Here is a 57,671-nt window from a genome sequence, read left to right as displayed (position 1 = left end):
GAAGAATAGATGCGGGTCGCCGCCATAGATCAGGGAACGACGTCCACCCGTTGTCTCGTCATCGAGGACGGAGGCGGATGGGAGGTGGCCGGGACCCGCCGCCACGCACAGCATCATCCCGCCCCCGGCTGGGTCGAGCACGATCCCGAAGAGTTGCTGCGCAACATCCAGTCCGTGCTGGCGAGCGCGGGCGCCGTTGATGCCATCGGGATTTCGAACCAGGGCGAAAGCTGCCTGGCCTGGGATGGCGAGACCGGCAAGCCACTTTCGCCTGTCATCGTTTGGCAGGATGCGCGCACGGCCACCGACCTTTCCGCATTGCCGCCTGCAGCCGAGGCCCGATCAAAGGCGGTCTGCGGCTTGCCGCTCGATCCCTATTTTTCCGCAAGCAAGCTCGCCTGGCTCGTCAAGCACGTTCCGGCCGTCAACGCTGCACTTGAAGCCGGCCGCCTGCGGCTTGGCACGACGGATGCCTTCTTCCTCGATCGTCTGTGCGGCACCTTCCGCACCGACCTTGCGACCGCTTCGCGCACCGGCTTGCTCGATCTTTCAACGGGTACTTGGAGCGAGGAGATGTGTTCGTTGCACGGTGTCCCGCGCCAGTGCTTGCCGGAGATCGAGCCCGTCGATGCCGGCTTCGGGACGATCGACGGTACGCCCGTCAAGGTGTCGATCGTCGACCAGCAAGCGGCCCTATTCGGCCACAACTGCCGCGAGCCCGGCGACTGCAAAATCACCTTCGGAACCGGAGCCTTCCTGCTGGCGATTGCCGGCACCGGGCGGCCACCAGAATCCGATCTGCTGCCGACCATCGCCTGGCAGCGCCAGGGCGAAACGCCGACATTCGCGCTCGAAGGCGGCGTCTATGACGCCGGTTCGGCGCTCGAATGGGCACGAAACATCGGCCTGTTCTCGGCCATGGAGGAGCTCGGCAGTTTCGAAGGACCTTCGGCGCTTGCGCGCGGGATCGTCTTCGTGCCCGCGCTTTCCGGCCTTGCAGCGCCCTACTGGGACAGACAAGCCGCACCGCTAGTCATCGGCATGGATCATGCCACCGATCGGCGCGATCTCGTGCGTGCGGTGCTGGAAGGCATCGCCATGCTGACGGTCGGACTCATCGAGGCGGCGGCAAAAGTAGGCGAGCTCGGATCAAGCATCTCGATCGACGGCGGCCTTTCCCAAAGTGCCTACTTCGCGCAGTTTCTTGCCTCGGCTAGCAAGCGTTCAATCACTGTCGCCCCCATGCACGAACTGACGGCGCTCGGGCTTGCGGAGCTTTGCGGGGTCGATGTCAACGGCGCACGCAGTCGGGCGATCACCTTCCATCCGGATGATACGGTCAACGCCGATGATCATCTGCGCTTTGCCCGAGCAATCGAACGGGCCCGGGCCTGGCGGCAGTAAACGCGGCCGCCCCACCACACAACACACGGAGTTTTACATGCGAAAGATCTTTCTCGCGTGCCCCTACGGGCATGCGGACAAAGCAGTCGTGGAACAACGCTTCGACATCTCGAACGAGGCGGCCGCTCGCATCGTTCGTAACGGCGCCGTCGTCTTCAGCCAGGTGTCGATGTCCCATCCGATCAACGGACATCTTGCCCATCTCGACAAGGCCGCGATTGGCACGCTCTGGGCGCCCGTCGACGCCGTGTTCATGGACGCGATGGAGGAATTGATCGTCATCGACGAGCCCGGCTGGAAGGAAAGCGCCGGTGTCGCGCGCGAGATCGAATTCTTCCGGCAGCGAGATCGCCGCGTCAGCCTCTGGAGCGACGCGAAGGGCGAATTTCCGGCGTGACCTGAAATCTAAATTCGAAACAGGAGGGGAATCATGAGCAGCAATACCCAGGCGCGGCCCGCATCAGGGCCATCGTCCAATCATCAGAGCCAGCACGACCGGTTGAAGCGCGACGTCACGGCCTTCCAGTCCTTTGCCGTCGCATTCGGTTTCGTGTCGATCGCGACCGGCATCTTCACCGCCTATGGCGCGATGCTGTCCACATCCGGGCCGATGGGCATCTGGACCTGGCCCGTCGTCGTCGTCGGCCAGTTGATGGTCGCCTTCATTCTCGGTTCGCTCGCAGCCCGCATTCCCGTGACTGGCTACGTCTACCAATGGGCTTCGCGTATCACCAACCCGGTGTTCGGCTGGATCATGGGCTGGATCAGCTTCACCTTCCTCGCCGTCGTCCTTTGCGCGGTGGATTACACCATTGCCTCGACCGTGCTGCCGGTGCTGTTCGGGTATGAGGGTACGCCCACCAATGCCTGGTGGATTACCAGCCTCGTCATCATCGCCCAGGCCGTCATGATTGCGTTTTCGACCAAGTTCACCCAGCGCTTCAATGCGATCGCGGTCACCATCCAGCTCGTCGGCATGATCGGGCTCGTCGTTCTACTATTCACTGTCGGCTACATCAACAACGCACTCGATTTCGCCAATCTCTTCAGTACGGGCAGCGTCGCCGGCGACGACTACTATGCCTTCGGCGAACTGACAAAGGCAGGTCCCTGGATCATGGGCACGCTCCTCGGCGCATTCACGATCGTCGGCTTCGAGTCCGCCGCCAACCTCGCCGAGGAAACGCACGATCCGGCGCGGGTCGTGCCGCGGGCCATGTGGCAAGCGGTCCTGAGCCTTGGTGTCATCGGCATGCTGTTCCTGATCGCAGTCACCGCTCTGCTTGGCGATCCCGCCGCTGTCGCCGCCTCCGCAACGCCCATCGCCGACGTAATCTCGCGTGTACTTGGACCAATCGTCGGCAACTTCCTGCTTGTGCTGGTGGTGATATCGATCTTCTCGTGTGGCCTCGTTATCCTGTTGAGCGGTACCCGGCTTGTCTGGGCCATGTCGCGAGACGAGCGTTTCCCCGGATGGCAACTGTGGCACAAGATCAGCCCGACACTCCACACGCCGGTCAATGCGACCATCTTCGTCGCCGCGATCGGCCAGATCATCCTTGCCCTGTTTTCACAGCAGACGGATGCGCTGTTCTCCCTGTTCTCGGCCGCCACATTGCTTCCGGCAATCATCTACGCGGTGACGGTGCTGATGTACGCGACCAAGCGTCATCGACTGCCGCCGAGCCAGGGCTTCTCTTTGGGCGTTTGGGAAGTGCCGGTGCTCGTACTGGCGATCGCATGGCTTGCCTTTGAACTCGCGATCTTCCGCGATGCGTCCTTCTCAAAGCCCTGGTCTTATGTCGCCATCATGTTCGCAATTGGTGCGGTGTATCTCGCGTATCTCCTAGTCTCCCGCGGAGGCGCGAGAGGTTTGAAAATGCCTGAACTGATTGCCATCGACGCTATCCTAGATGCAGACCGCGGCGCAGAACTCGCACCCACGCCCGCCGAATAGGCCAAATGGCGTTGGTGATGATGCACCGGTGCCCCGATGCCAAGGGTACACGCGAAACGGCAGGATCCGCTTGATTTCCAGGATCATCGTGCCCGGAGCCTCGTTATGCACGCACCACATCGACGCCTGCGGAGGCCGCTACAAGTTACTGGCAGAAATTTGTAGCGGCGCATTCGCTGGTCACTTTTCTCGGACATAAGTCACTTCGTGGACGACCTCACGCCCGTCGAATGGGCTTGGGGCTGGGGCCGAGGTGTAAGTCAGCGTATGTTCGTCGACCTTGCAGAACCGTACCTGCTCTGTGCCGCTCCATGCTTCATTCCAGCTCATATCGACGTGGTGCACGACCCGATCCGGCTCAACCGTGTAGGTGCCCGAATAGGCAAACATCGTCTCAAACAAGGCGATCTTCTCTTCGTCTGACGGCGGCAATCGCTCGGGCCGCTTGCGATTGTTCTTGAGAATAAGAAAAGTCACGCGCTGCGGTGTATAGACGACCGTGCCCTGAGGGTTCTGACCGAGTGCATCCTTGCGCTCTCCAGTCGCGACGTCTCTCGCAACCCACGAGGTCATCCTCCAGCTTCCAAGAAGGAGATCGCGGCTAAGCGGCCCACCTTGCGTATTTTCCATTGCCTATCCTCCCTTTCTCGAGCGAGCATTTGGACGGCCCATATGGCCCCGGCTTCGGCGGAACCTCGCCATGATCCCGCGCAGTCGATCGTTGACCCGCGTCCTGGCCACCACGTCTTCTTTCGCTCTGCAGCAGCGTGCCCGCAGGGGCTCCATGGCACACCCCTGCCATGTGCGGAGCTTTATGCTGGAGCAGAATGTAGCCCTTACTAACCCTGCACAATCGACTGAGCCGCGTGTTTTACCGGCGTGGCGCAACGATCGTTGCTGCAAGCGCCAGTCGATCCAAGCTGGCGCCCACGCGTCGCCTGTTCAGTCGTCAATACGAAACCCGACCTTCATGACCACCTGGTAGTGCGCGACTTCGCCATCCTTGATGTGTCCCCTGATCTGGTCGACCTCGAACCATTCCAGGTTTCTCATGGTCTTCGATGCACGCGCGATCGCGGTTTCGATAGCGTCGGTAACAGACGACTTCGAACTGCCGACCAGCTCTACCTTCTTATAGACGTGATCACTCATAACAACCTCCCGTTTGCTTTGAGAAAGGACATCCTACAGGCAAGCTGCAATCCTTGCGCTAACAATCAGCGCAAGGAAGTGTCTGGCTCTATTGTCGCATCAATCTTTTAGCGACCTGTAATTTTTAAATGCCAAATGCATAAATCAAAACTATTGCTTAACACTGGTATGTACCAATTCTGATACGCGCACTTCGGACATTCTTCCTGGCGTGCGGTCTAGAGCTTCTTGTCTGTCGTTGGTTTTCGCAAAGAGAGAGGTTTGCAAGCACATGAACGACTGGAGTACGGAGGGGCGTGGCAATGTCAGGTCCTCGACCATCGTCGGCTGGAAAGCCGAGCCGGCAAAAGGCGATGAAACGGGCGACGTTTTCTTGAGGATCGAATTCAGCGTCGACCCTAATCTCACGGATGTGTCGGCGCTGCAGTTCAGATTAACCAGACAACAGGCCGATCACATCAGTGGGACGTTGGGAGGCCTTGCGGATCGGTCTTCATCGCTGCGGGGTGTCTGCCGGGAGGCCGGCGCGCTCGCCCTGCAACGAAAATGACCCAAAGCAAAGGGACGTTCGTGACCACGCGGAAGGAAATCGCCGATCGCGTCGTTGCGAAATGGGCAGAGCGCGGCATGGCGATCGAGCGTGATGCCGAGGTCGAGGTCCTGCTCAAGCTGCGGTTCACCGGCGATGTACCCATCGATTGCATCCGGCGCAGATACCTCAAGTTACTTCAAGAACGCCGGCCAGGGCGCAAGGTCGATTGAAAGCCCTTGGCGGACCAAACCAAATGCGGAACGGGAGGCGACGCTGATGGGATATGACTGGAACGGCCGTCGCGAACGCCGTATGAAGATCGCGAGGTTTGGAACAGCCGTTGCTTTGGCAGCGCTCCTGGTATCGATGGCGGCCAAAGTCGCGAGCGAGGCCCTCTAGGCCACGGTGCTCGCTACGGCTCGTCGGGCGTCGCTTTAAACATCGCATGGAACACGCCTCTGCATCCAGCCTCAATTAAGCATTGTTTGCTCGGAGAGGAGACAGTTCATGCCCTACAATTGGCAAGTCGCCCGCCGGCCTCCGCACACGCATGCTGGCTTTGACCTTCGCCCTCACTGGTAGCGTGGGTACACGTGCTGGCCCTGGCGGCCTGATTTCAAGACCTCGGAAAATCTGAACTGGTTCGATGAAAACCCGGACTGAAATTACGACGGATCTTCGACAACTGGGCGTTCGAACGGGCGATCTTCTGATGGTGCACGCCTCCTTGAAAGCCGTTGGTGCTGTCAAAGGCGGGCCGACGGCCATTGTCGGCGCACTTCTCGATGCGATTGGGTCATCGGGCACCCTCATGGGCTATGCCTCATGGGACCGCTCACCCTACGAGGAAACTTTGAATGGCGTCCGGATGGCTGATGAAGCGCGTCGTACTTGGCCGCCGTTCGATCCCGCAACCGCTCGCACCTATCCGGGTTTCGGCCTGCTCAACCAGTTTCTTGTTGAAGCGCCCGGCGCACGCCGTAGCGCTCATCCCGACGCATCCATGGTTGCGGTTGGGCCACTTTCCCAGACGTTGATCGAGCCTCATCGGCTTGGCCAGGCTTTGGGAAATGGCTCGCCAATCCAACGATTTGTCGAACTTAGGGGAAAAGTACTCTTGCTGGGCGCGCCTTTGAACTCCGTTACCGCTCTCCACTATGCGGAAGCCATCGCCGACATCCCCGGCAAGCGGCGCGTGACTTACGAGATGCCGCTTCTTGGTCCGAATGGTGAAACGGTATGGGAGACCGCCGAAGACTTTGACACCAACGGCATCCTTGATCGTTTTGCGGTCGCGGGCCAGGCCGACGCGGTCGAAACGATTGCGAATGCCTACGTTGCCACTAGCCGGCACCGGAGCGGGACGGTCGGAGATGCGTTCTGCCACCTCTTCGACGCGCGGGACATCGTGTCGTTTGGTGTGACATATCTCGAAAGCCGATTTGGCAAGGGTGCGTAGGCACCAGTCCATAGCGATGCGGGCCGCCCTTTTCGGACGGAAGACTGGACCTTATCCGGTTGGCGCCAATCTCGTGCGCCGCTTTGGCCTCAGGGTCGCTGCCAGCGACCGCGCACACCGATGGGGATGTCGGCGACGCCGTAAGCGCTGCCTGTCGTCCCAGAAGGGCATGGCATCGGCCTGGAGAGCCGCTGAGATACTTCGCGGCCGCACGCCGCAGCGCCCAAGAGCCATCCATCCGGCTTTGAGCCGGCGCGTTGCCTGGAGATGTGGAGATTGGTGACCGCGCTGGCGACGGCGCAATACGCACAGAGAGCAATACAAATTACACCGGCCCAAGGGCTTCAGGTGTTACGAACGTAACATCCACGTCGCGACGCGCTTGGTATCATACAATCGGGAAAGTGGTTTCGTGAGCATTCGGTTGTCTTGCAACTTATGCCTTTCGACAACGCGACTTGTTGGCTGATCGCTTCCAGTATCAAAAAGCAAAATCGCAAGGGAGGATGCCATGATGAAGCTATTGCTCGTGCTCATTGCCCTGACGTCATTCGTGCCTGCGACGGCAGCTGCACAATGCAACCCGGCGGTACAGCAGTGCCGTTAAGGCACTGCTCCAAACTGTGATTTACCACCATGCCGAACCTTGTCGCGCTGCTCTTCGGAGCGGCGATAGTCCTGTTTTATTCTTACGGGCGCTTCAACCGTGTCACCTACGAGGGCGGGCGGCAGATGGAGCGGCTTGTCAACCTGTTGTCGCCCGACAAGCTTCGGGCGCGGCGCATCGTCATGCATGCCTACGCATGCTACGCCCTAATCCTTTTGCTCATTTACTTCTTCCTTTGTGCGTATGCCGAACTGCTACCCATGCTCGGCGGACCTGACCTAGCAATCGGAGCAAGCAAGCTTCCCATCCCTGCGAACGATGCCCCGACTGCCGTCATCGCTGGCTTCGCTCCGAGCAATGACGCCGCAGCGATCCCATGGACGCTATCGAGCGCTGTGGATCCAGCGGCGGTGCGCGACTTCGATATCGGGATCAGTGCATCAGTGTCGCTTGCCATAGCACTTATCATGGTTGGCCTGGCCCCCACCTTCCCGCTCCTGGGTAACTTCGAAGACTGGATGCGGGGGGCGGCACATCGGCTGGCGGGAATACCCACGCACGTCATCGGCGCCAGCGAGGATTTGCGCCGTAGGGACCTGGGGTTCTCGGCTGCGGCGGAGGCCGACGCTGCACCCACTGACAAAAACCGCTTTCTCATTCCGCGCAGTAGTTGGGACCGCATGGCTCACTATCAAGCGGCCGCCAAGGACCAGGTTAGCGAACCCGAGGACTTCCGCCTCGATCTGGAATTGATCTTCGCGATTTCAGCCTGGATTTTCGACCGCAAGCTCAAGCTCGCCAATGCCTCTGCGCGCGAACGCTTCCAGCAGCTCGAGGAAGCATTGCACAAGCGCCTGGATCAGTTGATCGTAGAACTGGACGACAGATCGGAATACGGGTCCGGTGGCACGAAAGATGCTGCTGTCGTCGGCACCGGCGACGCAAGCCTCGGCGAGCGTAAGCGCGCCACGTGGGAGCGACTTGCCTCGGATGCTGACGACCTAGCCGACGACCTTTGCATTTTGCTCGCGCTCTACGTCGAGCACGAGATCATTATCGCCTCTTCGACAACCTCCGACGAAGACAACGCACACCAGCAGTTCGTTGCGAAGAAAAAGCTGGATGCTTTCCTCGGCGGATTGCTGCACCCCCATACGGCCGCGGGTTATCGTCGATCGTACGCGACGACCACCGCGCTCTGGGCTCTTGGCGTGGTGCTGTTCGTCAGCCTGTTCTGGAGCCTGTTGCCCGGGCGATATGAAAACGAACTCGTATGGGGCGAGCCGGTCGATGCCTACTCTCGAATGCTGAGTTGCATCTTCTATGCATTCAACAACTATTGCATCCCGATGATCGTGACCCTCGCACTTCGTGACGCAGGCCTGCAATCGCGTCGCTGGCGCAACATGCGGCTGGCGCACTGGACCTTGTGGTTGCCGCAGACCGTGCTTGTCGCTTTCGCTTCCTGGGCCGTCGCCGCGACATTCGTCATGGGGCTGCAGCTGTGGAAGACCGGCTTCGACACCGGCTGGGCTGCCGACAGCCAAAGCATCTGGGTCATTCTGCGGTCTTCGTTTGAATACAATGCCCCCACAGCCGCTCGCGGCGTCGTTCTTTCGCTCGTTGTGGCGTTCCTCCTCGACGCGTGGTCGGCACGGGCACTATCACTAGCCCTGCGACCGACCTATTTCTCAAGTCTAGTCTGGGCGCTGGGCTCCGCCATCATCATGGCGTTCTGCGGCGGACTAACTCGGTATTTCACCGCATGGTCTGCGAAATCCGCAGCGACGCAGAGCCTCGACGCGATCGACCGAGGCCTGATCGTCTACTCGGCGCTCTTTTCGGCGCTCATAGGGTTTTTCGTCGTGTTTTGCGTAACCGCAGTCCTTCTCAACCAGCGCAGTAGCAGTGAGCGTCTCCGTACGGCACAGGTGCCTGGCCGGTCAGCGCCAAAGCCAGCGCCCGCGGAGTAGCCAATGCGCCCGCTATTCAAAAAACTCGTCCTTGCCGTACTCGTCCCCGCCCACGCACTGACCTATGCGGCACGCGCCGATGCCAGCGACACTGAAGAGATCATCGTAGGTGTTCGCAGCGATGCACGGCCCTTCATCTGGCAGGATCCAAACACCAATGGGTACAACGGCCTCTTCTGGGATATCTGCACGGAGGTAGTCCAACGCGCCGGCTATCGCTTCAAGACGGTGAACGTCGATACAAAAAAGCGGGCCGAGTTCCTAAGCACGGGTGCTGGGGACTTCGACCTTCTTTGCGATCCGACGACGATCAACCTCCAGCGGATGCATAACTTCGCTTACGACGGTACCGTTTCCCACCTCGAATTCTCACCAATCATCTTCGTCGCAAACGGTTCCTACGTTCAGCAGCAGCGCCGCTCGATTGCACCAAAGGCAGCGGGCAACCTTCCCGAAGATGCGCCCGCTAAACCCACCTGCACCCAAGTGGCCACATGGGTGGCCAAGGTTCAAGGCGGGAAACCAGACGAGTGGAAATGGTGGCCGGCGCCAAGCCCTCAAACGACCGACGTCAAGAACACACCGCCCGCCGCACAGGGCTTGTGGGATTGGCTTAGCAGCACTTTCGATATCACGCTCCGCCATGTGCCCCAGGGTGGCGACGAAAAGATGAAGACCTTCGAGATCTGGGGATATGTCGAAGGGTCGACTTCCCAGGAGGCGGCCGAGCAGCAGGCCCTGGCCCGGTCAAAGGACGGCCTGATGGTCTGCACGCGGGCGATGCCCTCGCACGAAGATGCCGCCAGAGAATTTTGCGCTGGAAACCTGAGTCGCTACTACGGGGACATCGATATGATCAGGGCTGCGCTTGCCGGCTTCAACGAAGAGGCGGGTACACGTTGTGCCGCCGACTTTACCCCCGCCGCGGCGGGAAGCTATGAGCCTTACGCCTTCGTGGTTTCGACGCTACATTTCCCAGATTTTCCCGAACGCCTGACTCTCGCGCTTTACGGCATGTTCGAAGACGGTACCGTCGAAAGACTGTTCACCGGCCATTTCCCCGAAACGCAGAAGTCACCGTTTCTTGGCACACTGTTCCGAATCAACAGAATTCCTACCGGAAGCGACGCCTCCAAGACGAAAGACAAACCGGATGCGACGTTGGTGCGCGTTGGGGCCGCGTACGACCCCCTTTGAGATTCTGCCAAGCGATGTGACGCTATATTGAGGCGTCCACATTGGTGAGGGGCAAGCGAGCATAAAATCTGAACACGTCCGACGCCGGCCTTCCCTTGAGCCGAGTTCGATAATTTTGCTTTGGACTGAAGGATCGTTCGACAGTCGCCGCGAATTCGACCGGCGCAAAGTCACCCTCATTCGAGCCCACTTGACGCGCGACCATCACCAGCAGTGAGGGCGCCGGCCGTTCAAGCGTGCACAACAGCGGCATGCAGAAGACCAACGTATCAAGCCACGGCAACGGTTCGCCGCCGACGCGGCGACACCTTCTACTTCCTGAAACACTTATCGGCCGACGGTGGAGTATCGTGTGCAACGGCTCCTGCGGATGGAGACGAAGGGCTAGATGTGCTCCGGACGGGAGCGCCTCCATCGGCAATCTAGATCCAAGGCACGCGAATATGGACCGCTCCCCGGCTAGCGCTTCGATCCCTCTCGCGTCATCGGCAATTCCTTTCGGCTTCAGCATCAGCCTGATCAAAAAGTACCAGGCAAAACCTTCCGGTCTTGCCTGGCACATTCAGCCCCCATGAACTGGATCGATAGAACTCAGGAGGCCCCAAGACCGATTGGCTGCACAGTTCCGACGGAGTTCGGCACCAAGGGGCGCCGTCTCAAGACCGGGGTCGGGAACAGTGGGCCCAGATTTCGTGGTCTGTAGAGCTGCTGCATGCGCGCCGTCGGGTCGTCGTTGGGAGAAAAGAGGGCCATCCGCCCATAGCGGTCGATAACGCTTTGATGGAGAGACTCGTTGATCGTACGCAGAAAGCCTCCTTCATCGCGCGGCCGGTAGAGCGTCTCGTAGTAGTCCACCTTGAACGGCTTTTCGCAGATCTGCCGAAAAGTCGGCGTCAGCCGATCTTTGAAAGACCAGCCTGCGCGCGAGTCGTGGTGGGGAGCATATATGTCGAGCTCTTTCGGCAACATATCCCAGTCGATGACCAATCCGCAGGCCTGCGCTTTTTCGGCCATCCAGACCAGCGGAATGTCGGCCAGCGAACGATCAACATAGCCGCCGCCAACGTCGCCATGACTGCCTGCGAACCAGACCTGTTCAACGGTCCGGCCCGACTCTTTTTCTGGGGCGTCGCCGGTCCAAAGCGTCGGCACGAACTCGTCCCTCGCCTCGTCGATGGCCATTGCGTGATAGGCGTGACGCGTTATCCGAGATGCCGTGGTGTTGTGAAAGCCGTATTCCCTTCGGTTGAAGGCACTGAACATGTGGCTGGGCACCCCGAGCGCTCCGACCGTGTCCCAGACCCCCAACATCGTGATTTCAACATCGACATGCGCGTCCGTCGAATACTTCTCCACGAAATCCTCGGGCGACCGTTTCTCGTAATTCCGGTAGTAGTGCCAGGCGTTGCGCAGATCCCCAAGCCGTTGACGCTTGAGAAGCCCGCATGAAGCGACCAGTCCTGCAAGGCTGCGGGCGGAAAAGGCCCCGCGCGAGAAGCCAAAGAGATAGACCTCGTCGCCCGCAACGTAATTTTGGGCCAGGAACATGTATCCGGAGCGAATGTTCTCATCGACGCCGGTGCCGATTGCGCCATCCAGGATGCGTTGAATCTGCAGGCCGGACGATCCCACGCCGCGCAGGTAGAGGACCGACTGCGGAATACCACCTGTATCCTGCTGGCATGCGCGAATGGAGCGTGCGATCAGCGCGACATTCGTTTCGGAACGGGCACTGTCGGCGTCGTTCCAGGTTCCGTCGAAACAAACAACCAAGCGTTTCATCTCTTTTTTCCTTTATGGCCCTGATGTGCGTTTCCCTGTTGTCTTGGCGTGAGCAGCCGCGGTTCTCACGCGGCCGGCGCTTCAAGCCCGCCCCGAAGGGCGCGGACCCATTTTTCAACCTTGCCCATCACGCCCCAGCCGCTAATCGCGGCAAAGACAGGGAAGGCGGCCGTTACAAGCTCGCTGCCGAGCCCTCCGCCAGCATGCGTCGCGGCCGCTGTGGCGCCCGCGTTCGCCGCCCCCTCGATCAAGGGTGCAGCGATCGCCGTGACCGGCGCCAGCTGCGGGAAGAAGATTGGCAGAAGGGTCGTGGCGAGCATGCCGATGGCACCTATCGCGGTCTTGCGGCCGTCGAGCGCATTCCCGAGCGTCTTTCCGAGCGCACCGTTGACCGGCGTCAGGTCAGGGTCGCTGACCGATGCGAGCGGGTCCGGTTTCGCGCCATTCAGGACAACGCCATTGATCGTCGGTTGGGTGACAAGTGCCCGCAAGACATCGACCAGCCAGGTCATGTCGCCCTGGTTCGCGGGCTTGTGTCCGCGCGACATCGCAGCGAGCGCGAGGATCTGTTGCAGCAATTGTGCGGGGTTCGCCTCGGTCGTCGCCGGAGCCGGTGCCGGCTGCGTGATAACAGGCATGGTCGTTTCCTCCTGTGGGACATCGTCCTGATCGACGAGCAAGTAGTAAAAAGTCTCCTGTCCATGCTTCTTCAGCAGACCGTCTACGAGGGTCTTGAATTCGTTCCACTGATGCGGTGGGACCGTCTGGCAACCGAGGCTGGAGGTGGACGTGACGCCGCCGCGGTGGAGATTGATCCAGAAGCGGCCATCCTGCGAATCCGTATCCTCACCGGTTTCATCGCGAATGACCGTGCAGTCGCTGTCCTGCCGGAAGGCGGGATAGGGTCCGTTCTTGCGCCCAAACCCGTGTAGACCGGGTCTGTACCGGATCGCCTGGCGTGGCTTCAGCCGCGCGATACCGCGACCGAAACGGCTGGGATCCGTATTGGCGTTGAAGTTGTGGACACCGCTCGGCTCGACGATGAAGATCGCGTCGTCGTAGACGCCGCGATCGTTTGCGCTCTCCTTGCCCATCGAGTTGAGGTAGTAGCCGCGCACGGCGACCAACGTCACAGCGTCATCACGCCCCTCTTCCGGGATGAGGTTTCTAAACTCCTGAAGCACGGTGTTCGTGAGCGCGGCGGATTGCTTGGGCCGGTTGAGCGGGAGAAGCTGCGAGATCGGATTGGCCAGCAGTTCTTCGGTGGTCTGTTCTTCTTCCGAGTTCGGGGCACCCCCGAGGAGCGTCTCGATCTGGTCGGCGGTGAAGATTTCGTCCGGGCCGCCCCTGCTCTCCAGAACGCGGATCTTCGGGCTGCCATACTCTCCCTTTGCGAACATGGCTGCTTCACGCTCGCGACGCGCGACCAAGCCGTCGAGCACCTTGCCGTTGCTCTTGTTCCAGCGCGCAAATTCGGCGGCCGCGCCAACAGCGTCTCCGGCATTGAGCTTCTGCGTCAAGCCTGCCTTCGATATCGCGCCCGTATTGAAGTGCCACGACACAAGGGCATCGAACTGATGCTGCGCCAGCGGGGTCCTGACGGCTGCCTGGACCTGCGCCTCGAACTTGGCAAGATCGGTGCGGAAGATGTTGATCGCCTCCGTCAGGGTGATCGTCAGGCCGGAGCGGGGAACAGGTGGACCGGCCGCCGCCGTATGTCCGGCGCCGACCGTCATGGTTCCTGTGCCATCGTTGTAGGCTGATAGGACGATTGCCTCTTCGGCGAGCATGGCGCATATGCCGCGTACACTTGTCTTCACGGAAGCCTCCCATCGTTTTTGTAGCGCGCTGTTGCCCGCTAGTTCTGCCGCGGCTGATGGTCGGTTTACTGTGCGTTCAAGTTGGCACGGTCACGCCACGCGGGACCTGCCAATCGCCCAGACCAACGCCAGGGCATGTCCAACCGCCGTCGGGCTCTGCTTCACATTGGGACAGAGCCGTCAGATGGTCGTCGGGTTTCGTATGCAACACTATGGAAAAGATCCACCTCGTTGAAAATTCAACGAGAAACGTTCACTTTGGCGATAAAACAAGGATATCCGTCGGATTTTCGAACGAAAATCCCTACATTTATTATCGGACATAGCCTTTGACTGAATTTATTCAGCCATCCTTCCGATACTTTACATGACGATTGGTGACGAACCTGTTCCAAATGTAACAGTTAAAGCCAAAATGGCTGATTATAATGTTTAAGGATATACGCGATAGCTCGATTTTAGAGCGGGGGCAGCCATGAGCGCCATAGTATATGCCATCGCAAGCATCCCACTGGCTGTGCTGCTTGCCCTGATCCTCAAACATCTGAAGATTGGCGAGAGCACCACCTTCATCGCGCTGCTTCTGCTCCCGCTCGGGGTCTGGGGCATCGCGTCTGGGACGATCAGCGAGTTGTCCGCGGGCGGTGTCGCACTGACGTTTCGCGAGGCTGCTAAATCCGAAGTCAAGCTATTGCCCCTTACGGATGTCGTCGAAAATTTCCAATCGATAGAGAAGGAGGGCGTCGCAGCGATCGAGGGCTTGACGCGCACCCTCACGCCGGGGCGACCGATAGCACTTGTCCTCCATCTCGGCCGCCCAGGTTACTACGCCCCGTCGGCCGTCGTCCTCTACCTTCAGGCACTGTCGAGCTTTGATCCGGAATTGACGTTGGTGGTCACGGACCCGGATGGGAAATTCGCCGCGGCCGCCGACGGCCGAGCGGTGATCAGCTACCTGTCGGGCCAGAACGGTTCTGAGACCCAGGCACGATTCCGCGAGGCGCTCGACGCGCCCGACGCCGGCAAACTTCTTGAGCTACCAGGGTTTACGAAGGAAGCGATCACAGCCGACGCGACGAACGCCGAAGCGCTCACAAAAATGGATCAGCTGGCACGCAAAACGCTGGTTGCCCTGGACCCCGAGGGCCGCCCCAAGGGGTTGGCCAAGCGGGATGCAATCGTCACGTATCTTCTGGTTCAACTGACGACCGATACCGCCAAGACCCCTTGAAGTCACCTACGACCAGCCGGCTCAAAAGATCGGAGATCAGCGTCCTGCCGTCCCGGTGCATCGCCGTGATTCGCTCGACGTTCCGATCGTCACCTCGGACTGGCCCGGACGTAACTTCTGAGGGTCCGGATCACGTCGTCGAAGCTGGAAAACGGGCAGTCCGGACGGACCCGGCACACAGGTTTTGCATGCCTAAAAATGCGGGAAGCGGACCGGTGTCCCGCTCCGCTTCGCTTACCTGACAGGGACTCGAACCCGGTGGCACCACAAAATCATTGCCATAAGAGCCAGGAAACACAATCATACAACGAAAATCGGCGTCAGGCCATCCTTAGACGCTACGCGTCAGATTGTTCTGGTCGACGAGCGGCCAGGATGGCGTCACCTTCCAGCCACGGATCCCCGGTCCCTCGATCAGGTTTTCGCGGAACACCCAAAGGTGCGGATCCTCGTCGCCGAACGCGACGACCGAAACCAGGCGGATGCCCATCGTGGCCATCGAAATCCGGTTCTCCGCCACCAGCACCTGGTGACCGATGAAGCCCCAGATGCGGATGCCCTGCGCAAAATACCTGCTGAAATTCGGCCGGGTCGACAGTGCCATCTCGTTGCCCCGGATGCGCAGGGTATCGACATTCCCGACAAGCACACCGTAACCGGCATAGGCTTGTGCGTAGGGCGCCATCAACTCCATGCGGTTGTCGTCGATCGACACCGATCTGGCCCGCACATCCGCGTTGCGCATGTGGCTGACCGCCACCCGCACCCCCACCTGGAAGGCGCGGATCGCATTGCCCCGGATCGCGACATTGTCCATCCGCCGTCCACCGCAGACGATGCCCTGCGCCCCCAGGCTGACCGAGTTTTCCTCAAGCCCCTTCAGCCAGTTCTGGACCGATCCCAGCCCGGCGCGGAGCTCGGCATCCTCCAATACCTTCTTCGCCAGGCCGTAGCTCAGCCCAAGAAGTTCGTCTGCATTTGCGATCTTTGCAGCCGAGCCGCTGCGGGAAATGAGCGTCGTCCAATCCTTCTGGCTGAAGGCACTGTCGAAGGCGACGACCTGCCCGTTCGCCTCGACCACGACCTGTCGCTCAGCACCCGATCTCGCATCGAAGCGCTGCACGACCGGGTCGCTCGAAACGAGGAGCGTGGTGCGCACCTTCGTATTGTCCAGCCCCTCACCATGGGTGCCGAACGAGTCCCCAAGCCGCTTCAACTGCTTGCGAAACACCGGCATCCGGTCGGGGTTCTCTGCCACGGAGGCGACGAGCCCCTGCGCCCAGCGACCGAACGTTTCCTGGTTCTTGAGGTCCGCCGCGGCGGGCGGGTTTGTAGCGACCAGCGCGTCCCAGTCCTTCTGCGGCACTGGACTGTCGAAGGTCATGCGCCATTCCTTGACGCCAATCTCCTTGAAGCCGGTGCCCCGGCCGACATAGCCCTTCACGGGGCGGGTGATGAAGCTGTTTGCGGTCGTGGCTAGCCAGACCTTGTCGGAAAGGAACGCCTTGATGTTGAGCGAGCCTTTGCCCGGCTTGGCGGTCAGGATGTTGCCGGACACATCGACGTCGACGGCATCGGTCACGACGATCCCCTCCTGAAGGTTGCCGACCGTCAGACTGTTGTTGGTGATCCGAACCGATTGCGTGACCCTCAAGCTCTTCAGCGTCTCGCTGTAGCCGCGGACCGTCAGGCAGGTGCGCTCGGTCGAGGTGCCGCCGCCGCAACTCAGCGTGCAGCCATGCACTTCAACCGCGTCGCAGTGACCGAAGTCCAGCGTGCCCTGACGGTGGATCTTCCGACCGGGATCGACCGCGCTGTTGCTGTCGGGCGTTGCAAATTCAAGCCCGCTGACCACAACACTGGCGCAGGCTGCAAAGGCGATGGCCGCCTCCGTCCGATAGGCCAGAATCTGGACGGTCCCGGGCCCGGCGCCGCTGATGCGGATATGACCAAGACCGGTCATCTCAACGGTGCGCCCTGTGGTGTAGGTGCCCCTGGCAAAACAGATCGAGGCATTCTCGCCCGGCTGCAGCCCCTCCAGCCGCGCCACCCAGTCCTCACCCGGCTGGATGACGATCGTGGTGCAGCCGACATGCTGGAGCCCCGCCAAAGCCTCGATAGCCTTCTGCACCGTATTGGCGAGCGCAAGCGCGGGCGTATTGGCCGGGTTGAAACTGACGTGGGTCGCACGCGCGAGTGTCGCGTTGAAGCTGATAGGCGCATGGGTCGGTGTTCCGGCGGCATCCAGCCGCTGGGCAAAGACGCGCTGCACCCGGTTCGTGCCGTCAAGGCTAAAGGTCACCGACGCCACGCCGGTGCCATCGGTGGTGGCCTCTTGGGTTGGCATGCCGTTACCAAACTGCCCGGCCCCCTCCGCAACGGTGAAACGGATCGTCTCTCCCTGGACCGGTTTATGGCCGCGCACCACCGCGACGGAAAGCTCCTTTGGTAGAGGTACCAAGGCGGCCGCATTCAGGGGATCGTCCAGGGCCTCTTGCCCGTCGCCGCCGGCGTAGAGCACCTGCTTGGCGCGGGTAATCGGCGGGAAAAGCGGGCGGCAATCTTCGGCTACGGTCCAGGCGCCGGCACCGTCGAGCACGAGCCAGGCGAGCGCCGCATAGTTGCGCCGCGGTCCTTCTGCAGGTTTCGGCAACGGTTCGCCGGTGACCGGATTGCGTGGCCATTCCACATCGCCGGACACGGCGCGCGCCGGAATGGTCCAGTGATCGCCGGGTTGATACTGACCGGCCTCGAAGCGGATCTGGACACCATTCTCCAGATCTGCCCAATCGGCCGCGGCATCGTCCACCTGCGCCGGAAGCCCGCCTTCCCAACGGGTGACGAATGCCTCCGCCGGAAGCTTGTCTGTGTCGGGGAGACCGTTGTTGAGGAGTGGCGCAAGCGTGAGCGGATCGCGCAGTTCGGCAAGCGAGACGCGTTGGCCGACCACCTCGTCGATCCGGGCGAAGAAGCCAGGCGCCTCCCCATAGATCGCCGCCTGATCGCGGATCTCGATCCAGTCGCCCGCCTTCAACGCGGTCATCTCATCACGGCCGATGCTGTCCACCACCAAGACGCCTGCGTCGATCTCGCGGTATCGCGTGCGGTGAATGGCATTCTCGCGCGACCATTTGTAGAACGCCGCCGCCTCGTCGCCAGCCAGATGGATCTCGACGCGGAAGAGAAAATTGTCGAGACTGCGGTAGCCCGCGGCGGGCGGCAGGTTGCAGGGGCCGGCGCTAAGGTCGGAAAGCTCCGCCCGCGCGCGCATCTCGCCCTGCGCACGATCGGCAAGGACGGGATCGAGCCCCTTTGACAGCGCCGGGCAGGTCAGGTCGGAAGCCTGGTATCCAAGCGCCAGGAGCGCCGCGCGCGCGACCAGCTGGACTTGCCAGATGGTCCGCTCACGATAGGCCGTATCCGGCCCGTCGAAAGCCACCTCGCGCAGCAGCGGTTCATCGAGGGCGGTCACGATCAGATCTGTGGACTTGAGCACGGCCAGGTAGTCGCCGGCCACCGCCGGAAGCGGCGTGCCTGCCCCATATGGTTGCCGCTGGACTGTTGCCGGCCGGAAGGCGCGGGTCACGGCATCACCAAGGGCTGGCGTGGTACGGAAGGTCCGCACGCCGTTCGCATCCTCAGCGAAGTTGCGCACCTTGACGAAAACGCTCAGGCCCGCCGGGTCAGTGCTCAGCACGTCGTCGTCAGCCAGCTCCCCGCCATCGTCGATCCGCCAGACCGCATTGCCGCCGGTGCCCGACTGACGGGTCAGCGAAAAGCCAAAAGGCCAGCGCAGCACATGGCCCACACCTGCCACGTATCCGGTACCAGGGGTGATCACCAGCGTTCCGGTCCCGGGATCCGGGATCAGTCCGAAGCCCGCATCGTCCTCCGGAAAGCCGGCGGGGCCGATGATATCAGCCGCCGTCTCCCGATCCGAGGCGCGCAGGATGCCGCCCTGTTCGTTCCAGTCGGCATCGGTGAACAGGCGGCCCTGCTGCATCCCCACAAGGCTGAAATCCTTGACAGGATCGAAGGTCTTTCTCGAAATATCGCCGGTCATGGCAGGCCTCCTAACTCATGTAAATGAAGCCCGGAACAAGGCCGAATGGCGCAAATTCCTCGATGGCATCGCGGATGTTGGCGCGGCGGGCGGGGTCGCGGTTGGCGTAGCCCACTCCCATCTCCATGCCATCCTCGGCCCCTTCGAGGATGGCCTGTGGCGTGCGCAGGCTTAAGAGCCCGAATTCGGGATCCTGAAAACGGGTCGAGACGAAGACCGGCCGCGGCTTGGGGTCGTCGCTCGCACGCGGCACGCAGCGGTAGCGGCGCGGCAAGACCGAGGTCTCGTCGACATAGCAGAACCGGACGCAGCCGCTCTGCCGGTGCTCGACGGTGATCCGCCCAGTGAGGATGCTGTTTTCCGCCTGCAGGCTGCGGCAGGTGGTGCGGCCAAGGACGGTACTGCCGCTGCAGCTCATGTCCATGAGCGGCACGCGCAGCACCAAGGCGCCAGCCCCTGCCCCGCCGCCACCGGCGGTCTGATCCTCCCCGATGATCGATCGCGTGATCTCGATCGCGCCTGTCGCCTGCGGTAGCTCCACCTTGCCGACAATGCAGCGGTCGAGGACCAGGCTCATCCTGGCGTTCTCGGTGGTGGCACGCACCGAATAGTCCAGCGCCGCGCCCGAGGCGCCGATCGTGCAATTGTAAAGCCGGAGAGCCCCAAGATCGCCTCCAGGCCGGGCGGTGAGATTGCCGGTGATCACCAATCCGTCGATCACCAGCGAACCGGCCGGGTCGTCGCCCGCATCCGCCGCCTCGATCATCGCCGGCGCCAGAACAAGAGGCCGCCGGTGCATCGGCGACAATTGGCCCGCAAAGCGGCGACGCACCCCGCCCGGCTCCTCCACCACCGGCCAGGCGGCAGCCACAATCGCCAGCGTTGCGCCTTTCGGCAACGTGATTGCATGGGTGGCGTTCAACGCCTCGACATAGGTGGCGTTGTCCATCACCGCGATGATCCCGCGCGAGCCCGCGGTGGCCTGGGCATTCCAGCGGTCGACCGCATCGCGCAGGCTCGCGACCACCGGCCCACCCTGAAGCGGGTTGTCGGTCACATGGCCCGCCACCTTCGTCACACCGATCTGCCAGGGCGGCGCCTCGCCGGGCACTACGAGATCGGGCAGCCATTTCTCAAGGCTCGACCGCCGGTCATAGGCGCCGCCGCCGATATCGAAGGGCTGCCCGGTGGCAAAACCGGTCTCGACCGCCTTGCCCTCGTCCGAAGCGTGCAGCGAGATCCGGCCGAGCTCAGGGTCGACCATCACCGTGCCAGCCACGGCCGGCCGCCGCCAGGTGCCGTTTTCGGCCTTTTCCAGATTGCAGCAGAAGAGCTTTTCAGGCGACACCTCCGCGCCGTCCAGACGCACTCGAAACGGCGGGCTTTCCTCAAACCAGCGGCCCGGAGTGGCGCCGTCTGCGCGGGCAGCGTTGAGCGCGGCGAAGACCTCATCACGGGACAATGTCGCAGGCACGGTGCGCGCGGTCATCCGCGCACCCACGCTCAGGTCGGCCGCCGGGCGGTTGACCAACGGCAGGTCGCGTCCCAGCGGATCAAAGGTCAAAAGCCCCGGATCCGGTGCATCGGGACGCGGAACGGCCCCGCCCAGATACCCTGCGGCTGGATTTTCCACAGGCCAGATCGGTGCCGCCGCGCGCCGCCAAATGAACAGCCCCAGATGCGGAATGTTGTAGCGCCCGGCATAGGCGCCCGGCTGCCCGGCGGCCGGCGAATGCGCCATCGTTGAGAACGGCGACCGGCTGGCGCGGCAGCGCGCGGTGTTGCGCAGGTCGGCAAAGCCCGGTGCAGCCGGTCGCACATGGTTCATATGCTGCGAGGTCGCAAGCCTCTGGAAGAATTCGACCGCCACCACCGACCATCCGGACACTTCGCGCGCCACCTGCTCGATCGCCGCGGCGGTGCCTTTTGCCTGCCGGTTGCGCAGCACATTGGCGACGTATCCGCGCAGAAGCCCTATCTGGTCGGACCCGATCTCGCGCATCGGCCGGGCGCCGATCAGCGCAGCGATGTAGGGCAGTGCCCACGGCTCGCAGGTCTCGACGAACCAGTCGTCGTAGAGCTGGTCTATGTCGCGCTCCAGGATGACCAGCTCCTGTGCCATGATCTCCATCAGCGCCTGAAGCGCACGACCCTCTTCGGCATCGCGCGTGCGGAAATGGCTGGGCAGCCGTTCGAAAAGGTTGCCGGTCGCGCGATTATACATTTGCGGTCTCCATCATCGTCAGGCTGACCGCCGACGGCAGCACGGTCAGCAATTGCGCCGGGGCAAAGTCGTGGCGCTGCCCGCGCTGGCCCGGCCCGACGGCTGGGAGCGAGGGCAGCACCGAGGACAGATCAGCAGCCACGGAACCGGTGGTAGAGCCGTCGAGCAGCACCTCGAGCGCGTCGAGATCGACCGATACGACACCGCGCGCCCGATGCAGCGCGGCAATGACCTCGGCAGCACTCACCGATTGGGCGAGCTTGCGCGCGTCGTAACCGAAAAGCGCCTCGATCTGCTGGCGCGCCCAGAGCTTGACGTCCTCGGCGCGGTAGGTCGGATCGGGATAAATCTTGGCCGTCAGGGCAAAGAACCGGCGCGCGTAGGGTTGCAAGATCAGGGGACGTGCAGGATCGCGCGCCTTGGCCATTGCATCGGCAAGGTTGGACATCAGCGGATCGCTTGCCGTGAGCTCGGCGTCCGCTTCAGGGGCCACCGTGACATGGATCACCTTGTTCTGCCCTGACCACAGCTCGCACGCCTGGGCCTTGCCGATGCCGGCAAAACTACGCGCAAAATCGGCGTAGTCGGTGAGCGAGACGATGCGCCCGAGGGTCTTGACCGTGCCCGGTGCGGTTTCGCGCGCGCTATCCAGCGTCTCGGGATCGGCCGAGCCTGTTGCGGGCGACGGGTTCACCACTGCGCGCACACCGAGCGGCCGGGTTCTCAGCTGACTGATCGCCTCTTCCGGCACTTCGCCGGCGCGGCCGATGCCGCTGCGGTACTCCGCCTTTACGTTCAGCAAGCCGGTGGGCAGGCGACGCCCGGTCCGGCCGTCACCGAAGCGCACATGCGCCTTGCCGTCGTCGGACAGGCGCACCTCGTAGACGGGGTCCTCCGGCCCGGCCTGGCCCAGTGCCGTCACCTCCTGCCAGAGCGCACCGTCGATACGGATCTTCAGGGTCGAGGCGCGACCGGCCTCGTTTGCGGCTGAAACGTAAGTGAGCGGCGGCTTCTTCAGCGTGAAGGTCTGGAACGTCAGCCGGGCGTCGCCATTCCCGAGGTCTTCGGCCACCGCCTCGCCATGGGTGGCGAGCGCGACATTTGCGTTGATGCGCACGGTGGTGCGGTCATAGGGCCAGGCGGTCTCGCCGGTCAGCACCAGCCGCGTGATCCCGTCGATATGCTGGACCTCGTCGATGATATGGGTCTCGCGCCCGGTGATGCCCTCGGCATCGTTGCGTGCGCCGGAAAGCGAAACGGGCCGTCCGCGTTCGAGATCGAGATAAAGCCGGTCCAGCTCGACCGAAGTGGACCTGTGCGGCAGCTCCGGCGACAGCGGCACACCGGCAAGCGGAAGATGCGCGCTGACCGCATGGATCTGCGAACCCCGAAACAGGAAGGAATTGTAGATTGTGGTCGAGTCGGTGCCGCCGAGCTCCAACAGTCCGCCATTGGCGGTGCGGAACCCCACGCCGGTCGACTTTCCCGTGATTGCGTAGTCCGCCCGTGATTCCGCCGCCGCATGCACGACCCGCAAACCGAGAGACCCGCCCGCGGCGTTCTCGATGATCGCCCAGCCGTTGGGCTGCAATTCCTTCAGCTCGCGGTCGAGGTAGACGTGGGAGGCGCCCTTGTCGATGTACTTTGCCCCCATCCCGTCCAGCCAGATCGTGTTGGGTGATCCGCCCGTGGCCCCATCCCAGTTGTGGGTATAGGGACCCTTGTCATAGGTCCCATCGGCCTTGGTGCCATAATTCACCGTGGCGTGGAGCGGCGCAGTACTGCCGAAGAACCCGGAACTGTCGCGCATGACATGCAGGCCGAGTGCCGGCACCTCGCCATCGTCCTTCTCCGGCGGCGGCAAGACCAGCAGGCGAACCAGCGTCATGATTTTGGCGCGCTGCCAGGATTGGGATTGCACCAGCGCCGAGAGCCCGTCTCCCGACCAGGTCCGGCCGCGCACATGCGTCTCGATCGCCTGAGTGCCCAGCGCGATGCGCATCGAGGGCATGATGCCGATCAGCAGTTTCGCGAGCCGGAAGGGCGGTGCGCGGCGCACCTTCTCGGGCGCGTGGCCGCTGCGCGTCAAAACGACTTTCGTCAGGCCGAAGGCTCGGTCCTCGGTGGCCGATACCACCCGCATCGGTATGGCCGTGACCGGCGCGCCCTCGCTCGCCGCCTGCGCCACCGCCAACAACCGGGTGCCCTTGCGCAGGTTGAGCCCGAGCCCCGTAAAGCAGACCTCGTTCACCGGCAGCGCGTAGAGCACCGGGTCGATCTCTTCGTTCGTTTCGTTGTCCTCGATACGTTTCGCCAGCGCGGCGGGCAGATCGAGCCGTCGGGTCATCGGGTGGTAGTGTTCCAGATCCGCCTCGGCAGCAATGGTAACGAGGTCAGGATCGGCCAATGTGGCGTCGTCGAATGAGTTGTCCAGATCGAAGAGGTAGAGCGTGCCGTTGGCTGTGTCCCCATCACTTTCGAGGTTGTTGTAGAGCACCAGGTTCTGAGGACGCTCGGTTCGGGCGTGAATGTTGTTCCATTCGGCGCGTGCGGTGATCTCTTCGACCGTTTCGAAGATCTGCGGCAGTTTGCCCTTCTCGTGCGGAATCGACATCGCCTGCACACCGATACCGATCTGGACCACGCGATAGGGATTGTCCGTGTCCTCGACCGAGAATGCCAGATGGGCGCTGGACGCCACGCCGGGGGCGAGCTCATAGCCGATCATCCGCGCCAGTTCGAGCACCGAACGGCGCTGGGTGGCGGTCCCGATGAAACCTTCGTTGGCGATGCGCTCCGAATAGAAGGACACCACGTCGCAGGCCATGGCCCAGGCGTCGAACAGGCTGATCGTCGGATCGCGAAGGTCGCGCGTCCGCAACGCCTCCAACGGCTGGAGCTCGGCACCGGTCTCCGGGTCTATCACCCCGTGTCGCGGCAGAAGATGCAGCATTCGCGCCAGCGCCTCGGGCTGGGTCGTGATCCGGTAATCCACCTGTGAAAGCCCGGCACGGTTGGCAGGGCGATGCGGACCAAGGTCGATGCCGCCACACGGCGAGCTTTTGTCGCGCGTTGCCATGATCAGCGCCCCCCTTCCACGATGAAGCGGACCCGGCCGTTCTCGGGACGGCTGGGATCGTTGTCGAGCCGGGCAATCTCGGCGCTGGCGATCGGCAGGATCGCCTCGGCGGCATAGTCCACACCGGGCTGATCCATCCGGGCAAAACGGCCCACCGGCGCGTTGCTTTCGTCGGTGGTGCCGATCCAGGACACGCCGTCGATCCGCATCGCGCGGGCGATCATCGGCGACAACGCCACGTCCGCTCCGAACTCCAGGACATCCGGATGAAAGAGCCCGCGGGTTCCATCCGGCAGATCGCGATCGGAAAAGAGCGCCAGGAGATCGCGGTTGATGTCCGACGCATAGGCGTTGGGCGCGGCACAGACAAAGAGGATGATGTCGAGCGGTACGAAGACCGGCGAGACAAATTCCAGATCGTGGCCCGCCAACCGATGATCTTCGATGAACGCGCGCAACTCGGCCTCGACTGCAGCGTCCACCTCGCCGCCTCCGACGAGGTCGAGCGCCAGCGTGACCGTGTGCCAGCTGCCGGTCCAGCGGCGGCGCCCGAAGGCTCGTTCGACGCTCGGGTGGCGGGCGGCAACCACGGCGTAGTCGGCCGCCGTGACCGCACGACGCGAGACGCGAAACGCCTGTGGCGCGGCAACATGCACTGCCGTGCGTGGTTCCGGCAAGATGCCGCCGGTTGCCGGGACAGGGTTGCTCAGCGCGAAGATGCCGTTGCCGTCGCCGGTCACCACATGGGCGATCGCGCCGGCCCCGATGTTGCCGCGCAAACCGCCGCCGTGACGGATACGCGCGACAAACGCGGCTCCATCGGTTGGGCGGCGGCCCAGTACCCCGTCGCCGAAGCGCACATAGGCCGCCCCTGGCACGGTGCCTGCCTCGACCGCCACATGCGGCGCGAAACGCTCCGACGCCAGAAGGTCCGGCACCGTCGTCCATATCTCGCCGTCGCCGACGAGCGCGACCTGTGCGACCGGTTCGGCCACCGGCGAAAGCGACGCAGCCGCCGAGGCGGTGCGTGCACTCTCCGGATCGAAAGGCGGCGCGCGCACCACCTCTCCGGCGGCCAGCCGGTAGCGCAGCACCTGGCCAGGCCCGTCATCTGGCAGCAGGCCGTCGGTGGAGAGGGTTTCCAAGAGGATTTCGTCTTCGTGCGCGGGGTCGCCGTGATCGACGGTACGGCCTTCGTCGACCAATAGAACATTGCCACGCGCCACCGACATCGGCTTGCCATCGAGGGTACCGATCGGCAGAGCGAACCTCAACGCGTCTTCGGCGAACCAGCGCACCTCAGTCAAGGCGAGACCGAAGATCGGATCACTTGCAGGCTTGGGGCCTTCCGACAGACGCACGACCTGGCGGTGCGTCGGATCCGGCGGATCCTCGGTGCTACCGCCAAAAGGAATGCGCTCCTCCAACAAAAGAAGATCGCCTGCCGCAAGGTCAAGATCGCCGGGAGCCTTCGTCAGGAAAGCGGAGGTTGCGCCCTTGGTGAGGCAGCAGCCCTCGTCGCCCCAATCGTGGAAGCCCGCATCGTTGCGCGCCACGCGCAGCGACTTCAGCGGTTCCAGTGCCTCGAACACCACTGACCCACGTCGGACCATGTCTTCGAAAAGCTCCGCCTCTGGTGTGATCACCGTCGGCCGCTGCTGCCCACGGTCCTCTGGGCGGGTCAGGAACCGGGTGCCGCGCGCAATCACGTCAGGTGCGCCATCCCGGTCGACATCCGCCGTCACGGCGACGGCTGTGCGCGCATTGCAACCCTCGCCCGGACGATAGCCGAGCAGCCGGGCGTGGCGCACGAGTGACTGCCGAAAGCGCGTGCGCTCGAAGAACGCTTCGGTGCCTATGGCATCCTGAAACCAGCTCATCTTGTCGGCAGCATCCGCCAGCACCTCAACAAGGGTCACGCCCAGGTCCGCCGGATTGCGCTCGGTCCAGTCGGCCATGGTGGCAGACATGCGGTCCAGCATCATCGTGCGAAAGCCGGTGAAATCGCGGGTCAGGTAATCTGTCGGCGGCCCCTGACGACGCGCCGGAACCGAAAGTGCAGGGTCGGCGCAATCGAAATCCGAGCGGCATTCGACTTTGAAGGAGAAGCACACGCTCGCCAGCTGGCGATCCATATTGGCGGGCGGTGCAGCGTTCACCGCCCCTTGCCGCAGCGACAGCACATAAGGCGAGAAATCCCCGGCCTGGTCCAGGGTCAGCCGCTGGGTCAACCCGTCCGGCTGCAGCGCCAGCGATAGCACCTTGATGCCCTTGACCCGCGTTCCGCCTGTCACCGCGAAGTTGTCCTCGTTCAGGGCCGCGACGCCATCGGGTTTGAGGAAAGCTACGTCGAGCAGTTTCTGCGCCATGCCAGCCGGTGCGCCGCTGTCCAACACCTCGACGAAGTCGATGCCGTTGATCTCAAGCCCGCCGCCCATGTCGGCGTTGCTTTCCAGAACCCTCTGCCGGCGCAGCGACGTGCCGCAATGACACCTGCACTTCGTCATATCGCGCCCTCCACCACGGCGCGGCGAATCTCGTCGTCGCCGAGGCGGCTGTAGACGACCGTGACCCGCAACTGGCTGTCCACGGCCTCAACCCGCACACCACGCAGTTCGATCACCTCGACCAGCCATTGCTGAAGCGCCCCCTGGACCATGTGCTGGACGGCGGCTGCGATCTCCGGCGTGTTCTCCGAAAACACCATCTCGTGCAGCCCGGCACCGAATTCAGGCCGGTTGAGCCGCTCGCCGCGGCGCGTGAACAGCACCTGCTCGATCATGTCGCGGATCTGCTGGTCGCGGTCGGCCTCGGCCGTGGTTCCGGCGGCTGAGATCCGGTAGGGGAAGGAAAACCAGGTCATATCGCGACAACCTTGGTTTGCGGCGAAGACCAGACCACCGGACCGTTGGGGATCTGGCCGGATTTGCAAAGGTCGCCGGTATTGACCAACAACACCGGCTTGCCGGCCGACTGCACCTTGCTGGCCGCCTTGGTGAACTCAGCAATGAGACAGGGCTGCGGCTTGGGTTCGGGCGTCGTGAACGGGCAACCTGCGATCGTGCCCTTGTCGCCGAGAAGGGCTGCCGGCGTGCCGTCGATCAAAAGCTTCACACCCGTCGCCGCGATCGTGATCGGGATGGAATGCGGGCAGGTGGCGACGGTTCCCTGCGTGACGATCGGCGTGGTCATGGCAGCACCTTCAGATTTCCGTTGTTGATCGTGACCCCATCGGGACCAAGCTTGACCGTCGATCCGGAAAAGCTCAGTTCCATGGCGTCCGCCCCCGCCGTCAGCACGGCATCCCCCATGGCCGTGGTCATGCTGAGCGTGAGTTCCCCCATGCCCGGCGCGTCGAGCACCTCCAGTTTGAAGTTGTCGCCCGCCCAGATCCGCGTCAGCGCCTGCGTCGGTCCCATCGCCGCCGGCGTGTCTCCGGCGTCCCAGAACCCGCCAGACCAGATTGGATAGTCCGGGTCGCCGCGCTCGAACTCGACCCAGACATTGGCGCCCGAGGGCGGGATGGCGAAGATGCCAACGCCCGGTCCGGCGCCCGGCAGACACGGCATGGCCCAGGCGAGCGTGCCATCCCCCATGACATCAGCCACGCTGACCTGCACCCGGCCAAGGCCCAAGGGGTCGATGTTGAGCTCAACCTTGCCGCGGTATTTGCCGAAGAATTTTTCGTCCTCGCAGCTCATATCGGCGATACCTCCGGTGCGACGGCCGGCAGGATCGGATAGAGCCCGTCGCGCTGAAGTGCGAACGACTGGGTATAGGCACCGGGTTTGAGCACGTGCCTGACTTCGGCCACCGTATAGGTTCCGTTGTAGATCATCCCCAGGCCGCGGATATCGACCGCGTAGTAGGGTTTGAGCACCGCGTTGTAGCGCGTGTTGTCGATGGTGCCGGTCACCTCCAGTACCCTTTCGGCCGGTTCGTTCACCTCAGCCATCAGACGCGCAAGCACCTGCGCGGTGTTGAGACCCGAGGTCACTATCTCCTTCGTCTTGGTATTGCCCATCTGCGTCAGCGCCTCCGACAGGGCCGACATCGGCGTGTTGGTGGAGGTCGGGATCTCCAGCGAAACCACCTGCCCTGTGGAGCGGTCATGCACCTTGGCGCGCGCAGCCGTCAGGGTCTCGCCATCGTGGTTGACCGTGACGTCGTAGGCATCCGACATTGGCCCCAGATTGACCGAGATCGGCTTTTGCGGCAGGCCGGGGCGCGGCACCGGGCCGAAGTAGAGCTGGCTGATCCCCGGCGCCGGGCCGGGATCGATGAACACCTTATAGCCGTGGCGCCTGGCCATCTTCTTGGCATAGCCGAGGTCCGTGCAGGTCTGCTGCGGCGTGCGGTCGACCGGGATCGGCGGATCGATCACCGGCGGCGGCATAATCACCGGGATCACGCCGTAGGTGGCATATTTCAGCGCCATGGCATTCATGATCACGGTTTCGTCCTGAGCCGGGTGCTGGGCTCGTTTCTCTTCGCGGTCCATGACAAAGGTCAGGTCGCGGCCCAACATCAGGTACTTGCCTTCATTCGCCCCTTCGCCGGGTATGTACTGGGTCTTGGTCACCACCCCGTCGAAGATCGGCGTCGGCATCACCCCGTTCCAGACAACGACCACCACCCGTGCTCCGCGCTGGAACCGGGGATCATTGACGAACGGAGGGCCAAATGCGCCAAGCGGTCCCTCTCGCCCGGCCAGCAGCGTGATCTTGAAGCCTGAGTCCTTTTTCATCGCCTGGCGCACCTCGATCTCTTCGATCGCCTCCATCGCCTCGAGCGGTGCGGGCAGCACGACGGCCTCCCTGCCCAGAAGCAGCGTGACGCGAATGCCGAGGATGTTGCCGAAGGCGCTCACGTGGTCCTGCCTCCCCTCGCATCGGGCATCGGAATGACCAGTGGAGCGCCGGGCACCGCGGTCAACTGGTCGGGATGCGCGGCGGAATTGGCATTGGCGATCATCCACCAGGCGGTCGCCTGGCCATAGGTCTGTGCGGCGATGATATCCGCGCGGTCGCTGTCGGTGACGCGGTGCTGGCGCGCCACGGTGTGATCCTCGGGGTGCGGCAGGATCGGCGGCACGATGTGGCGCACTTTGCTGCCGTCCGGCCGGGTGAATTCGGTTTCGGTGGCGATGGCGTATCGGCTCGTTGCTGTGATCATCACGCCCTCTCAGAAATCCAGGTTGCCCGCCACATCGGCGATGTTGTTGACGCTTGCGACGGTGGCGAGCGTCTCCTTGATCACCTGATGGGTCAGGAAGGCCCAGTAGCCCGGGTTGGTCATCGACAGATCGTTGTAGGTCAGCACTTTCATCGAGACCGCGACATCGGCGCGGATCGGGTTTAAAGCCGGGTCGTGCGCGGTCTCGGTGATCGACAGACTTTCGATCTTGACAGGCACCACCCGCTTCCAGCCGTAGATGAAAAGCGTCAGCGGTGCGGCCGGCGGCACCACCTCCATGGTTCCTGCCAGCATCAGCGCCTGGTTGATCGCAACGGCGATGGTTTTCGGATAGACCATCATCTCGAGCGCTGCGAGATAGCCCGAAATGCCGCCGCCCAGAGGTCCGTTCTCGCCCTCTTCCATCTGGTCGATCAGGTCCATCTTGAGGTTGGCGCTGATCGTCTCCGTGGGAGGCCCGGCCAGCCGCAACGGTTCCGCCCGCCCGTTGCCTGCCTGGCTGTAGTTCGGCGCGATCGACCGGGTGATCTGGTCGGGGTTGTACTGGAAGATCGCCACCGAAGAGAGCGGGTTGAAAAGATCAAGCCCGACAAGAGCGCCTTTCTGGACTTGTGGGGAGATGGTTAGACCCGTCATAGCAGGCTCCGATCTGAGACGCCGGACGTGGAACCAGTGAAGTCATTCTTTGGAAACGGTCTCATCTGTCAGCACTCAGCTTTGCCCAGAACCCGTCGCTGCCGGTGGGATTGATCTCGATTTCGGTATCGTTCTTCAGCACATAGGGGCCGTCCGGGAGGTACTTGATCCAGTCGCCGGACTTGTCACGCCCCACCTCGATGACCTTGATCCGGATGGGTAGCGGTCCGAAGGTCTTCAAGTCCGACGTCTGGACGTAGAGGTAGACGTCGAACAAGGTCTTGGCGTCGCCCCGCCCTTGCGCGAAACCACCGGAAGGCCCTGGCAGGATGGTGTGATAGCTCGTTACCGTCCCGCTCGGATCGGCGATTTGTCCACGGCGTACCGACTGGGTCGATTGCCCGCCGGATCCGGGTTGGCCGCCGCTGCCGCCGGCCGCGCCGCCTGCGGGCTTCTGCTCGGGGGGCTGTCCCGCGGGCTTGTCTTTTGCCGCGTCGGGTACGGTTTGCTTGTCCGCCGGTGGGCTGCTTTTGGCGGTCGGCGGGCTGCTCTTGTCCGGTGGATCCCAGACCTCCGGAGTGCCCGGAGGCGGCGGCGCTTCCGGCTCGAGCAGCTTGCGGAATTCTTCCGGCAGTTTGCTGCGGTCGACCTTGCCTGCGTTGTCAACGATTCCAGTGCCCAGGCGACCATGTTCGCGGATTTCCTTCTGGGTGGCCCGGCGCTCGTTCATGCCCGGCGGGAAGCCCGGCGGCGGTTTCGAGAGGTCGCTGCCGCCCCGTCCGCTACCTGGATTGTCGATGTCCTCGCACGGGACCTCGGCCGCGTCAGGCAGATCGGGCGCATCGCCGATATGATCGCAAAGCAGCGGCTTCACCTCGGGCGGCAGGATGTCCTTGACATGGCTGCGGATCGTCTCGGCGATTTCCTTCGGCAGGTTCTGGATGATCGCCCGGCCGAGGATGAACTCCTTGATCAGGTCCTGTGCGACACAGGAGCCCAGCATGTGCGACAGAAGATACTCGCTGGGCGAGATGTCGAAGAGCGAAAGGATGTAGTCGACACCGGCAACGACGCAGGAAATTCCCACCGTTTCGAGCCCGCCGGCGGCGCAGGAGGCGATGCGGGCGACGTTGAACACATGCCGGGCGATGCTGATCAGGGTCTTGGCAGCTTCCCAGGTGTCCATCACGGCTTCATAGATGCTGCCGAAACGGGTCTTGATCGCCTCGGCCGCCTCTTCGACCTTGGCTTCGATCTGAGCCGCGATTTCCTCATACTTCTTGACGAACTCGCCTTCGATCGAGTCGGTGTATTTGCTGAAATCGGAGCCGATCATCGACTTCAGCAGCGATTTGAACCCTTCCTCGACGCAGTCGACCAGATAGGCGCCAACCTGCGGCAGCATGACCTTGATGATCGCGCCGAAGATCACGCCGCCGACCTTCATGATCGCCTTGCCGATCTTGCCGCCACTCGTGCGCTTCTTCGCGCCCGCCAGGAAGTTTTCGAACTTGGTCTTCAGCCGGTGGTAGATGTTGAGCGCCTTGACGAAAGTCGCACCAAAGGTCTTGCGCATTGCCCCGAGCATCCGCCCCGACCGCCCTTCCATGAGCTCGGCACGGTTGAATTCGGTTTGCGCCTTGGTCAGCGCGGCTGTGTCCTGCACCGGTCGCGAACCGTCGGGACCGGTGCCACCCAGCAGCTTGACGGTGTTCTGGATCGCTGTGTCGAAGGCCAGCTTGGCGATGTCCGCCTTACCGGTCCCGGTCTTGATGTTGGTGTAGTCGGCAAAGGTCCTGGTGAAGGTTCTCTGCTTTTCCTTCCAGGTGTTGTACTGCGCCTGGAACGGATCCTCCTGTGGCGGCAGCGGCTTTTTTGGTTTCTTGGGTTGAACGCGGGCATCGGCATGGCGCAGCGGCATCACCTTCTTGCCCGTCGGCGAAGAGACCATTTGGTCGTACAGGGTCTGGCTCGCCTCGGTCAGCTTGTCGCGCCGGTTGGACCGTGATGTGCTGGTGTCCTGTTCCTTGATTTCATCGGGCCAGAACACATACTCCCACAGGAACTTGGCGCCGCTTTTCTGCCGGTAATAGGACTTCCCCGTATAGGTGAACCCTGTAACGTTCTCGTACTTGTCACGACCAAGGATCGTCTTGCTGTACTTGTTGAGGCGCAGCTTCAATGCACTTTCCAGAGGGATGAAATCGCCGCTGCTGGCGGAGCTCGCCATCTTGGCGGCGCTGAAGTTGGTCCTGGCGAGCGAATTGCTTCGCGACGACCCGGTCAGGGTTCCGGCTGGCGCGGTGCCATTCTTGACGGCCTCGCTCTGTTCCACCGTCTTGTTGTAGCGCCGGGCGGCTTCGTTGAAACCGGTGGCGTAGTCGCCAACCTGTTTTTCCGCGTCGCTCATGCGATCCCTGTCACCGGCGAATTTTACGTCGCCAATCTCGTAGCTCGAGGGCGCATCGAGTGCGGATCGAATGAAGTCGGTGGTCGCCCAGCGAGGGCTCGATTCCGTGCTGTATTTCTCGTAGCCTCCGCCCGGTCTCAGCGCGGCGCCGCCGATGTGAAGCGACTTTCTTGTGTCGTAACCCAGGCTCTTGGGTACGACGTTCTTACCGCCGTCCGACACGACGTACCACGGCAGTGCGGTCGGCCCGCCAGCGCCAGTTCCGGTCCCCGTCCCGGTGCTGCTGCCAATGCCAGTGTACGGTGCAAATCGCAGTCCCCAGAGCTTGTTGGGATCTGAGATGACCAGGTCGGCATAGCCAAACCCGTCGTCCACAGAGCCCTTGTCGCGCTGCGCGTTGGGCACCGCCACCTCACCCATGAGTTTTGCATTCTTCTTGACCGCGTCGGCAACGACGAGGTCATGGGTGGGTGTCTTTTGGGGATCCTCGCCGAAGTAGAGCGTTTCGCTGATGATCTCGGACGGGACGCGGCGCACTTTCGGCTGCACTTCATCCGGCTGGGTCTGTTGCAGCACATGCGCCAATTCGTGCGCCATAGTGAAGGACGGCGCTTCCGCTTCGTTTCGCCCCAGCCAGACATGATTGCGGTAGGTAAAGGCGAGCGACGAGATGCTGTCATTCAGCGCATCCGAGGCGCTGCCGCGATGGATGCGCACGCCAGAGAGGTCGCGCCCCATGCGGCTTTCGAAAAAGTCTCGGGTTTGCGGCGAGAGGGCGCTGCCGCCGGATTCCAGCTGACCGGCCGAGGCGGCAATGTGTTCGGTACCCGCAGGGCCGTCGGCCCGCATCCGCGGCATGTCAGTCAAGTCATGCAACATCTCGCGCTCAAGCAGCGGCGAGGGCATGCGCTGCACCGTCGCTACGGCCCGACGCGGCATGACCGGCATCTCTTCCTCAGCAGCGCTGCAAGCGGCGCATTTGCGTTGAACGACCGATCTGCGTGCCATCACTTCCGGCTCGTCGTCTTCGCTCCGGCGCTGAAGACCGGTGCCGGGGCGCTGGGTCATGACGGTCGCTGCGATTGAATCCGCTTCGGCCTCGTGCGGATGGTCAACCGGTCCCACCTCCAGTCTCGGCATCACCGGCGTTTCGTCACCTCCGCAGGCCGAGCATTTCCGCCTGATGCGACCGGGCATGGCGTCCGGCGTTTCTGCGTCGAGCCCGGCACGTTGAACGGAATTTGGCTCGCGGGTCGCCATCACACGTCCGGCTATGTCATCCGCTTCGCGCTCGAACGGGTCGTCCACCGGGCCCACTTCAAGCCGCGGCATGACTGGCATGGTGTGCTCGTCATCCTCTCGGGCGCATTCAGCGCAGACGCGCTGAACCGAAGGAACCGAGGACAGCGAAGAAAGCAGGCGCCGAGGCACCTGGTCTTGATCCGGCAACGGCTCGGCCTTGTGTTTCGTCGGCGTCGCGACGGCAAAGGCGGGGGGCTTGGCGGCTTGGGCGACGCTCACGGACATGGCAGCCCCCCGGCACCTGGCCTGGTGCTGCAGGTGATCGCCGGCGCAGGTCGCGCTATGTCGCCCCGCCCTACCATTCGAAGCCGATCCCTGTGAGGACCTGGTGCGCCCTTTGGCGCTCCGGTCGGCCTGAAGTGGCGGCATCCTCGTCGCCCAGAGGCGCCAGGAAATTGTAGAGCACCTCCATTTGCACCGGTCCGAAATTATAGCCGAGGCCGCCGCCGGCCTGGAGGCCGAACCCGGCCGGAAGATCGCCGCGCGCGGCATCATAGTAACCGCCTCCGAAGATCCGCCCGTAGAGGGACCGGTAGACACGATACTCCGCACCGCCGCGCAATCCGGCGCGGATAAAGGCGTCCCGATCGTCGACCGGCACATCGACATGAACGCCGGCGGTCAGGGCACCGCCGGCCCAGTCCAGCAGCGCATTGTATTGCAGCGAGGCGACGAAACTTGTCCTGTCACCCGCCACCTCGGCGCCTAAAAAGCCGGTTCCCTGACTGGTGAAATGGAAGCCCTGATAGGCAAGCGCGCCGCCGAGCCCAGTCCAGAACCCGACCCTGGTCGCCGGATCGGTATACGCGACCTTGAGCGTGACCGGATTTTTGTAGCCGTCGAGAAAGGCAGCCAGTTCGTCGAAGCTGGTTTGGATATCGATGCAGCCTGAGCTGCCGCGCAGTAGCCCGCCGTGCAGGAAGAACGCGCTTCGCCTTCCGGCATTGCCACACGGCCCCTCCCTGACCGCGACAGGATTGAGGTGCACCCGTCCCGCCCCCCAGTCGCCGGCATGAATGCTCTGCCCCTGGACCGTGACGTTTTTCTTGCCGACGATGCCGCCGACCAAAAGGTCCAGCTGCTCCCCGGTTGAAAATTGGCTGATACCCGGTGGCGAAAAACTATAGGTGCCCTCCGGGATCGGCCCCTTGTCCTTGATGCCGGTGAAACGTTTGTCGTTCAGATAGGTGTCGACATCGACATCTGCGCCGCAGGCCTTGGCATCCTCTTCAGTAATCTTGATCGGGCGACCGGAATCGCCGTCGTAGCGCATGATTTCCTCGCCGTCGCCGTAAACGATCAGTTCCTCACCGTTGAAGACCATCGTGACTTTCTTGAAGTCGGCGGCCTTGCGTTCGCCGTCCGGCGCGCGGCGGATGGTTTGCTCGCCAGCGGTCTGTTGCAGGCTATGCGTCAACTCGTGCGCCATCAGGCGTCGGCCCTCGGTGGTTCCGGGGATGTACTCGCCCTTGGCCAGCGCAATATCGTTTCCAAGCGTATAGGCGCGCGCCCCGATCATGGCCGCGGCCTGATCAACCTGCGGCCCTTCATGGACGCGCACATGCGAAAGGTCCCGCCGGAAACGCGGTACGAAGAAGCCGGCTTCAGCGACACTGAGCATGCGGCCGCCCGCAGAAACCGCTTTGGCCGCCGTGGCAGCGCCGGATGGCCCGCCCCCAGTGTTGCCCCGAGTGTTGCCCCCGGACCCGCCGCCTTGCCGCTGCACCGAAGCGGCCGTCATGGGCGTGACAGCCCGTGCAGCACTGCCCTTTGCGACGGTACCGGCAACCTGATCGGCCTCGCGCTCATAGGCGTCGTTCGCCGGACCGACCACCGGCTTACGCTGAAGTACGCCGGGCACCGCGCTGAGCGATCCGGGCAGCCGCATCTTAGGTTCACACACGCCCGAGCCACCGCGGTTGCGTGCGGAACGGGGCATCGAACGTCGGGCACGCAGAGCAGCGCGCAGGGACATCAGCCACCTCCTTTCGGGCGGGTGAGCGCCCCGGCGATCCGCTGACCGGCAAGGCGTCCGAGCGCGTTAGGGCCGCGCCCTGCAGCCGGTGGCAGGCTCAAACGCAAATGATCGGCGCCACCCTGCCCGGCCAGCGCGCCGCCATTGGCGGCAAGCTGCGCGGCAAGCGCCGTCCTCAGCCCCTTCGCCAACGCGGCAGCGTCGCTTGCGTGCACGCCATGAACGCGAAGCCGGTCGATATTGAGAACGATCCGTGGCCCGACAGTCATTGCAGCCACCCCGCGCGTTCAGCGTCGGTCATCGGCCGGCCAACCTTGTCGTATTCGAGTTGCGCCGCCTGCAGGATCTCGGCCATCGACACTGCGCAACCGCGGTCGGCCGCGAGGAAGGCCGCGCCCAACGCGATGTTGCGGATCGATCCGCCGGCCAGGTTGAGCTGTGCCAGCTTGTCGTAATCCAGTTGCTCGCGAGGTTGTGCGTCAGGAAAGATCCGCATCCAGATCGCCCGGCGTTCGGCCAGATTGGGAAAGCGGAAATCGACGATGAAGCGCAGGCGACGCAGGAACGCGTCGTCGATATTGTCGCGCATATTGGTGGTCAGGATGCAAAGCCCGCGATAGGCCTCGAGCCGCTGGAGCAGGTAGCTCACCTCGATATTGGCGTGGCGGTCATGGCTGTCCTTAACTTCGGAGCGGCGGCCGAAGAGCGCATCGGCCTCGTCGAATTGCAGGATCACGCCGCCATCCTCGGCCGCATCGAAGACCCGGCGCAGGTTCTTCTCGGTCTCGCCGACCCATTTCGAGACCATCGCGGAAAGGTCGACGCGGTAGACATCAAGGTCGAGCGCATTGCCGATGACTTCGCCGGCCATCGACTTGCCCGCGCCCGACGGGCCTGAAAATAACGCCGAGACCCCGAGCCCCTTGTGCTGGAGCCGCACGCCGAAGCCCCACTCCTCGTAGACCTGCGTGCGGTTGCGCACCTGGGCAATGATGCTTTCGAGCACATCCTTCTGTCGCGGCGCCAGGATCAGGTCGTCCCACGTCGCGGGCGAGGCCACGCGATGCGCCAGGTCGTCCATGCGGGGCCGCGCGGTGCGGCGGCAGGCCTCCCAGGCGCAGGTCGCCAGATGCTTCGGATCGCGATTGCTCTCCAGCGACATTTCTGCAGCGACAGCACGCGCAACTTCGGGAGCCACGCAGAAGGTGGCGGCAAGGCGCGGCAGGGCCGGGATAAGATCGGTATCGTCATCACTGAGAACGCTGTGCCACACGGCAAGCTGCTCGGACGCCTTCAGGCGCGGCATCTCCAGGCGGAGCGCCAACCGGTGACCGACCCGCATCGGTTCGACCGAGGCGATGGCGAGCGGCCCGCCATAGGTTTCGGCAAAGAGCTGGGCGGTCCGTGTCTCGCCCATGTCGTCATGCATCAGCACCAACCGCCCGGCACACAGCATCATATCCCGGGTGAGCCCAGCGGCGAAGTCCACCAGTTCGACGGCTGTCTGGGGCAGAAGCTGCGAGTTCAGCGCATAGGTGATGGCGTTGATCCCGGCTGAGGCTTCGGCAAAAGCGCAAAGCTTGCCCTCGGGATCGCCGCCGGTCAGGTGCAGCACCGGTGTGTCCGGTAGAGACAGGCGGGAACCGATTTCCCGGGCGAGCGTGGCGCGGTTGGGTGCCAATGACAACGGTCGCGGAATGCGGCGCAGCAGGGCGGAGGCCCCGGCGTCCAGCGAGGGCGCACCGACAAGGCGCAGCAGCACCGTGTCCGCAAGGCGCAGGCGCGCATCGACCAGCGAGCCGCTGCCCTCGATCCGGACCAGCCCTGCCCGGCGCAGTGGCGCCTCGGCCGACAGTCCCTTCCAGTGTGCGCCCGGCAGACGCGTCAGTGCCAGCGACAGCGTGGGGGCAGAGGTCAAAGGATCGTCAAGCAACCGGGCGACGATGTCACGCCCGTCCGGTTCCAAGGCGACATAGGCGCACAAGAGCAGGATGTTGCGACCGAACGCATCCAGTCGGAAGATTTCGGCCAGCTCGCAGGCAGCGGTGCGCGGCGGCTTGGTTTCGGCGACCGGGCCGTGTTCGAGCCAGGCGCGCACGACCGGGAAGGCGTCGGCCAGGGACGCGATATGTTCGGCGCGGCTCACAGCGAAAGCTCCGGGCCGATGATCTGGCCATAGGTGGAGCTGCCCGCGGTGCTGTCGAGCGTGACCGGGCTGAGGAGCCCGTCGACATCGGCCCTCACCAGATAATCGCCGCGCGGCAAGCTGACAAAGGAAAAGGTGAGCGAGGCGGCGTTCGCTCCACCCTCCACAGGGATACGCCCGGCCAGGATCACCTGCGCCGGCGCTGCCGGGTTGCGGACATCGAGAAGCAACCGGACCGCCTGATCCGACCGGATCGAAGGGGTGAAGCCGATATCGACCGTACCTGTCGCCGTCGTTCCACCCGCCGGCGCGGTGATCGTACCGACGACGATCGCCGGGCTGAGTGCAAAGGCCAATGCGTTGGAGCGGGCGCGCACGTGATCCGGCTGGTCAGCGCTGGTCCTGGGTGCAATCGCCTGCAGTTTGTGGACGCCGACGGCCAACTCGACGCCGCCGAAGGTGGGGGCATCGAGCGTCACTGCAAGCGCCGCCTCCGACTGCCGAACCCCGCTCATGGCAAGACCGCCACCATCGACTTCCAGCTCGAGCCCCGGCTTGGCCAGGCCCCTGCCCGCCACGTGGAGGATACCGCCCCAGACCGGCGGGATGATACTGCCGGGCGCCCTGCCCGCTGCGTCGAGCCGGAGCGTTGAAACCGGCGAGACCCAAAGCCCGGGATGCGCCACCGGGGTAGGAACCGGTGGCGTGGCGGACGTCTCGATCACCACATGGCTAACCTCGTAGGAGAGCGACAGCGCATAGGGGACCTGATAGAAGATTGACCAGATCTTCGAGAAATCATCGATCGTCATCAGTTGGCGCGTCACGCGCAGCCGCGCCAACGCCGCCTCCAGATCGCTATCTTCCAGCTCGTCGTTGTCTTCGATGGCGTTGTGGATCGTGGTCTTGCTCAGCAGCGGCTCATGCTCCAGAGCCAGCATCACCTCGCCCAGCATCAGATCGGGCTCGAACGCGTCGTGATTGCCGTAGAAGCTCATTACATAGTGCAGGTTCAGCGCCAGCTTGCTGGGGCCGCGCATCTGGCCGGTGGCACCACGCGTCGGCAGATGGTCATTGGCATGGGCGGCATTGGGCTCGACCCGGTAGAGATGAAGATTGACGAGCGGCGCTGCATCCTCGGCAAGCTTGGCCGTGGGCGCCCCCAACCGCACCTTGGCATTTGGCACCGCGGCGTTGGCCGCCGACAGGATGCGCCGGAGAAAGGCTGCGCTGACGGTGGATATGGCCAGCGGGTTGCTCATCGCCCACCTCTCCCGTCGAGAAAGTCATCCAGGCTGATCCCCCGAGCCTCCGCCCTTGCCGGGGCTGGTTGTCCGCCTCGCGGCGGATCCATCACCACTTCGATGGTGCCGATGCGGATCTCGACCTGGGGCGGCTGTTGCGGCTCCACAGCTCGGTCAGCGTTCCTGCCTCGCGGGACCTGCGCTGCCCAATTCGGCGCGGTATCCTCGCGCGCAAGCAATGGCGGGGCGGCCCTCGGGACCGGGACAATCGATGATCGCGATACCGGCCGACCATCGGCAGCGACAGGGGACGCCGCCGGTTCGGGATCCGCCCGGGCCGTTTCGCCGGACATGTCCCCAAGAGCGTCTGCAAGTGTGCCGTTAGCGATCACCGGCGCCGGAGCGGACGGCGCGATGGGCAACGAAACGGGAGCGTGCGCGACCGGAGGGGTTTCAACGGCCAAAACGGCTTGCGACGACGTTGCCACCGGTGGCGTGACCGCCGGCCTCGAAGCAAGAGCAGCCGGAGCAACGCCTGCGGCGGGCGCCAATGGCATCATGCGGCGCGACGGTGCAGCCGGTGCCGACGTGGCTGACGTGATCGGCGCTGCAGCGTGTGTCGACCTCAGGACCGTCGTAGCTGCTGCGGATATGGTCGGACCCGCGACGGGGGCGGCCGCCGGAGGGGCGGCCTCTCTGGTGCGCGGGGTGCGCGACGGAGCCTCGGAAGACATGGACGGCACCGGCCTATCGCTGTCGGAGGGTTCGGACCTTTCGCCCAGCGTTTCGAAGGGGCCGGGCCGGCGCGGCGCCAGTCGGGGCAGCGTGCCGCGCGCGCGCGCGGCAAGGTTGCTCAGGAACGCGCTCATGCCAGTGCCTCGGCCACATAAAAGGCCCGCCGATGCTCCGGCAAAGCGAGGATCTCGGCCTCGGACCAGTGGAAGACCCGAGCGATGTGCACGACGTCATGCAGGATCTGCCGCGAAATCTGTTGCAGCTCATGAGCGACGAAATGCACCGAATCGAAAGCCACGGATTGCCTGGCGCCGCACTCCGGGCAGCCGGTCTCCAACCACACATCGGCGCCCGGATCGATCGCCTCCAGAGCCTCGGCAAGGCCATCGAGCGGCAGATCCATTGCTGTTTCCTGGACCCGTGCCGCCAGCATCCGCGCAGCCGTTTCAGGTTCGGCGATGGTCTCGATCTCAAGAATGTCGCCGACGGTCACCGGGCGCACGACCGCCTCGCAGCCACCGATCATCACCTTTTGAAAACCAGGTTCTGGCCAAAGCGCCTCCCCCGCCAGCCCGAGGCTGGCGGGTTCGAGCGTGAGCTCGTAGATCTTACCGCACGCTTCGCAAACCGGTTCCGCCCGGAGCGGGCCCGACCTCAGTCGTGCCCGGATCGCCAGAACCAAACGGTCGCGCGCCCCCATAGGCAGGGCCAAGAGGGTCCCGCACGCGGCCTCGGGATAGGCCCGTTGCAGCAGCGCGACCGACCATTGAGCCGGCGACAGCACGCTCGCGCGGTCGGCCAGCTCAATCACCGCGGAGGCGTCCAGCCGTGAGGGAGCTCCCAGGGTCATGATCAGGCCGGAACTTCGAAGCTGGGCTCTTCAGGCTCAGCCACGTCTTCGTCCCGCTCCCATCCCTCGTTCTCCAGCTTCAGCGTCTGGATCGCGATGGCGCTAGCCGAAGCGTCCATGTCGGAGAAGGCCGAAAACTCGGAGGGCCAGCAACGATAGAGCTTGTAGGCCAAAACAATCTGACCGGCCTCGTTGTAGATTTCGAGTATCAGGTCCTTGCGGAAATCCTTGAGCGACACCTCCGCCCCGAGGCCCGCCCCATAGTTCCACACCTTATTAGCCCATTGCTCGAACTGCTTGGAATGGGTAACCCCGCGCTCCAGCGTGATTGCCTCATATTCGGTCTGGCCAGGCGACTTGCGGCTGGTCGAGGGGTCGCCACCTTCGCGGTGCTTGACCACCTCCGTCGAGCGCTTGAGCGCTGAACACTTGCTGACGCCTGCAACGTAGTCCCCGTCCGGCAAGCGCAGACGGAACTTGTACGTTTTATAGGGGTCGAAACGGTCGGCATTCGTGGTGAACTGTGGCATGTTTGTCCGCCCTCCCTTTAGGACGCGCTGCGGATCTGCTGGATCGAAATGATGACGAATTCGGCCGGCTGCAGCGGCGCGAAGCCGACGACGATGTTGACGATGCCGCGATTGATGTCGTCCTGCGTGGTCGTCGATGCGTCGCACTTGACGAAATAGGCCTCCTTGGGGCTCGCCCCCTGGAACGCGCCCTGCCGGAACAGCCGCTGCATGAACGATCCCACCGAGAGACGGATCTGTGCCCAGAGCGGTTCGTCATTACCTTCGAACACAACCCATTGTGTGCCGCGGAACAGGCTCTCTTCGATGAAGAGCGCGAGGCGCCGGACCGACACGTACTTGTAGTCGTCCGACAGCACGTCCGAGCCCGCCAGCGTGCGAGCGCCCCAGACGACGCGGCCGATGTTCTGGAACGACCTCAGACAATTGACGCCGATCGGGTTGAGCAGGCCGTTTTCCTGATCGGTCAGCTTCACGGTCAACCCCTGGGTATTGGACAGCGTTGCGGCCAGGCCGGCCGGCGCCTTGAAGACCCCACGATTGACGTCGGTGCGGGCGATCACGCCCGCCACCGCCCCACAGGGCGCGAAGGCATCGATTTGACCGCCGCGCAACGGATCACGTTTGAGAAGCCGCGGAAAATAGAGCGCGGCGTTGCGGGCATTGGTGAGTGGAAGCACCTGGTCCGTGGCGTCGAGCTGGGCATTCTTCGCCGTCGTCGCCGCGGTGTCGGGGTTGGCGTCCCATTCGTTCGGCGGATCGACAATGTAAAGCGCGCGCCTTTCAGCGCAAAGTGCAGCGGCCGTTTCCCTGACGGCCTTGGGCAGGGTGGCCTCGCGGGTGTCGGGTGGGATGCAGAGCAGGTTGAAGATGTCCGCCTTGCGCAGCGCCTGCATGCCGGTTTTCAGCGCCGGATCACCTTGGTAGGTCGCATCGGCCAGCGTCGTTCCGTCGTCGCCTCCGGTAGCAGTACCTGTGGCGGCATCCGCGGGCCGGCTATTGGAAAAGGTCGGGGCCGGCGGCGCTTCAACGAGGTTGCTCTGGGCCGCGAGGATCCGGTCGAACCGGCGCTGGCCCGCATCGCTTCTCATCGACAGGGTACGCAATACCTCCCGGGTGTCAGTGGCAGTGTCGACGATCTCCAGATCGAAGATGTCGTTGACTGTCAGTCCGTACTTCTTGGCAGCTGCGGCCGCGCCCTCGGGATCGGCGACGTCGGGGTGCGAGATTTTCCCTGAGAGCGAATTACCCCAGGCACCAGGGCTCTTGGCCCGCAGGATCAGGGTGCCCACAGTCAAGCCTGCATAGCCGTCGCCGCCGTCCTGCTCGAACAGCCGTACGATCAGGCATTGCCCGCCGCCGTTGGCGAAGAAATCGTCGACGGCGTAGGAGACATTGCTGTCGCTCCAAAGCCCACCGAAGCGGCGATTGAACTCGCCCATGTTGAAGCAGGGCGTCGGTTCCCCGACACCCCCCTTTTTCGTGCGTCCGACGAAAGCGGCAATCGAGGTCGGCACACCGGCGACGGTTCGCACGCCCGAGTCGAGCTCCTGAATGTAGACGCCGGGATAGGTTGGAGAGATGGGCATGCGCGGCTCCTGTTCTCAAACGGATCGTGAATGCAAAAGCGAACGATGCATCGGACGGCCCTTGCGGGCCGTCGAAACCGGATTGAAAGTCAGATCAGACCGTCAGGCCGATCAGAACCGTCACCTTGGCGGCTTTATCCGCCGATGTGTTGTGAACTGTCAGGGTGGTCAGATCGCCCGCAAAGAGCTTGACCGCCTCTCCGAACAAGAGGATCGGACCACTCAGCGCGGAAGCATTGGCCCCGTCTGCCTTGACGGTCACCGAACCGTCGAGAAGATCGGAAGAGATCGCGAGAAAGGCGACGTTGTCGACCTTGTCGACCTGCAGGGCCAGATCGCGCTCTGCACTTCCGGCGTCGAGATCAACAGAGACGGAAACGATACCATCGCCCGTCGATGCGCCCTTGGTCTGGATGGCAGAGCCTGACTTGCCACCTGCGGTTAGGGACCACGTGATTGTTTCTGACATGAAAGGCACCTCGGAGAAAGCGTTGCGCGATCAGTCGGAGAATTCAGTATCACAATTTTAAATTGCGCCAGCAAACACGGACGCTTTAACGAGATCTGCTGCTTTAAGGCCCAGCTCGCCGGATAGTGCTTAGGGAAGCCCAAAAACATTCGCAGCGTCGAACGTAGCAACGTCACGCTTGAGATATACTTATCAGAATGCAAGAAGATAATTATAAAGATACAGAACACAGAAAATGTCAACGGAGATAATTCTAATCTCTACACTGCCGCTTCCAATCGAACACCATTCCACATTAAAATAAACCAAGTATAAATCCCAATAGAATATACGGGATAATATGTATAAGTTGGGGCTTCCCGCACAGGCTGTGAGACGCGGCTGGCGTAAGTTCAAAAACAATTGCACGACGTTGGTGATTTGCGTTGTTTGTTGCGAGACTAGGTCGCGACCGTCGGGAGAGGCACTACATGCGTTTCTGCTTCGCATTTCCCCAATGATTTGGTCGTTTCAGTGTACATATTATGAGTGCTGAAGCCTCACAGCCAGATCGCAACCATCAGGTGGCAGAGCAACGCCGCAACGTTCCCGACGAAACGTTACGCGATTTTTCTAGCGCTCGCGTCGCGTCATTGGCTAAGCCCAATGTATTACGCAAAATGTCCATTTGGGCGAGTTGCTATGCGGTTTCCCGATTGGCAAACTGCACCTGCATTTGCACACACCGCCACCCTATTTCGACACAGCCGCCGCTGCGTTTACGGTTCATATTTCCGTGTAACTGCTTGATATTTATAAAACTTGTTATTGACAATATATGCGCACGTGAGCCTCCGCCCCCCTGCGGAGGCTCATTTTCGTTGTGCGCACGCCGGTACGCTAAACCGGTTCTCTGTACATTGTTCTTGGGTCAAGCAAGCGCGCCACCACCTCGTTCGCGCCCTCGTTGACTGGATTTGCCGGTTGGATTGCCCGGGAACGCTTTTTGGGACAGGTTGGACCCACCCACGACGACATGCCCTGTCTTAACATCTTTGATCCCCTCAGAACTTGTAGGCAATCCGCAGTGTGCCGCCATGGCTGGAATAGGTGTCGGAAAACGAGCCCTGGTAGCCGACGCGCAAACTGAAGCCGTCGGCGTTAGCGATGTCGACGCCCGCGCTTAGTCGACCTGCCACATCGGCCAGTGGCACCGTGCTTTCGAAAGCGCCGACCCCAGCTGGTGCATTGGCCAGCCGGGCTGACGTATCCCAGCTGTCAGCGCTGCTGAAGCTCACTCCTGCGGCCGCGTAGGCCCGCATAACCGTTGTTTCGCTCAGATCCACGCGCGTGCCAATCTCAATTGCCGGGGTGGTGGTGAAGCTCCACTGGCGGGTGTCGTTGATCAGGAGATCGAGCGGGCCGGCACCTGACTCTCGGTAGCTACGGGCGTGCGAATAGATCAGGTCAAGGTCGACCAGCGGCCGCACATAGTAGGCATCCTGCGCAAAGGTGTAAGCAGCGCGCAACCGGGTGCTGACATTGTAAACCTCCGGTTCGCCCTCCGCCTGTCCGGCAAAGCCCGGAATCCGGATCGTACGCACGTTGTCGTACCAGCCATAGCTGCCGGAAACAGCGCCCGAAAGAAGCCAAGGACCAATTTCATGCTTCAGTGAGGCACCGGCATAAAGGACGTCGCCGTCGGCGTTGACGCGGCCGTCGTCACCGCGAATGGCACTGCGGTCGTAGCCCCCGGCAAAGCCGACAAACCAGTCGGGCAACACCTCGACCTGGGCGCCGGCCTGCAGCGCATAGGTCGTGCTGTCGAAACCCGAGACGCCGCCGCTGGCCTTCTGGTCAAGCTTCTGTGCACCTGCCTGGCTCCACGCGCACTCCGTCTCAGTCAGGAACGAGGTGTCCGCAGCAAACATCGGGCAACTCAGCAAAAGGTCGAGATGTTGCCGCGTCGTGGCGATGCTGCCGGCCGCGGCCGCTCCTGCGACGCCGGGCGATATATCGGACAGGGCGGACCCGTATGCACCAGAATCGCCATCAGCAAGCGAGCCCAGTGTGCCAAACAGTCTGCCGAAGGAACCGCCGCCGGCGTCCCAGATCTCCTGCAGGTGGTCGGCGACGTTGTCCTGGTCCGCGTTCAGCGCAAAGCCAGGCTCGCCGAAATGGGCCGAACCCGTCGCAACTGACAGCTCGTTTCCAGTCCGGGTCAGCACGTAGTCGTAGATTGCCGACTGCCCGCTTAGCGAGTGATCCAAGGTGCCACCCGCAGTGAGAAAAGACAAAGTGATACCGGGCAAGACACTTTCGGCACTCACCGTGAACTTGCCGGCGAGGCTGGCGTCGCCCTCGACCGTCAGTCGATCGATGCGCGAGCCAGCGAAATCGGCGTTGATTGCCAGAACGCCGTCCATAAGCTGGGCAAAGTTGCCGGTGATTTTCGTGGCGTCGATAGCCTCAGAACCGCCGACTGCCAGCCGGCCATGATTGAACACGTCAGCCTCGTAAACCTTTGCACCCGTCAGCAGGCCACCTGTCTCATTGACGACTGAGACCGCCATGCCGCTTCCGACACGGGCCGTCTTCGATATTTTGGCGTCGACGGTGATGGCCCCCTTGACGCTGCCGTCGATGATACCGGCGTTGTTCACCACCATCAGCGTGCCGTCTGAGAGCGGGTTCAGTCCGGCGCTATATTGGACGGCGACACCGGAAGCAGCCGAGATCATGCCTCCGGAATTGACGTTCACGCTATTGTTCTGCCCGCCCGCGACCCAGACACCGGCACCATTGTCACCGGATCCGCCCGTAATGGAACCATCCACCGTCACATTGACCGTACCGTTGTTGGCAGTGCCTCCGTCGCTTTGCGCAAGTATGCCGATCGAGTCTTTGCCGGTCGCTCGGATTTCGTTGCCGGCATTGAGGGTGACCGTCACATCGCCGCTTTTTCCGGCCGAAGAGAGGTTACCGTTCGACCCGATGAAAGCACTGGTCGCGTTGCCGCCGAAACCGCCGCCACCGCCGATTGATTGCGCGAGAACACCGAAGGAATAGTCGCCATCGGCGAGGATGCCGCCGTCGATATTGACGGAAACATCGTCGCCATCACCAAAGCTGGCAGGGCTGTCACCTTTGAAGGAGAGCGGCGCGCCCGAAGCCGTTCCGCCAATGCCGCCGCCACCGCCAATCGATTGGGCAACAATGCCGTGCGCGCCGATGCCACGCGTGTGAACCGTGCTCTCGCTCGTCAGATCGACCGTGACAGCGCCGCCATCCGTGTCGCTGCCGCCCGATCCGCCAACCACAAGCGAGGCTATGCTGTCGGCTTCGCCGGCGCCGCCTATGCCGCCGCCGCCGCCGATTGATTGTGCGACGAGGCCGAACGCCCGGTCTCCATAGGTGTTGAGCGCGGTACCGATGGCAAGGTCGACCTCGCCGCCACGACCGCCAACCCCTCCGCTGCCGCCGACCACGAGGTCGATCGCATGGCTGTTTTCGTCCTCGGAAGCCGTACGGCTTCCAGCGCCACCGACGCCACCGCCGCCACCGATAGACTGCGCGACGATACCGTGCGCATCGTCGCCGCTGGTCGACAGATTGATCCAACCCTGCGCCTCAACCAGGCCCCCCGACCCACCTGAGCCGCCAGAGCCGCCGAAACCGCCGCCGACGGTGATCTTGCCCGCCGCATGATCCGAACCGTCACCGCCCTGGCCACCGCCACCGCCGATCGACTGTAGGAGCACGCCATAGGCACTGTATCCGGAGGTGTTGATGCTGTTGCCGTGATTGTCGTCGAAGGTGATGTCGACCTCGCCGCCATTTCCCCCCGCACCGCCACGGCCGCCGACGCCAACGGTTATGTTGGCCGTTGCCTGGCTGCCAGACGCGGTAGAGCTACCACCGGCACCGCCGCCGCCGCCAATCGATTGGGCGACGATGCCGTCGGCCCAATCACCCGTGGTGTTGATGCGGCCGGCATGTGTCAACGTGACAGTGTTGCCGTTGGCGGCCGTGCCACCGGTACCGCCGTCATCGATCGTGGCACCGACATTGACATCGAAGCAGTAGCCGGACTTACCGTCACCGTCGTCGCTCAGGCAATCACTGGCGCCCTGGTCATCGAGCGGCTCGGCATCACCGGAGCTCGCCTGCCCCACGGAGCCGCCAAGCCCGCCGCCGCCGCCGATCGACTGCGCGAGCACGCCGTCCGCATCTGCGCCGAAGGTAGCAATATTGCCCGATGTGGTGACGTTGACCGTCCCGGCCGAACCGCCACTGCCGCCGGTCCGGCCAACCGAAACCCCAACCGATGCGGAAAAGTCGCCGCTACTGCCTTCGGGCTCCTCGCCTCCGGGCAGGCTGGCGCTGGCCGACAGCCCGACGCTGACGCCTTGCGAAGTACCACCGCCGCCGCCGATCGACTGGGCGAGCACACCGCGTGCACCCGTGCCGCTGGTCTTTAGGGCTGTGCCTGCGTCAAGATCGACAGTCGTCACCCCGCCGCTTGCGCCACCGCTGCCCGAGCCGCCAACCCCGACATTGGCAGTCAGGTTGAAGCCGCCGCCAATCTGCTTGCTGTTGACGCTGCCGACACCGCCATTGCCGCCACCCCCGCCGATCGATTGCGCCACGATCGCATTGGCATAGTCGTCTGCCGTCGTCACTGAGGCACTATCCTTCAGTGAGACTTTGGCAGCACCACCATTGCCGCCGCCGCCGCCGGAGCCCCCGACCGAAACACCGATGTCGGCACTGACGGTATCCACGGTACCGGCGGTCGCTGCCATCGACGACCCGCTGCCTCCATTCCCGCCGCCGCCGCCGATCGATTGTGCCATCACGCCATGCGACGAAGCGCCTTTCGTAGAGACCGCCGTGCTGCCGTCCAAGCTCACGGAGACGTCGCCCGCAGAGTGGGTTGAGCCGCCGCTACCGCCGACGGCCGTTGAGACACTCATCGCCAAGGAGACATCCTCGCCGGTCGGCACTGCCACGGTGAGCGCATCGGCAACCGAGGAACCACCGCTACCGCCACCGCCGCTAATCGACTGTGCGAGGACGCCGATGGCATCAGTCACATCGCCGCCGTGTTGGCCGGTGCTAATGATGCTATCGGTCAGGTCGAGGGAGACGTCGCCACCGGCGCCGCCTGAACCCCCGGTACCACCGACAGCCACCGACGCCGTAAAGCCGAGACCTGCGGAGTAGGAGCTTGCGGAGCCGCCGGTGCCGCCACCACCCCCGACCGATTGCGCAACGATGCCGGCGGCGTGCGAACCTTGAGTGGTAAGGGTCAAGCCCTGGAAGTCGACACTGGTGATGCTGGCATAGCCACCGCCCCCACCGCCCCCGCCAATCTGGAAACTACCAAGCCCGGCATCGCCACCCGTGGCATTTCCGCCGTTGCCTCCGCCGCCACCAATCGACTGTGCGAGCACGCCGACCGCGCCTGAGCCGGCAGTGGCGACATCAACCGCCTCGTGCGCACCAGTCTCTGCGGAACAACCGTCATCGGAATATTGGTTGGTGACGCAAACTTTGCCGCCGGCGCCGCCGCCCGAGGCACTGCCGCCGACACCCAATGCGGGGAGACCAACCGACAGGTCGATCACGTTGCCGCCGTTGCCGCCACCGCCACCGATCGACTGTGCCATGATCGCATGCGCCATCTCACCCCGTGTGGTGACCGAGCCGCCGGGCAAAAATATGCCAGCCTCGCTGCCGTCACCGCCGGCGCTACCTGAACCCCCAACGGTCGCGATGCCCGACGCGCCGGCACCCGAACCGCCACCGCCGCCGATCGATTGCGCCAGGATGCCGATGGCGGCATCCCCGCCGGTACTGATGACACCTGAATTCTGAACCTGCGCATTGCCGCCAAAGTTACCGGAGCCGCCGGAACCGCCGATCGACAGAATTCCACCCGCCATACCGGCAGCGCCGCCGCCGCCGCTGATCGACTGGGCGATGATGCCGTGCGCCGAATAGCCAGATGTGGTGATCGTACCGGCATTCAGGACGCTGGCCGTCTCCGCCGACCCACCACTGCCACCATCGCCACCCAGCTCGAGCGTGAGCCCGGCGGCAATGCCGCCTGTGCCGCCGCTGCCGCCGATCGACTGGACCAGGATACCGTAGGAATGTCCGCCCGCCGTCGTGATTGCTGCATTGTTGTTGACGATAGCCGTGTTGCCACTGCCGCCATTGCCACCATTGCCCGCTCCCCCGCCGAGCACGTCAGTGAAGTCGCCGCCAGTGCCACCACCGCCTCCGATGGAATGCAGGGTGATGGCGGTCGAGTAGTCACCCGTCGTCGTGATCCTGGATGCGCCGTTCGTAAAGGCACCCACGCTGCCGGCGTTACCGCCATAGCCGCCCCCACCACTCGTGCCGACAACAGCCGTTTCGTCGCCGCCATTGCCACCCTGACCGCCTATGCTCTGGCCCAACAGGCCAAAGGCGTTGCTGCCATCTGTCGAAACGCTGCCGCCGGACAGGTTCAACTGGATCTGACCGCCGTTCCCGCCGAGACCGCCGGAGCTGTCCTTCTCTCCGTCCTGGCCGTCGCCGCCACGGCCACCCTGGCTCAATGCGATCACACCGCCAAGGTCGTCGCCCTGCGTCGAAATGATGCCCGAATGGACCGTCACGGTCGTCGCGGCCAGCCCACTGTCTGGCCTGCCACCCTCGCCGCCGGCACCCGCGACGTTCGAGCTCCAACCGTCGCCACCATCGCCACCCCGAGTGACGGCGACGACGCCGCCCGAAAGCTCGGTCACCTGGCCCGTGGCGACGATCGTCATATCTGCGTAGGTGTCGACATTTACGACCGAGCCGCCTCCACCCACACCGCCTTTATCGGAGCTGTCTCGCGATGCCGTGCCGTCGCTGCCCTGGCTCAGCCCATGGATGCCGCGCACGCTGTCGGTGTCGTTTGCGTAAACGCTGATCGCCCCGGCGCTTGCGTTTCCGGAGGAACCGTTCGCGATATCGACGAAGCCGCCCGCACCGCCCGCACCGTTGTCGTGACCGCCCTGCTGGCCGGTGGATTCGGCAGCCAGGCCCCACGCATAGTCGAGGCCACTCAGCGAACTGGTCGGGCTGCCGAGATTTACCTGCCCTGTGTTGGCGATGCTGACCGTGCCACCGTTGCCACCGTTGCCGCCCACCTGGTCGCCGGTCGCGCCGCTGTTTTGTTCACCGCCACTGCCTCCCTTGCTCACCGCAAAGATCCCGGCCATGCCTCTGGCCGTGGTCGACTTCAGCGATTCCACGGCCAGCATTCCATAGTTGGTAATCGTTACCGCGCCTCCGGCACCGCCGGCACCACCGTTCGATTTGTAATTGTCATTGTCCTCGTCCCCGGAGCCGCCGAAACTCGTTGCCGAAATCAAACTCCCGATGGTGCCCGGATCCGTAGACGCAGACAGGGTAATGGCGCCGAAATTAGTGATCGTCACGGTCCCGCCGGCACCCGCGCGTCCCTCGTCGACACCGCCGCCGCCCATCGTGTATGTCATGATGACACCGCCGGCTGAGCCCGACGGCACGACGTAGGGGAGACTTGCGCCAGCGGTATACGACGCACTTGTGTTGATCGTTATGTTTGCTCCGGCGTCTCCGTCCTTTTCATCGTCATGATCGACACCGCTGTCGCCCCAACAGGCTGACCACGTATATCCATAGTCGACCTGGCCGATTGTCTGGTTTGGATCGCCATTGCAGCCTGCAGACGCTTCGCCTGCCATACCAGCTCCACCGAGCCCCAAAGCCAACATGATGAGCACATGCGGGACGTAAACGTTCCGAACGCCGGCCGGGCAACCATCATTGCCCCGCGGTCGGTTGATCAATTTAGGCCGGAAAGGAGCAACTTCACGACTGCATGTTTGAGAGAATGGCAACTCCCCCTGCGTGAGGGACGAGGCAGCGTTCGACCGAAGTCGAAATGCTCGCAAGATCTTTCCCGTGCGTTCGGCATGTTTCATACGGCGAGCCCCTTCAAAATTGGAGCAAGCGCGGCCGACTTCGGCGCATACGCAATCTGCGCGCGAAGGGCTCTCCCCCAATCAAACAAATGCAAGGTCACTGTGAAGTGACGGTAAGGCAAATGGGGTCGAGGAATCTACAGAACAAAACTATTCAATTCTGACCAAAACATGCATGAAGGCGAACGAGCCCATCCGAGATTGCCGGTGGAAGACGCCCCTCTCCAATTTAGGTCAAATCTTCAAATTTATTACAGATTCTGCCAAAGACCGGCTGAACTTACTGTCCTTTCTTTGTCCCTCAACTCGCCGCCTGACGACCTAGACTTGCGCGAACCGCCGCCCTGTGCAAATGCTGAGGGATGCTGGACCTCAAGACAGTGCTCGTCGTCGATCTGGCAACCGCCAGTTTACAGGCGGTCGCGTGGATCTTTGTCTGGCTTGCTTGGCGCCATCTCTATGAATTGAAGTTTCTGGCGGCCGGATACACTGCGATCGCCATCGGGCTGTTCCTGATGATCTTGAGAGGCGATCAGCCAGCTGCGTGGTCGATCGTGCTACACAATACGATCATCAAGCTTGGCCTCGTGTTGCTCGCCGAGGGCCTGGCGCGCTTTTTAGGGCAGCCCCGCTACACCTGGGTCGGCGTCTCGCTGCTTGTCCTTCAGGTCGCAGCCTGGAGTATCGCGGTGACGCTCGATCCGGGCGATCTTGCAATCCGCGTCCACACATCGACCGCCTTTACGGTATTGATGATGTCATTGATGTGTGTGGCCCTCTTGCGCGATCGGACGCAGCCCCGGCTTCTGCGCTGGATTACGATGGCGGTGCTGGGTGAATACATGGCAGCCAGCGTGGTTCATAGCGCGATCGAATTCTGGTTTCCGGCGGCACACCAGGACATCGCGATCCTTAACAACCGCAACGCCTGGTACCTTCTGCAGGGAAGTCTGTTCCTGATTGCCCTGTTTGCTTGCCTGCTGTTTATGGTCAACTCGCGACTTTCGGCAGCCCTGCGTGAGAAAAACGAAGCCTTATCGCGCGAAGTGCTGGAACGCAGAAGGCTCGAACTCCAACTGAATGCCAGTCTTGAGGCCGAACGCGCCCTTCGTGAAGAACAGGCTGACTTCATGCGCATTGTCAGTCACGAGTTTCGCACGCCTCTTGCAGTCATTCGCAATGCGGTCGACATGATCGGCCTCATAGGTGACAAATCCAAAGACGCAACGAAGGAACGGCTTGCCGGCATTGGCGAGGCGCTCGATCGTCTATTCTCCCTGATCGAGCGGTTCATGACAAATGACGGTGACAATCGCTTTCGGCCGGAGCGGATGCAGATCGCATCTCTCATTGCCGACGTGCAATTACATTTCGACATGACCGGTCGCGGTGAACGCTTGCGTTTCAGGACGCAGGGTGAAGCAGTCTCTACGATTGCCGATCCAGACATGCTGGCAACCGTCGTTATCAATCTCATTGACAACGCACTCAAATATTCTCCCGACGATCAGCCTATTCACATTGATGGCCGATCCGATGTCGGGTCCATCATTATCCAGGTCCGTGATCGCGGTATCGGCATACCCGAAGCGGAGGTTCACAAGATCGGACGCCGGTTCTTCCGTGCCTCCAACACCAAGGCCGGAAGTGGAACGGGGCTCGGGCTGTACTCGTCGCGCAAGCTTCTGGCCTATCATGGTGGCACGCTGGATCTTTTCTCCAATGAAGGAGGGGGGACGACTGCCGTGGCACGCGTGCCCTTGCTGAGGGAGGCGGCGGAGCCAACGCAGCTAAAGGAGAAGATGAATTGACGCATGTTTTGATCGTCGAGGACGAACAGCGGCTGCGCAAGGATCTGGTCGACTTCCTGGCGCTTTGCGGTTTCACCGCCGAAGGAATTGCGACTGCAGAAGCGCTCCGTCGAGTACTGGATGATCATGAGCCGCCAGACGTCATCATTCTCGATGTCGGGTTGCCCGATGGCAACGGATTCGACCTCGCGCGAGAAGTCCGCGAGAAACATCGCTGCGGCATTATCATGCTCACAGCTCTTGGCGACAGCGACGACCGCATCCGGGGCTTCGAAAGCGGCGCTGACATCTATCTCGTCAAACACAGTACGCTGCGGGAAATCGAAGCCGCGATCCGCAGCCTGTTGCGACGAACGGGCGAGCACGTCGATTTGGCTGATAGCACTGGAGACAAGTGGGTGCTGGACAGCCGACACTGGACGCTCACTGCGCCGAACCAGCGCTCACTCAAGCTGACGGCGACCGAATTCGCGCTCGTAAGCGCGCTCTGCAAACATGGCGGCGGCATATGCGAGCGGGAAAAGCTGGCGGAGACAATTGCCCGACCTAGGACCAACTTCGACAACCGGCACCTGGATGCCGTCGTCAGTCGCCTTCGGCGTAAAATCGGCGAGCAGACCGACCTCACTGTACCGATCAAGGTGGTTTATGGCGTGGGTTATACGTTCACCGCACCTTCGGCCGTAGAATAGGGGATTTGGTTCGCACGAACGAAGCGACTGGTGGGCCAACAGATCCGCGACGCTAAGATGTTGTGAGACATGTCCGCTTTGCGCCAATAGCCAGCTTCGGTTGCGTCACCGCTCCATGTCGCACCGCCGGGCGCACGCCTGCGCGCCTGGCGGACTGATGAGCGTTCCCGCCACACTTACCGTTCGATCATACGGTTCCAGCGCTTGTTCCATTCCTGCCGGTTCTGGTTGATCGCATCCCAATCAAGGACCTTGGCGGTCTCCATGTTGGCCTTGAACGTCGAGAGCTTCGCGTTCGCCGCATCTGTGCCGGCCTTGGCGTTGACGTTTGACGGGATGATGTTGCCGTGATCGAGCGCCAGGCTCTGTGCCTCGGCCGAAAGCAGGTAGTGGGCGAGCTTCTGACTGAGTTCCGGTTCGCTGTTGTTGGCGATCACGCATTCGGTGACGGCGAGCACGACGGAGCCTTCCTTCGGCTGGGCGTATTCCACTGGAATGCCCTTGTCTTTGAGGTTGTTGACGGCTGTTGGGGTCAGCGGGAAGATCGCTGCCTCTCCGGTCTGCACCATTTCGGAGATCTTCGCCGAACTCGGGATGAACTCGATGACGTTCTTGCCGATCGTATCGGAGAACTTGTCGAAGCCCGGTTCAACGTTGGTCTCGTCGCCGCCCTGGATGCGGTTGAACATCAGGAAGGCGTGCAGGCCGAAGCTCGATGCGGAAGCCGACTGGAACACGACGGCGTTTTCGAATTTGGGATCGGCCATGTCCATCCACGAGGTCGGTGCCGGCCAGCCCTTCTCGTCGAAGAGCTTCTTGTTATAGGCAAGGCCGGTCATGCCCATGTCGACGCCGATCGCCATGTCGTCTTTCAGGCGGGCAGCCATCTGGATCTGGTCAAGCACCGGATCAGCAGCAATCTTCTGGCAGAGACCGCCGCCGATGGCGCGCACCATTACGCCATCGTCAAGCAGCATGACATGCATCTGCGGATTGTCCTTGGCGGCGGTTGCCTTGGCGAGGATGTCGGCGGAGGTGCCGGGTACGACGACGACCTTGACGTCGTTCGCCTTTTCGAAAGGCGGCAGCACGTGCTCGGTATAGGCGCGTTCGAAGTTTCCGCCGTTCATGCCGATGTAGAGCGTCTTGGTTTCCGCCGAGGCAGAATTCTGCTGCATAACGAACGCCAGCAGTGCGAGGGCCGTGGTTTTGGTAAGCCGTTGGTCGATCATGGTATTCCCCTTTCTGTTTACAACGAGGCTGCAGTTTCGGCCGCCACCTTGCGGAAGCGGCCAATGGAAAAGGCGTCTATCGGCGTAGTGCTGCGGCCCTCGGTGACGAGTTCTGCAAGCACTTCGCCGACGGCGGGCGCGGTCTGAAAACCTGCGCCGCAGAAGCCAAAAGCGTGGAAGAGGCCTGATGTCGTCTCGCTCGGGCCGATCACCGGGTTGCCGTCGGGCATTTCCGCCTCGGTTCCAGACCAGAAGCGGATGACCTGGGCTTCAGCCAGATGCGGAAAGAGCGTGATTGCACGCTGCATGACGGAGGATGCAGCCGTCACCGACGGACGCGAATAGTCGGGATCTCCAAGGGGCAGGCCGCGACCGCCCCCCATGACGTAGTTGCCGCGCGCCACCTGCCGGCCATAGAAGCTGCCGCCCTGTTCACCCATGCTGACGGGCAAACGCAATGGCAGAGGTTCGGTGACCACCATCGAGGGATAGATACGTGTCAGCGGTACAGGCTCGTTGAAATTCGCGGCAAAGCGGTCGGACCAGGCACCGGCGCTGTTGACCAGTTGTTGGCAGCGGATCGCGATGCCGTCGCCGGCGAGGATCTCGAAACCGTTTCCGGTCGCAGCGACGTCGCGCACCGGCGTCTGCTCCAGTACCATCGCGCCGGCGCGCTCGGCGGCTCTTGCGAAGGCGGGCGCAACGAGACGCGGATTGGCGTGGCCGTCATCGGGGCAGAGCGACGCGCCGACCGCCTGGGCGGAAAGCCAGGGGAACCGGTGCGCCAACGCCGAACCGGCAACGAGCTCAAGCCCCAACCCATAGTCCCGAACCGTCTCGGCATAGGCTTCGAGCTTGGCAAAATCCTTTTCCGTGCGGGCGAGCTTCAGATGGCCGGAGCGCATGTACTCGGCATCGATGCCGACCATTGCCTTGAGTTGCGGCCAGATACCGTGTGCGCGCTGCGACAAAGGCAATTGTTCGGGGGCGCGGCCCTGCCGGCGCACGCCGCCATAGTTCACCCCGCTCGCCTGCGCGCCACAATAGCCCCTATCGATGAGGGCGACTGAAAGCCCCGCTTTACGCATGGCAAGTGCTGCGGAGCTGCCGACCAGCCCGCCGCCGATGATCGCGACGTCGACGGAGATGCGCCAGCTCATGACCGAGCCTCCGCTTCTACGGCAGCACCGAAACCAAGCGGGATCGGCTTGACCGGCGCCTGAGCGCGAAGGCGACCAACCTCACCGGGCGAAACGCCACAAAGCCCGCTCAAGAACTCGGTGGCAGCGGCGGAACACATGCGCCCCTGGCAACGTCCCATCCCGACCCGGCTCAGCGCCTTCAGGCGGTTGATCTCGCTGATGGAGCCGCTCGCAATGGCGCGGCGTCCTTCTGCAATGGTAATCTCCTCGCAACGACACAGCGTCGTCTCGTCCGGGACCGTCTCGAACCAATCAACCGGGAAGGGAAAGGCACGTTCGAGGATATCACGCTGCCGCAGGATCGCTTCGCGAGCCGCCACCAGGCGCGCTCCATCCGCTGATGCTTTCCCCGCATCCTCGAGCAGAGCGGTCGCGGCGAGCTCGCCCGAGACTTCCGCCGCATCGGCGCCGGCAATTCCGCTGCCGTCACCGGCAACGTATACGTTGGCCCGGCTAGTGCGCCCCATGGCGTCTCGCTCAGGCAGCCACACGCGATCGCGCTCGTCAAAACAGAAACGGCAGCCGGCAAGATCGGCAAGCTGGGTTTCTGGCCGAAGGGCAAAACCGTAGGCGAGCGCGTCGCAGGATACCGTCTCGACGACCTCACCTTTGCTAGCCCGCCGACGGAAGCGAAGACCCTCGACCTGGCCCGTCCCGAGGACCGCCTCCGGCCGCACGCCGTTGCGGATCTTCACGCCGGCCAGCTGGAGCTGGAGCCCGTAGAAAACACCAAGCCCGACGATGCGCGGCGCATGGATGGCAAGCGACAGCAAGTGTCGCTTCGACGTGATGGGTGCTGTGTCGAGCACCGCCTCCACGCACGCGCCGGCCTTCATATATTGCCAGGCAACGAGGTAGAGCAGCGGACCGGAGCCCATGAAGACGATGCGGTCGCCAATTGTGCAGCCCTGGGCTTTCAGCGCCACTTGGGAGGCGCCGAGCGTGTAAACTCCAGGCGTCGTCCATCCCGGAAATGGCAGCACGCGATCGGTCGCGCCGGTGCACAGGATCAGTTGCGAAAAGCCGATCTGCCGATGCACGCCGGCCAAAAGGACATCGAGCTGATTGCCGCGCTCAGCCGCCGAAACATTCCAGACCAGCGTTTCGGGGCGATAGTCGATCGCAGGCAAGAGTGCCTCGAAAGCCTCGTGTAACCTTCTTGCCTTGCCGGCTTCCGAACCATACCG

Annotated in this window: 39 protein-coding genes (2 of these 39 only partly in view); 12 read left to right on the top strand and 27 right to left on the bottom strand. The window is 62.9% G+C overall.

Annotated features, from left to right (window positions below):
- The 4 genes in view from ASD01_RS10610 to ASD01_RS10595 are tightly spaced (at most 37 nt apart) and all read left to right on the top strand, a layout consistent with a single transcriptional unit that may run on beyond the window.
- Positions 1–9: the final stretch of an NAD(P)/FAD-dependent oxidoreductase gene (locus ASD01_RS10610; RefSeq protein WP_060643934.1), read on the top strand. It extends 1,218 nt beyond the left edge of the window; only the last 9 of its 1,227 coding nucleotides appear in the window; the start codon falls outside the window, past its left edge; the stop codon is at positions 7–9.
- Positions 10–1,404 (top strand): FGGY family carbohydrate kinase, encoded by a 1,395-nt coding sequence (locus tag ASD01_RS10605; RefSeq protein WP_060643933.1) that lies wholly within the window; start codon positions 10–12, stop codon positions 1,402–1,404.
- A 37-nt stretch (positions 1,405–1,441) separates the two neighbouring features.
- Entirely contained in the window at positions 1,442–1,801 is a 360-nt protein-coding gene (locus ASD01_RS10600; protein WP_060643932.1) for a DUF1937 family protein, read from the top strand.
- Positions 1,802–1,834: 33 nt separating this feature from the next.
- Complete coding sequence (locus tag ASD01_RS10595; RefSeq protein ID WP_060519115.1) at positions 1,835–3,361, top strand: amino acid permease; 1,527 nt, start codon at positions 1,835–1,837, stop codon at positions 3,359–3,361.
- 180 nt (positions 3,362–3,541) lie between these two features.
- Here the strand turns inward: ASD01_RS10595 and ASD01_RS10590 are convergent, their stop codons facing one another.
- Both ASD01_RS10590 and ASD01_RS10585 read right to left on the bottom strand, forming a co-directional pair.
- Complete coding sequence (locus ASD01_RS10590; protein WP_063979512.1) at positions 3,542–3,991, bottom strand: lipocalin-like domain-containing protein; 450 nt, start codon at positions 3,989–3,991, stop codon at positions 3,542–3,544.
- Between the two features lie 312 nt (positions 3,992–4,303).
- Positions 4,304–4,513, bottom strand: a complete 210-nt coding sequence (locus tag ASD01_RS10585; RefSeq protein ID WP_034799975.1) for a dodecin — start codon at positions 4,511–4,513, stop codon at positions 4,304–4,306.
- A gap of 271 nt (positions 4,514–4,784) precedes the next feature.
- On the opposite strand from ASD01_RS10585, the gene ASD01_RS10580 reads away from it, so the two are divergent.
- From ASD01_RS10580 to ASD01_RS10560, 5 genes are all read left to right on the top strand, one after another.
- The gene (locus ASD01_RS10580; RefSeq protein WP_060643930.1) at positions 4,785–5,063 is read left to right on the top strand and encodes a hypothetical protein; all 279 of its coding nucleotides are present in this window, start codon (positions 4,785–4,787) and stop codon (positions 5,061–5,063) included.
- A 20-nt stretch (positions 5,064–5,083) separates the two neighbouring features.
- Complete coding sequence (locus tag ASD01_RS10575) at positions 5,084–5,275, top strand: hypothetical protein (protein WP_127890351.1); 192 nt, start codon at positions 5,084–5,086, stop codon at positions 5,273–5,275.
- Positions 5,276–5,691: 416 nt separating this feature from the next.
- Complete coding sequence (gene aac(3) / locus ASD01_RS10570) at positions 5,692–6,504, top strand: aminoglycoside 3-N-acetyltransferase (RefSeq protein WP_060519111.1); 813 nt, start codon at positions 5,692–5,694, stop codon at positions 6,502–6,504.
- A gap of 636 nt (positions 6,505–7,140) precedes the next feature.
- Entirely contained in the window at positions 7,141–9,084 is a 1,944-nt protein-coding gene (locus ASD01_RS10565; RefSeq protein WP_060643929.1) for a hypothetical protein, read from the top strand.
- 3 nt (positions 9,085–9,087) lie between these two features.
- Entirely contained in the window at positions 9,088–10,281 is a 1,194-nt protein-coding gene (locus ASD01_RS10560) for a transporter substrate-binding domain-containing protein (protein ID WP_060643928.1), read from the top strand.
- Positions 10,282–10,872: 591 nt separating this feature from the next.
- On the opposite strand, the gene ASD01_RS10550 is transcribed toward ASD01_RS10560, so the two are convergent.
- Positions 10,873–12,063, bottom strand: coding sequence for a DUF2235 domain-containing protein (locus ASD01_RS10550; RefSeq protein ID WP_060643926.1), 1,191 nt, complete (start codon positions 12,061–12,063; stop codon positions 10,873–10,875).
- Between the two features lie 65 nt (positions 12,064–12,128).
- Positions 12,129–13,883 (bottom strand): lysozyme, encoded by a 1,755-nt coding sequence (locus ASD01_RS10545; RefSeq protein ID WP_060643925.1) that lies wholly within the window; start codon positions 13,881–13,883, stop codon positions 12,129–12,131.
- Positions 13,884–14,358: 475 nt separating this feature from the next.
- On the opposite strand from ASD01_RS10545, the gene ASD01_RS10540 reads away from it, so the two are divergent.
- Positions 14,359–15,114 (top strand): hypothetical protein, encoded by a 756-nt coding sequence (locus tag ASD01_RS10540; RefSeq protein WP_060643924.1) that lies wholly within the window; start codon positions 14,359–14,361, stop codon positions 15,112–15,114.
- Positions 15,115–15,445: 331 nt separating this feature from the next.
- Here the strand turns inward: ASD01_RS10540 and ASD01_RS10535 are convergent, their stop codons facing one another.
- The 20 genes from ASD01_RS10535 to ASD01_RS37220 form a co-directional block, all read right to left on the bottom strand.
- Positions 15,446–19,177: a DUF6519 domain-containing protein gene (locus ASD01_RS10535; RefSeq protein WP_060643923.1), complete on the bottom strand. Its 3,732-nt coding sequence runs from the start codon at positions 19,175–19,177 to the stop codon at positions 15,446–15,448.
- Positions 19,178–19,187: 10 nt separating this feature from the next.
- Positions 19,188–21,299 (bottom strand): hypothetical protein, encoded by a 2,112-nt coding sequence (locus tag ASD01_RS10530; protein ID WP_127890347.1) that lies wholly within the window; start codon positions 21,297–21,299, stop codon positions 19,188–19,190.
- A gap of 94 nt (positions 21,300–21,393) precedes the next feature.
- On the bottom strand, positions 21,394–24,480 hold the full coding sequence (locus tag ASD01_RS10525) for a putative baseplate assembly protein (RefSeq protein WP_060643921.1): 3,087 nt from the start codon (positions 24,478–24,480) through the stop codon (positions 21,394–21,396).
- Between the two features lie 2 nt (positions 24,481–24,482).
- Positions 24,483–26,987, bottom strand: coding sequence for a baseplate J/gp47 family protein (locus ASD01_RS35965; protein WP_063979511.1), 2,505 nt, complete (start codon positions 26,985–26,987; stop codon positions 24,483–24,485).
- Positions 26,984–27,343: a GPW/gp25 family protein gene (locus tag ASD01_RS10515; protein ID WP_060519094.1), complete on the bottom strand. Its 360-nt coding sequence runs from the start codon at positions 27,341–27,343 to the stop codon at positions 26,984–26,986. The genes ASD01_RS35965 and ASD01_RS10515 overlap by 4 nt, the downstream gene beginning before the upstream one ends.
- Positions 27,340–27,672: a hypothetical protein gene (locus ASD01_RS10510; RefSeq protein WP_060643919.1), complete on the bottom strand. Its 333-nt coding sequence runs from the start codon at positions 27,670–27,672 to the stop codon at positions 27,340–27,342. Before ASD01_RS10510 ends, ASD01_RS10515 begins: the two co-directional genes overlap by 4 nt.
- Positions 27,669–28,181, bottom strand: a complete 513-nt coding sequence (locus ASD01_RS10505; RefSeq protein ID WP_060643918.1) for a phage baseplate assembly protein V — start codon at positions 28,179–28,181, stop codon at positions 27,669–27,671. Before ASD01_RS10505 ends, ASD01_RS10510 begins: the two co-directional genes overlap by 4 nt.
- Positions 28,178–29,350: a hypothetical protein gene (locus tag ASD01_RS10500; RefSeq protein WP_060643917.1), complete on the bottom strand. Its 1,173-nt coding sequence runs from the start codon at positions 29,348–29,350 to the stop codon at positions 28,178–28,180. The genes ASD01_RS10505 and ASD01_RS10500 overlap by 4 nt, the downstream gene beginning before the upstream one ends.
- Complete coding sequence (locus ASD01_RS10495) at positions 29,347–29,655, bottom strand: hypothetical protein (RefSeq protein ID WP_060519086.1); 309 nt, start codon at positions 29,653–29,655, stop codon at positions 29,347–29,349. The genes ASD01_RS10500 and ASD01_RS10495 overlap by 4 nt, the downstream gene beginning before the upstream one ends.
- Positions 29,656–29,664: 9 nt before the next feature.
- On the bottom strand, positions 29,665–30,312 hold the full coding sequence (locus tag ASD01_RS10490; RefSeq protein ID WP_060519084.1) for a hypothetical protein: 648 nt from the start codon (positions 30,310–30,312) through the stop codon (positions 29,665–29,667).
- Positions 30,313–30,373: 61 nt separating this feature from the next.
- On the bottom strand, positions 30,374–34,249 hold the full coding sequence (locus ASD01_RS10485; protein ID WP_060643916.1) for an eCIS core domain-containing protein: 3,876 nt from the start codon (positions 34,247–34,249) through the stop codon (positions 30,374–30,376).
- Between the two features lie 70 nt (positions 34,250–34,319).
- Positions 34,320–35,999, bottom strand: a complete 1,680-nt coding sequence (locus tag ASD01_RS10480) for an eCIS core domain-containing protein (RefSeq protein ID WP_082584606.1) — start codon at positions 35,997–35,999, stop codon at positions 34,320–34,322.
- A complete protein-coding gene (locus ASD01_RS10475; protein ID WP_060643914.1) occupies positions 35,999–36,268 on the bottom strand; it encodes a hypothetical protein in 270 nt (89 codons plus the stop codon). Before ASD01_RS10475 ends, ASD01_RS10480 begins: the two co-directional genes overlap by 1 nt.
- The gene (locus ASD01_RS10470) at positions 36,265–38,145 is read right to left on the bottom strand and encodes an ATP-binding protein (RefSeq protein WP_060643913.1); all 1,881 of its coding nucleotides are present in this window, start codon (positions 38,143–38,145) and stop codon (positions 36,265–36,267) included. Before ASD01_RS10470 ends, ASD01_RS10475 begins: the two co-directional genes overlap by 4 nt.
- Positions 38,142–39,407: a DUF4255 domain-containing protein gene (locus ASD01_RS10465; protein ID WP_060519074.1), complete on the bottom strand. Its 1,266-nt coding sequence runs from the start codon at positions 39,405–39,407 to the stop codon at positions 38,142–38,144. Before ASD01_RS10465 ends, ASD01_RS10470 begins: the two co-directional genes overlap by 4 nt.
- 847 nt (positions 39,408–40,254) lie before the next feature.
- Entirely contained in the window at positions 40,255–40,935 is a 681-nt protein-coding gene (locus ASD01_RS10455; RefSeq protein WP_143034295.1) for a hypothetical protein, read from the bottom strand.
- 41 nt (positions 40,936–40,976) lie between these two features.
- Positions 40,977–41,504, bottom strand: coding sequence for a phage tail protein (locus ASD01_RS10450; RefSeq protein WP_060519070.1), 528 nt, complete (start codon positions 41,502–41,504; stop codon positions 40,977–40,979).
- 17 nt (positions 41,505–41,521) lie between these two features.
- Complete coding sequence (locus ASD01_RS10445; RefSeq protein ID WP_234824543.1) at positions 41,522–43,039, bottom strand: phage tail sheath family protein; 1,518 nt, start codon at positions 43,037–43,039, stop codon at positions 41,522–41,524.
- A gap of 148 nt (positions 43,040–43,187) precedes the next feature.
- On the bottom strand, positions 43,188–43,562 hold the full coding sequence (locus tag ASD01_RS10440; RefSeq protein WP_060519066.1) for a hypothetical protein: 375 nt from the start codon (positions 43,560–43,562) through the stop codon (positions 43,188–43,190).
- A 1,043-nt stretch (positions 43,563–44,605) separates the two neighbouring features.
- Complete coding sequence (locus ASD01_RS37220) at positions 44,606–51,337, bottom strand: autotransporter outer membrane beta-barrel domain-containing protein (protein ID WP_318267667.1); 6,732 nt, start codon at positions 51,335–51,337, stop codon at positions 44,606–44,608.
- Between the two features lie 572 nt (positions 51,338–51,909).
- Here ASD01_RS37220 and ASD01_RS10430 point away from each other — a divergent pair.
- Together ASD01_RS10430 and ASD01_RS10425 are read left to right on the top strand one after the other, a co-directional pair.
- On the top strand, positions 51,910–53,358 hold the full coding sequence (locus ASD01_RS10430; protein WP_060519064.1) for a sensor histidine kinase: 1,449 nt from the start codon (positions 51,910–51,912) through the stop codon (positions 53,356–53,358).
- Entirely contained in the window at positions 53,355–54,050 is a 696-nt protein-coding gene (locus tag ASD01_RS10425; protein ID WP_060643912.1) for a response regulator transcription factor, read from the top strand. Before ASD01_RS10430 ends, ASD01_RS10425 begins: the two co-directional genes overlap by 4 nt.
- 176 nt (positions 54,051–54,226) lie before the next feature.
- On the opposite strand, the gene ASD01_RS10420 is transcribed toward ASD01_RS10425, so the two are convergent.
- The 3 genes in view from ASD01_RS10420 to ASD01_RS10410 are tightly spaced (at most 17 nt apart) and all read right to left on the bottom strand, a layout consistent with a single transcriptional unit that may run on beyond the window.
- Entirely contained in the window at positions 54,227–55,282 is a 1,056-nt protein-coding gene (locus ASD01_RS10420; protein ID WP_060519060.1) for an ABC transporter substrate-binding protein, read from the bottom strand.
- Positions 55,283–55,299: 17 nt separating this feature from the next.
- Positions 55,300–56,442 carry an NAD(P)/FAD-dependent oxidoreductase gene (locus ASD01_RS10415; RefSeq protein WP_060643911.1) on the bottom strand — a complete coding sequence of 381 codons (1,143 nt, stop codon included), beginning with the start codon at positions 56,440–56,442 and terminating at the stop codon, positions 55,300–55,302.
- On the bottom strand, positions 56,439–57,671 hold the 3' portion of the coding sequence (locus ASD01_RS10410; RefSeq protein ID WP_060643910.1) for an FAD/NAD(P)-dependent oxidoreductase. 171 nt of this gene lie beyond the right edge of the window; the window shows 1,233 of its 1,404 coding nt (coding positions 172–1,404); its start codon lies beyond the right edge, outside the window; the stop codon is at positions 56,439–56,441. Before ASD01_RS10410 ends, ASD01_RS10415 begins: the two co-directional genes overlap by 4 nt.

Source organism: Ensifer sp. Root423, from assembly GCF_001426275.1.
Lineage (GTDB): Bacteria > Pseudomonadota > Alphaproteobacteria > Rhizobiales > Rhizobiaceae > Ensifer > Ensifer adhaerens.
Note: the sequence above shows the minus strand (reverse complement) of the source record. Positions and strands in the feature narration are given on the sequence as shown.

Excerpts from the sequence above, each read along its gene's own strand:
- ASD01_RS10505 (WP_060643918.1), bottom strand. The coding sequence starts at position 28,181 with ATGAGCTGCGAGGACGAAAAATTCTTCGGCAAATACCGCGGCAAGGTT.
- ASD01_RS10550 (WP_060643926.1), bottom strand. The coding sequence starts at position 12,063 with ATGAAACGCTTGGTTGTTTGTTTCGACGGAACCTGGAACGACGCCGAC.
- ASD01_RS10560 (WP_060643928.1), top strand. The coding sequence starts at position 9,088 with ATGCGCCCGCTATTCAAAAAACTCGTCCTTGCCGTACTCGTCCCCGCC.
- ASD01_RS10565 (WP_060643929.1), top strand. The coding sequence starts at position 7,141 with ATGCCGAACCTTGTCGCGCTGCTCTTCGGAGCGGCGATAGTCCTGTTT.
- ASD01_RS37220 (WP_318267667.1), bottom strand. The coding sequence starts at position 51,337 with ATGTTGGCTTTGGGGCTCGGTGGAGCTGGTATGGCAGGCGAAGCGTCT.
- ASD01_RS10605 (WP_060643933.1), top strand. The coding sequence starts at position 10 with ATGCGGGTCGCCGCCATAGATCAGGGAACGACGTCCACCCGTTGTCTC.
- ASD01_RS10595 (WP_060519115.1), top strand. The coding sequence starts at position 1,835 with ATGAGCAGCAATACCCAGGCGCGGCCCGCATCAGGGCCATCGTCCAAT.
- ASD01_RS10535 (WP_060643923.1), bottom strand. The coding sequence starts at position 19,177 with ATGACCGGCGATATTTCGAGAAAGACCTTCGATCCTGTCAAGGATTTC.
- ASD01_RS10510 (WP_060643919.1), bottom strand. The coding sequence starts at position 27,672 with ATGACCACGCCGATCGTCACGCAGGGAACCGTCGCCACCTGCCCGCAT.
- ASD01_RS10415 (WP_060643911.1), bottom strand. The coding sequence starts at position 56,442 with ATGAGCTGGCGCATCTCCGTCGACGTCGCGATCATCGGCGGCGGGCTG.
- ASD01_RS10585 (WP_034799975.1), bottom strand. The coding sequence starts at position 4,513 with ATGAGTGATCACGTCTATAAGAAGGTAGAGCTGGTCGGCAGTTCGAAG.
- ASD01_RS10495 (WP_060519086.1), bottom strand. The coding sequence starts at position 29,655 with ATGATCACAGCAACGAGCCGATACGCCATCGCCACCGAAACCGAATTC.
- ASD01_RS10530 (WP_127890347.1), bottom strand. The coding sequence starts at position 21,299 with ATGGCACAGGAGCTGGTCATCCTGGAGCGCGACATAGACCAGCTCTAC.
- ASD01_RS10525 (WP_060643921.1), bottom strand. The coding sequence starts at position 24,480 with ATGGCAACGCGCGACAAAAGCTCGCCGTGTGGCGGCATCGACCTTGGT.
- ASD01_RS10590 (WP_063979512.1), bottom strand. The coding sequence starts at position 3,991 with ATGGAAAATACGCAAGGTGGGCCGCTTAGCCGCGATCTCCTTCTTGGA.
- ASD01_RS10480 (WP_082584606.1), bottom strand. The coding sequence starts at position 35,999 with ATGTCCCTGCGCGCTGCTCTGCGTGCCCGACGTTCGATGCCCCGTTCC.
- ASD01_RS35965 (WP_063979511.1), bottom strand. The coding sequence starts at position 26,987 with ATGACGAAGTGCAGGTGTCATTGCGGCACGTCGCTGCGCCGGCAGAGG.
- ASD01_RS10465 (WP_060519074.1), bottom strand. The coding sequence starts at position 39,407 with ATGAGCAACCCGCTGGCCATATCCACCGTCAGCGCAGCCTTTCTCCGG.
- ASD01_RS10475 (WP_060643914.1), bottom strand. The coding sequence starts at position 36,268 with ATGACTGTCGGGCCACGGATCGTTCTCAATATCGACCGGCTTCGCGTT.
- ASD01_RS10540 (WP_060643924.1), top strand. The coding sequence starts at position 14,359 with ATGAGCGCCATAGTATATGCCATCGCAAGCATCCCACTGGCTGTGCTG.
- ASD01_RS10430 (WP_060519064.1), top strand. The coding sequence starts at position 51,910 with ATGCTGGACCTCAAGACAGTGCTCGTCGTCGATCTGGCAACCGCCAGT.
- ASD01_RS10490 (WP_060519084.1), bottom strand. The coding sequence starts at position 30,312 with ATGACGGGTCTAACCATCTCCCCACAAGTCCAGAAAGGCGCTCTTGTC.
- ASD01_RS10440 (WP_060519066.1), bottom strand. The coding sequence starts at position 43,562 with ATGTCAGAAACAATCACGTGGTCCCTAACCGCAGGTGGCAAGTCAGGC.
- ASD01_RS10600 (WP_060643932.1), top strand. The coding sequence starts at position 1,442 with ATGCGAAAGATCTTTCTCGCGTGCCCCTACGGGCATGCGGACAAAGCA.
- ASD01_RS10485 (WP_060643916.1), bottom strand. The coding sequence starts at position 34,249 with ATGTCCGTGAGCGTCGCCCAAGCCGCCAAGCCCCCCGCCTTTGCCGTC.
- ASD01_RS10515 (WP_060519094.1), bottom strand. The coding sequence starts at position 27,343 with ATGACCTGGTTTTCCTTCCCCTACCGGATCTCAGCCGCCGGAACCACG.
- ASD01_RS10580 (WP_060643930.1), top strand. The coding sequence starts at position 4,785 with ATGAACGACTGGAGTACGGAGGGGCGTGGCAATGTCAGGTCCTCGACC.
- ASD01_RS10450 (WP_060519070.1), bottom strand. The coding sequence starts at position 41,504 with ATGCCACAGTTCACCACGAATGCCGACCGTTTCGACCCCTATAAAACG.
- ASD01_RS10420 (WP_060519060.1), bottom strand. The coding sequence starts at position 55,282 with ATGATCGACCAACGGCTTACCAAAACCACGGCCCTCGCACTGCTGGCG.